Origin of the sequence: Pseudomonas sp. DSV-1 (assembly GCF_035830915.1) — a bacterium.
GTDB lineage: Bacteria > Pseudomonadota > Gammaproteobacteria > Pseudomonadales > Pseudomonadaceae > Aquipseudomonas.
Map to the genome: position 1 here is coordinate 4,846,271 of NZ_JAYMYG010000001.1, position 56,158 is coordinate 4,902,428.

The window sequence follows — 56,158 nt, forward strand, 5'->3', positions numbered from 1 at the left end:
AGCCGCCCGACTCGCCGATATCGGCAATCGACAGGCGCCAGCCAAAGCCATCAAGGCCCTCGCCTGCGTCTCGGGTGATTTCTTCAGTGCTGCCGCCGCCGTTCTTCCACGGCATGCGCGGATAGTCGACGGCACGTAAAACTTCAGGCTGGATCATTTATTGAAACGTCCTTCAAGACGATGACGGGAACCGGGGTGGATCAGTCGGGCGGCGGTAACAGGCTGACGACCCGACCAGGTGCGGCGACGAATCAGCAGGCACGGCTCGCCAGGCTCGATTTGCAGTAATTTGCACTCTTTGGGGTCAGCCAAAATCGCTTCGACCACGTGCTCGCCCTCAGTCAGCGGGGCGACTTGAGACAAATAGGCGTAAGGCGTTTGCAGGGTGAAATCCTGCTTGAGGTAGTCCGGTGCCACCAGGGCATTGACGAAACGGTCCTCGATTTGCACGGCAATCCCGTTCTCGTAGTGCACGATCAGTGAGTGAAAGACCTTCTGCCCTTCACGCATGTCGAGCACGGCGGCACGTTCCGAGCCGGCCATTTCTTCACCCAGACTGATGACCTTGCAGGTGTGCTTGTGCCCGCGAGCAGCGATTTCATCGGCGATATTGTTGACTTCGAACAGCGCGGACTGGGTCTTGGGCTCGGCCACAAAGGTGCCAACGCCCTGCATGCGCACCAGCAAGCCGTCGGCGGTCATTTCACGCAGCGCACGGTTGATGGTCATGCGGCTGAACCCCAACTGGGTCACAAGCTCGCTCTCGGAAGGCACACGATAATGCGGCGGCCAGTTTCCGCTCTGGATCTGCGCAGTGATCATTTGCTTTACTCGAGCGTAAAGCGGGGCCGGGCTATCGCCCATGTGGGCGGCCAGCGGGGACACGACAGGCGGAGTCGACACAGGCAATCCTTGGTAATGAGTTAAGAGTCGTAGCTTGCCGGAGTTTACCGAGCAGGCAAACGTCTGTATATGTATATACAAATTACAAGCAATGGGGTACCGAACCGATGTCCGTCTTCTTTGCCGAGCGCGCGCTACTGCCTACAGGCTGGGCTACCAATGTCCGCATCGAGGTCGGTGCCGATGGCTACTTGACCCGAATCCAGGCCAATGCCGACGCGCACGGCGCCGAACGGCTGAACGGCCCACTGCTACCGGGCATGCCGAATCTGCACTCCCACGCATTCCAGCGGGCCATGGCCGGTTTGGCCGAAGTGGCGGGCAACCCCAACGACAGTTTCTGGACGTGGCGCGATTTAATGTATCGGCTCGTCGGAAAAATAAGCCCTGAACAGCTCGGCGTCATTGCCCGTCAGTTGTACATCGAAATGCTCAAGGCCGGTTACACCTCGGTGGCTGAATTCCATTACGTGCACCACGATCTTTCGGGCCAGCCCTATGCCAATCCAGCAGAACTGGCGCTGCGCATCAGCGAAGCGGCGCGCTCCACCGGCATTGGCCTGACCTTGCTGCCAGTGCTCTACAGCCACTCCGGCTTTGGCGGGCAGGCACCCAACGACGGTCAACGGCGTTTTATCAACAGCACCGAGCACTACCTGAAGCTGCAGCAACAGCTAAAGCCGCTGCTGGCTCAACAGCCTGCACAAACCCTGGGCTTGTGCTTTCACTCGCTGCGCGCCGTCACTCCCGAGCAAATCCACGAAGTTCTGCAGGCCGGCGACACGACCTGCCCGGTGCATATCCATATCGCAGAGCAACAAAAGGAAGTCGACGATTGCCTGAGCTGGAGCGGCAAACGTCCAATCCAGTGGCTGTATGACAACGTTGAGGTCGATCAACGCTGGTGCCTGGTGCATGCAACCCACGCCAACGCTGCCGAAGTCCAGCTGATGGCGCAGAGCCAGGCCGTGGCCGGGTTGTGCCTGACCACCGAAGCCAACCTGGGTGACGGCATTTTTCCGGCCGTGGATTTCCTTGCTCAAGGCGGGCGAATGGGCATTGGCTCGGACAGCCATGTGTCCCTGAGCGTGGTTGAAGAGCTGCGCTGGCTGGAATACGGCCAGCGCTTGCGCGATCAGCGCCGCAACCGGATGTATCGCAGCGACCAGCCGATGGTCGGCCGCACTCTGTATGACGCCGCACTGGTGGGCGGTGCCCAGGCGATGGGCCAGGCGGTTGCCGGATTAGCCGTTGGTCAGCGCGCCGACTGGCTGGTACTGGACGGTAATGACCCGTACCTGGCCACGGCACAGGACGACGCCATTCTTAACCGCTGGCTGTTTGCGGGCGGCGATCGTCAGGTACGAGACGTATTGGTCAACGGTCAGTGGGTGGTGCGCGACGGCCGTCATGCCGATGAAGAAGCCAGCTGCCGCGACTTCACCCGGGTGCTGCGCGAGTTGTTGGGGTAACAAAAACCTGCGGTCGCCCTCGCCGCCTGCGGCAGCGACTACCCGTTAACTCAGCCCTTTCACCGCCCAATCGCGGACCGCGGCATAGGGGTAGTTCTCCAATGCCGCAAAACCTGGAATGGCACGCGCTTTCATCTTGGTGAACATCGGTACGCTGATCCCGCATAAAAACCGGGTCAGGCGTTCTGCCGGGGGATAACTTCCCGTGAACTCCTGATGCCTGTGGATAAAAGCACCACACAGGGCTTCGAAGTTTTTATCCACAAGCGGCATCAGTGCGGGTGGCTCCGGCAAGTGAGCGACCTGCCCAGCACACACTGAACAATGGCCGCACTGCTGCGGCGCCTGCTCATCCCCAAAATACTGCGCCAGCCGGTAGCTCAAGCAGGTTTCACTGGCGAACAGCGCCAACATTGCGTGAATCCGCGTAATCTCGCCACGCTCGTGAGCCTTGAAGTAGGCATGCAGTTCCAGGCTCAGAGCCTGAGCATCAAAATCTTGAACCAACAGGCTGTAGACCTCGGTCATCTGCTTGCTTTCAAGTTCGATCCAGCCCTTCTCCTGAAAGTAATCCAGCGCTTTGACCACCCGGTTCCGATCAGCCTGATGCTGGCTGTACAGCCCGTCGAGATTCACCGTGGCCCAGGTTCTGGCTCGGCTGGAAGTCTGGATGATGGCCGAGACAAATTGCTGACGCTCACCCTCAAACTTGGCCAGCAACACATCAGGTTCTATCAGGAATTTGAAACGATACTCGGCGAAATAGGCATAGCGAGGGGCAATCAGGCCACGCAGTTCCAACTGGACCAACAAAGTCTTGAGCGGTAACTGACGAATGTTGCTCTGATCGGACAGAGGCAGCAGCATGAACTCCCACTGCCCTTGCACAATTGCCTCACGCAACTCATCGAGTACATAGCGAATGCCCTGCAACTCCGGCGTGTCGCCGTACACAAAGTTTTCCAGCACATTGAGGCTGTCACGATTGGCCAGCACCAGGCACTCCGAGGGTGCGCCATCACGCCCGGCGCGGCCGATTTCCTGGCTGTAGTTTTCGATCGACTTGGGCAAGTCGAAATGCACCACGTTACGGATGTCGCTCTTGTCGATGCCCATGCCAAAGGCAATGGTGGCAACGATGCAATTCAACTGCCCGCCCATGAACTGGCACTGAATGCCCTCGCGCTGATCATGGGGCAAACCGGCGTGATAGGCGTTGGCGCTAATCCCGTTCTGGTTCAAGTGCTGGGCAATGTGCTCGGCGGTCTTTTGCAGCGTGACATACACAATGCTCGGCTGACCGAGACGTTCGCCCATCCACTGCACCAGGCGCTGACGCTTGGCGGCACCAGTGACGGGCTCGACCCACAGATTGAGATTGGCGCGATAGAAACCGGTGGTGATGACGTCCGACTCGGCAATCGCGAACTTGACCTGCATGTCTGCGATCACATTAGGGGTCGCCGTCGCGGTCAGCAGCAGCGCTTGCGGGATATTGAACTGGCGCTGGTAGTCCGGAAGCTTCAGGTAGTCCGGACGGAAATTATGCCCCCACTCGGAAATACAGTGCGCTTCGTCCACCACCAGCAAGGAAATCGGCACTTGCTGCAAAAAGTTACGAAAGCGCTCGTTTTTCAGTCGCTCGACCGAAATCATCAGGATCTTCAACTCGCCCGCTTTCGCCCGGGCCATGACGGCGCTTGCCTCGTCGCGGCTTTGCGCCGAATCGATGCTGGCCGCTGCAATCCCGTGGCGCTGCAAAAAAGCCAATTGGTCCTGCATCAAGGCCAACAGCGGCGAAACCACTAGCGTCAGGTGAGGCAACAGCAACGCCGGCAGTTGGTAACACAGGGATTTGCCCGATCCCGTAGGGAAAATCGCCGCCGCTGAACGTCCAGCCAACACGGCACTGATCGCCGCTTCTTGCCCGGCACGAAACTGTGGATAACCAAAGACCTGTTCCAGGGTGTTGTGCATGACTGTCACTCCTTTGACCGTTGCAAAGCGCAAGACTCTACGCCAGGTTTGCAGCCGATCGAGAAAAGGCCGGGGGCAAATTGAGAGGGGATGATACAGATGTGTCCCGAGATCCGCTTACAACACTAATGGAGACGCTTTCTGGCACTGGTGTAGACAGCGTTGTCATCACGCCTGCCGACTCCAAGCACCAGAACTATCAGGCGGTTATCAATGACTTCATACACCAGCCTCACCCCACTGGCGCGCAGCTTGATCTTGTAACAATTAGGCATGTTACTGAGTCTGGCCGAAGGAACTTTGGGAGACAGCAAGCGCGATTTGAGCTTTTTCAGCAGTTGGATTTGAAGTGCCTTATCCAACTTTTCCAGTTCTTTTTTTGCTTCAATTTCGAACTCAAGGCTATATGTCCTGATTGCAGTTGCCTGTGAATCAGCTTTTTTCGGCAGTTGCGATGAGCTCATCAATATCGACCTTGAGAGTGGGATTGCCCCGCCGCTCATTGACGACCCTTGCCAACTCGGCATCGTCGATCATCTCCAGCAGCAGCTCGTAGCGCTCTGGTGAAAGGATATAAAAAGCGGGTTCGTTACGATTGAGAATGACCATTGGATCACCACCGCTTTCACGATAAGTACCCATGGGGTCTTTTTTCAGATCTGTCACGGATGCCGCGACTTTAGCGAGCATGGCGAATGTCATGATATGGCCTCATGCCTGTGTCTATGGGATGACTCATCTGCTAAACCTGTAAGCCACTTGAGCCACAATCAACAAGCACTAAATATAGCATTTTTAAAAGCACTACCAAAGACACATTAAAAAGCTCATAAAGCAATACGAATCTTACGGACACTTATCAATGAAACTCGCCACCGACCTCCCGGACACCCCCATCCTGCGCGAGCTGATGCAGTTGCTGCATGAAGAAATCGGCCTGCCGGAACACAAAACCATCAGTCTCAAGACCGCGATCAACGCGGATCTTGGCTGCAATGGCAGCGATGCCCAGCATTTGATGGAAGCCCTCGAGGAACGTTTCGGGCTCGAGTTGGCGGACTATGATGCCTACCGCTACTTCCAGCCTGCGGGCAACGACCCGCACCTCAAGCGCAAGGCCAAGGGCCGCGAGGGCAAAGTACCCCTGACCATCGGCATGCTGTACGCGGCGATCAGCAGCGGCCATTGGGATACGCAAAACCTGGAAGCTTAGGTAAAACGTTCTGTCGGAGCAGTCTTGCTCGCGATTCGGGCAACGCGGTTTGCCAGAGTCACCCCGGCGATGCCATCGCGAGCAAGCCCGCTCCCACAGGATGCATCTGCTCAGGCACAAAAAAGCCGCCCTCTCAGGCGGCTTCTTTGTGGATCAACACACTGACCGAATGCTTACGCCTTCGGACCCGCTGCCTTGATCGCGTCGCTGACGTCGAACTTCTTGAAGTTCTCTACGAACAGGCCAGCCAATGCCTTGGCAGCTTCGTCGTAGGCAGCTTTGTCTGCCCAGGTGTTGCGTGGATTGAGCAGAACAGTGTCAACGCCCGGTACGGCCAATGGCACGTCGAGGTTGATGGTGTCCAGGTGTTCGGTTTCTGCGCCGACCAGAGCACCGCTCTGGATCGCAGCAATCACGCCACGGGTGGTCGGGATGTTGAAGCGCTTGCCAACACCGTAGCCACCACCGGTCCAGCCGGTGTTGACCAGGTACACCTTGGAGCCGAAGCCGCGGATGCGTTTGATCAGCAGCTCTGCGTATTCGCCAGCCGGACGCGGGAAGAACGGTGCGCCGAAGCAGGTGGAGAAGGTGGACTTGATGCCGCTGCCCGAACCCATTTCAGTCGAGCCCACCAGTGCGGTGTAGCCGGACAGGAAGTGGTAGGCCGCTTGTTCTTCGCTGAGGATCGACACGGGCGGCAATACGCCGGTCAGGTCGCAGGTCAGGAAGATCACAGCGTTTGGCTCGCCGCCCAGGTTCTTCTCGGAACGCTTGGCAACGTGCTCCAGCGGGTAAGCTGCGCGGCTGTTCTGGGTCAGGCTGACATCGGCATAGTCAGGGTGCTTTGCATCGTCGAGAACAACGTTCTCCAACACGGCGCCGTGCTTGATGGCTTTCCAGATGACCGGCTCGTTCTTCTCGGACAGGTCGATGCACTTGGCATAGCAACCGCCTTCGATGTTGAACACCACACCTTCGCCCCAACCGTGTTCGTCATCACCGATCAGGTAACGGCTTTCATCGGCGGACAGGGTGGTTTTACCGGTGCCGGACAGGCCGAAGAACAGGGTCACATCGCCTTCTTCGCCAATGTTGGCAGCGCAGTGCATCGGCAGCACGTCAGCAGCAGGCAACAGGAAGTTCTGTACCGAGAACATGGCTTTTTTCATTTCACCGGCGTAACGCATACCGGCGATCAGCACTTTTTTCTGGGCGAAGTTGAGGATCACGCAACCGTCAGAGTTGGTGCCATCACGCTCAGGTACGCACTCGAAGTTGGCCACGTTGAGCACTTGCCACTCTTCACGACCGGCCGGGTTGTACTGAGCCGGGTTGATGAACAGGCAACGGCCGAACAGGTTCTGCCAGGCAGTCTGGGTAGTCATTTTCACGGCCAGGTAGTGGTCTTCGGAAGCACCTACATGCACGTGGGAAACGAAATGCTCTTGCGCGTTGTTGAACGCCTCGACGCGGTCCCACAAGGCATCGAACTTGTCGGCCGGGAACTTGCGGTTGATCGGGCCCCAGGCAATGGATGCCTGAGTGGACGGTTCTTCAACAATGAAGCGGTCAGCCGGTGAACGGCCTGTACGGTGGCCAGTTTCGACAACCAGTGCGCCATTGTCGGCAAGCACGCCTTCACCACGGCTCAGGGCTTCTTTGACCAGATCGTCGATGCTCAGATCGGTGTACACGGCGTTATTAGCTTGCGTCATGAGGTTCCCCGTCGGCCATTGGCCGAGTGCGCCAAACGTTTTGTAGTAGAAAAATTTGCACTACTACCGCGAAAAAAGTGGGCCGGATTATGCCAGAAAACCCCAAAAAGAGTAGGGCCCACCTGTCAGAACCGCGCAAGAACGGGGTTTGACAGGTGTTTTACCTAGGCTGAAACGTTTTAGTGATGAGTGCCAGAAGGGGATTCAACACCCGCGCCTGCGAACAATTGATCGACATCAGCCGCGTCAAACAGGTAGCGCTCGTTGCAAAACTGGCAGTCGATTTCGATATGACCGCCATGCTCGGTCACCAGAGTCAGCGCATCTTCGTGGCCGAGGCTGGTCAGGGCATTGCCCGAACGCTCACGGGAACAGCTGCACTTGAATTCGATGGCCTCGTTGTCAAACAGACGCACGGTTTCTTCGTGATAAAGGCGGTGCAGGATAGTCTCGTTGTCCAGCCCCAGCAGCTCTTCAGCCTTGAGGGTATCGCCCAGCATCAGCAGCCGGTCCCAGCTGTCCACACGCTCGTCTTCATCCTTGACCACGTCGGCAGGCAACTGCTGCAAGAACATGCCACGGGCGCGCTGGCCATCGGCAACCAGCCAGAAGCGGGTAGGCACTTGCTCGGACATCACGAAGTAGTTGGTGAAACAGTCGGCCAGGGTTTCGCCGTTCAGGTCCACAATCCCCTGGTAGCGTTTGCCAACCGTAGGATCAATGGTAATGGCCAGTACGCCATTGGGCAGCAGGTCGGCCAGAGTGGCATCAGGAGCAATGCGATCGGCGTCAAAACGTGCCAGGCCGCGTATCTCACGGTCGCTGGTGCATTCGATCATCAGCAGCGGCACCGGGCCTTCGGAACGGGCTTGCAAGCTCAGCAAACCATCAATTTTCTGGTTGCCCACCAGCAACGCAGCAGCAGCCATCAGCTCGCCCAGCAACTGCTGTACCGGCTGTGGATAAGCGTGCTTGGCCAACACGTCAGCGTAGCTATGCTCCAGCGATGCCAGTTCGCCACGGGCGTCGCTGGTATCGAACATAAAGCGTTGTGTGGCATCGTTTTTGAGTAAGTCGGACATAAGAATAGAGTTCTGAATTGGTGACAAAATGTGTACGGATCGTTGGATGTCGTGCAGGTCTAATGACCCTATATGGCGCCATACATGGATGATTACAAGTTATGCGCACACAGACTCGACGTACGGTTTGCGAGCTTCGGCCAGCTCACTCGGCCCCACTGGCATCATGGAACTGATGCAGTTGGCGTCGTTGTTTCTTGGTTGGTTTTCCTTCGGTGCTGATACCCATTGCACCGGATTTGCGCATGGCCGCTGCGTTTTCCCGCTTGGCAATGCTTTGCCCGGTTTCGGCGTACAGCAATTGAGCCTCGGGAGCGCCTCGACGCACCACTGACAGTGCTTTGACTTCCACAGTACGTTCTTCAAGGCCTACACGTATTTGCAGTTCATCGCCCACCCGTGGCTCTTTGCTCGGTTTGCAGCGCTCACCACGGCAATGCACCTTGCCGCTTTCGATCGCGGCTTTGGCCAATGCACGGGTTTTGTAAAAACGCGCTGCCCAGAGCCACTTGTCCAGGCGAACCTTGTCGTCCACTTCCTGTTTTTGTGCCACTGGAATCCCTCTTCATTTGAATAGTCAGAACTGTACTACTACTTGCGATGAACAACTGAAGCAATCAGCCCGATAGAATGCCTGCCTGCGGAATAGCGTACACGTAGATAACTGTCGCCATTTGCCGGATATTCTGCGTGAATACTCTTTCTACACAGCCAAATCGGGATCGCCGATTGTTTTACCTGCAGGGTTTCTCCTGCAGCCTGAATACGTTAATCGCTGGTTACTTATATTGAAGACTTTTGATCACTTGACCGTTGTCGGTCTGCGCGAATGGGTGGCGCTTCCCGATTTGGGAGTTGCCGGCCTGCGGGCGAAAATCGACACCGGTGCCAGTACCTCCAGCTTGCACGCCACCGAGATCGAGCCATTTGAGCGCGAGGGTGAAAAGTGGGTACGTTTCAATGCCCATTTGGGCACGTTGGTACAGCTGCGCCACCGCCGCTGTGAAGCCCCGTTAGTCGCCATAAAAACCATAAAAAGCTCCAATGGTCACACCCAGGTTCGCTATGTGATCCGTACCGGCCTGGCGCTGGGCGATCGGGTCTGGCAGGTCGAGTTCACCCTCGCCTGCCGCAAATCGATGCGTTACCGCTTATTACTGGGCTCGAAAGCCCTGATTGACGGCCAGCTGGTCGTCAATCCAGAACATAAATACGTTCAAGACAAGCCGGTGTTTCCGGTCACTACTACCTCTGCCACAGGTGTTGCATGAAGATCGCTGTGCTGTCGCGTAACCCGCGTCTGTATTCCACTCGTCGTCTGGTTGAAGCCGGTACCGAACGAGGCCATGAAATGGTAGTGATCGATACCCTGCGCGCCTATATGAACATTGCCAGTCATAAGCCGCAGATTCACTATCGCGGCAAGCCACTGGAAGGCTTCGACGCCGTAATCCCGCGTATTGGCGCCTCGGTCACGTTCTATGGCTGTGCAGTGTTGCGTCAGTTCGAAATGATGGGGGTGTTCCCGCTCAATGAGTCGGTAGCGATTGCCCGTTCACGGGACAAGCTGCGCTCGTTGCAACTGCTGTCGCGTCGAGGCCTGGGTTTGCCTGTGACCGGTTTTGCCCACTCCCCTGACGACATTCCCGACCTGATCGAGATGGTCAATGGCGCGCCGCTGGTGATCAAGGTACTGGAAGGCACCCAGGGCATCGGCGTAGTGCTGTGTGAAACCGCCACTGCCGCTGAATCGGTGATTGAGGCCTTTATGGGGCTCAAGCAAAACATCATGGTGCAGGAATACATCAAGGAAGCGGGAGGCGCCGATATTCGCTGCTTCGTGGTCGGGGACAAGGTCATCGCGGCCATGAAGCGTCAGGCCAAACCTGGCGAGTTCCGCTCCAACCTGCACCGGGGCGGTAGCGCCAGCCTGATCAAGATCACCCCTGAGGAGCGCATGACCGCCATTCGTGCGGCCAAGGTCATGGGGTTGAGCGTGGCGGGGGTCGATATTTTGCGCTCCAACCACGGCCCATTGGTGCTGGAGGTCAATTCATCGCCGGGCCTGGAAGGTATTGAAACCACCACAGGCAAGGACGTGGCCGGGATCATCATTCAACATCTTGAAAAAAACAGCAGCCCGCACATGACACGGACCAAGGGCAAAGGCTAAACGCCCGTCAAACCCTGTGGGAGCGGGCTTGCCCGCGATGGCAGCACCGCAGTTTAACTGGCTGACCGCGCCGCCTGCATCGCGAGCAAGCCCGCTCCCACAGGGCCAGAAAAATCTACACCGCCCCTCTTGGCAACATAAGCCCCAGCGGCAGGCGTACACGGGCTTCCAGCCCACCGCCGCTACGGTTACGCAATTCAACATTGCCGCCATGCATGGAGGCAATCCGCTTCACGATAGCCAGGCCCAACCCTGTGCCTTTGCCACCACGGGCACGGTCACCGCGAATAAACGGATTGAAGATGTCTTCAAGTTCCGAAGGATCAATCCCCGCGCCCCGGTCCATTACGCTGAGCACCACGTACGGTGCACTGACGTCTCCGGACACATATGCAGCAACCTCAACGTCTTCGCCCGCATGGTGCAGGGCATTGCCGATCAGGTTGTTGAGCAGACGCTTCATCGACACCCGACGCAACGCAAACGGCTGGATCGGCTGCAAGCGCAAGCGCACCTGTTCACCGTTCTGGTTGTAGGGCGCCACCACTTCGCGGATCAGATCACACAGATCAACTTCTTCGACCGGCTCGTCACGCCCATCACGGATAAAGGCCAGGAACTGATCGAGAATCGCATCCATGTCCTCAATGTCACGCACCATATCGTCTGAAAGGTCGCTGTGGTTGCCCATCAGCTCCAGAGAAAGGCGCAAACGGGTCAGCGGTGTTCTCAGGTCATGGGACACACCGGCAAGCATCAGCTCACGCTCACGGCCTGCCTGCTCAACATCTTCAGCCATTTGATTGAAGGCGCTGTACACCTCGGTCATCTCGCTGGGGGTGTCGCTGATCGGCAAGCGCACGCTGCGCCCCTGCCCCAGTTGACGAGCCGCATACACCAGTCGCTTGAGCGGCTGATTGAGCTGGCTGACGAAAATCCACGCCGACGCAGTGGATAACAAGCCAATGGCCAGGAACCAGCCCAGGACATTCCAGATTTTCTGCCCACGAAGCGGATGCGGATACAGCGGCACTTTCAACCAGCCTTCACCCAGGCTAGGCGCACGCACCCACAGGGCGGGAGACGTGTGCATGCGCAAGCGAACTTCGGTGTCAGGGCCTAGCTCGTCCTGCATCTGACGTTGGTAGATTTCGCTGTAAGGCCAGTGCTGCTCACCCTCGGGCACACCACCACCCACGACGCGCACCAAATCAACGGCATCGATAATCTTGTTGCGGTTTTCCTCATCGGCCGCCCAATAGGCGCGCAAGGTCAGTGCCACACCGTGACTGTATTGGCGGTCGACCAACACGTCCTCGTTCATGAGCAGGTAAACCAGCGTCAGTGCCTTGGAAAACAGAACGACTATCAGGACGAGCCAGAGAGTGCGCGAGAAAAAACTTTGGGGAAACCAGAGAGGGGTTTTCATAGACAGCCGTTTTTACACTTTGCAGGAGCGAGCCCAAAAGCCCGCAAAAAAATGAATCGCGAGCCACTCAGGTACCTGAATGACTCGCTCCTACAAATGATCGGTCACTTGGTTGCGTTACCATCCGGCACGAACACATAACCTACGCCCCAGACAGTCTGGATATAGCGCGGTTTGGACGGATCAGGCTCGATCATGCGACGCAAACGGGAGATCTGGACGTCGATTGAACGCTCCAGTGCATCCCATTCGCGACCACGGGCCAGGTTCATCAGCTTGTCACGGGTCAATGGCTCGCGAGCATGCATGACCAAGGCCTTGAGGACCGCAAACTCACCCGTAGTGAGCATGTGAACTTCATCACCGCGCTTGAGTTCGCGGGTGGCCAGGGACAACTCGTAATCACCGAACGTCACGCTTTCGTCTTCGCTGCCCGGCGCACCCGGCACCGGTGCCGACTGGCGGCGCAATACAGCCCGCACCCGCGCCATCAGTTCATCGGGGTTGAACGGTTTGGCCAGGTAATCGTCGGCGCCCAGTTCCAGACCCTTGATGCGGCTCAGCTCGTCGCCCTTGGCAGTCAGCATGATGATCGGCACCCGATTGCCCGCTGCACGCAGGCGGCGGCAGGCAGACAAGCCGTCTTCACCGGGCAGCATCAAATCCAGTACCACCAGGTTGAATACCTCACGAGCCAGCAAACGATCCATTTGCTCGACGTTCGGCACAGCCCGGGCACGATAGCCCTTGCTGACGAAGAAACGTTCCAGCAGGCTGCTCAGTCCAGGATCGTCATCAACGATGAGAATTTTTTCGCCTTCAGCCGGTTGTGCAATGCTGCTCATTAGATGCTCCTGTGATCTCGGCGCGCATTATGGCTTAGCTGCTGTCATACGCATGGTGTGCATTGTTAGCAGATTTTTCCTCTACAAACAGCAGACCAATCAATGTGGCCGCAGCCTGCAGTCCCCTGAATCCGGGAACGCTGGTTATAATGCGCCGCCTTTTGTGTCAGGCAACCTCGAATTTTCAATGGTTGTGGCAGGATTTATTTTTTCAACACCTGCCGTAATTTGCTGATTTCACGGGTCAACAGGCTGCCCTTTTGGCCCAGGTAGCGGCGCCCTCCGGGCCGCTCAACCAGCCTCGCAGGCCTTCAAGCCCGGGCCTGCGAGCCTGCATCACAATTTGTCAGGTGGTTTTATGGACAGCATCAACAGCCGCATCGCCGAAGAACTTGGCGTGCGCCCGCAGCAGGTCGAAGCGGCCGTCGCTCTTCTGGATGAAGGCTCCACCGTACCCTTCATTTCTCGCTACCGTAAGGAAGTGACCGGCAGCCTGGATGACACCCAGTTACGTCATCTGGAAGAACGCCTGCGCTATCTGCGTGAACTCGACGAACGGCGCGTGAGCATCCTCGCCAGCATCGAAGAACAAGGCAAATTGACACCCGAACTCGCCCGCGACATCAAACTCGCCGAGACCAAAACCCGCCTCGAAGACTTGTACCTGCCTTACAAGCAAAAACGCCGCACCAAGGGCCAGATCGCCCTGGAAGCAGGCCTTGGCGAGTTGGCAGATGGCCTGTTCAACGACCCGACACGCAACCCTGAAACCGAAGCTGCCCGTTTTATCGACGCAGAAAAAGGGGTGCCTGATACCAAGGTGGCCCTCGACGGCGCCAAGTACATCCTCATGGAGCGCTTCGCCGAAGACGCCAGCCTTCTGGACAAACTGCGCAGCTTCCTCAAGAACGAAGCCATTCTCAGTGCCCGCGTGATCGCTGGCAAAGAAGAAGAAGGCGCCAAGTTCCGCGACTACTTCGAACACGATGAGCCGCTCAAAAGCATGCCTTCTCACCGTGCGATGGCGATTTTCCGTGGTCGCAACGAAGGTATTCTCAGTTCTTCGCTCAAAGTGGGCGAAGAACTGCCTGGGTCGATGCATCCCGGCGAGATGATGATTGCCGAACGTTTCGGCCTGCAAAACCAGAACCGCCCGGCGGACAAGTGGCTGGGCGAAGTGGTGCGCTGGACCTGGAAGGTCAAGCTCTACACCCACCTTGAAACCGACTTGCTGGGTGAGTTGCGCGACGGTGCTGAAACCGAAGCGATCAACGTATTCGCCCACAACCTGCACGACCTGCTACTGGCCGCACCTGCTGGCCCGCGCGCCACCCTGGGCCTGGACCCGGGCCTGCGCACCGGCTGCAAGATTGCCGTGGTCGATGCCACCGGCAAGCTGCTGGAATACGCCACCGTGTACCCCCACGTACCGCACAACAAATGGGATCAGACGATCTCGGTCATGGCCGCCCTGTGCGCCAAGCACTCGGTGGAGCTGATCGCCATCGGCAACGGCACTGCCAGCCGCGAAAGCGACAAGCTGGTCATCGACCTGATGAAAAAATACCCGGCCCTGAAAGTCACCAAGGTGATGGTCTCTGAAGCCGGTGCTTCGGTGTACTCGGCCTCGGAACTGGCGGCCAAGGAATTCCCGGACCTGGACGTATCGATCCGTGGTGCCGTGTCCATTGCCCGCCGCCTGCAAGACCCGCTGGCCGAACTGGTGAAGATCGATCCCAAGTCCATTGGTGTGGGTCAGTACCAGCACGACGTGTCCCAACTCAAACTGGCACGTGGCCTGGACGCTGTGGTTGAAGATTGCGTAAACGCCGTGGGCGTGGACGTGAACACCGCATCCGTGGCGCTCCTGGCACGCATCTCGGGCCTCAACGCCACGCTGGCGCAAAACATCGTCAGTCATCGCGACGAGAACGGCGCGTTCAAAACCCGTGCGGCGCTGAAAAAAGTCAGCCGCCTGGGCGAAAAAACCTTCGAGCAAGCGGCAGGTTTCTTGCGCGTAATGAATGGCGATAACCCATTGGACAGCTCGGCGGTTCACCCCGAGGCCTACCCGCTGGTCAAGCGCATTGCTTCGGACACCGAGCGCGACATCCGCTCGCTGATCGGCGACGCGAGCTTCTTGAAGCGTCTGGACCCGAAGAAGTTCACCGACGAAACCTTCGGCCTGCCGACCGTGACCGACATTCTGCAAGAGCTGGAAAAACCGGGCCGCGACCCGCGTCCCGAGTTCAAGACGGCTGAGTTCCAGGAAGGCGTCGAAGACCTCAAGGACCTGCAACTGGGCATGATCCTGGAAGGCGTGGTGACCAACGTGACCAACTTCGGGGCTTTCGTCGATATCGGCGTGCATCAGGACGGCCTTGTGCACATCTCGGCATTGTCCGAGAAGTTCATCAAGGACCCGCGTGAAGCCGTGAAAGCCGGTGACGTGGTCAAGGTCAAGGTCATGGAAGTCGACATCCCGCGCAAACGCGTTGGCCTGTCGATGCGCATGAGCGACACCCCGGGCGAGAAGATCGACGGCGCCCGTGGTGCACGCCCGGGTTCCGCCCCGCGCCAGCAAAACACCGCACCCCGTAAAGAAACCGTTGCCGCCGCGCCAAGCAACAACGCGATGGCTTCGCTGTTTGCCAACGCCAAACAGTTGAAGAAACGCTAATGGCGCTCCCGGACGGCCTGACCCAAAGCGCTTTCAGCGAGTTGATCGGTTGCCGCGTGCAGTCGGTGGAAGACGGCGTGGCGCACGTAGCGCTAAGCCTGGAGCCGCAACTGCGCAACCGGGGTGGCAAGCTGCACGGTGGCGCGCTGTTCAGCCTGGTCGATATCAGCATGGGGCTGGCGTGTTCCAGCGCCCATGGATTCGATCAGCAGAGCGCGACCATCGAGTGCAAGATCAACTACATCCGCGCGGTGTCTGAAGGCGACGTGCTGTGCATCGCCAAAGTCATCCACCCCGGACGACGCACGCTGGTGGTCGAAGCCGATGTATTCCAGAGCGACAAACTGGTCGCAAAAGCACAAGGCACGTTCGCTGTCCTGTAGCCGCCACGGGGTCATTTGAGTTAATTTCGGTACTGCTGACGCGGTGCCGGAAGGCGCTTGGAGCGCTCAGGGGCCGAAACAGGGACGGGGCCAAAGCAGTATCAACAAAAGCCAGGCGACCACGCCGGTTTCAACTTCACCCTTGTAGACCGTCCTGACCACCCCCATATTGGGGCGACTGACGCGTGAAGGAATCCAACTTGAGCCAACTTCTCAACCGCCGCCTGGCTCTGCTCAGCGAGCGCGCTAACCTCACTCTGCTTGAGCAATGCCTGCACGGCATCGAGCGCGAATGCCTGCGCGTCACGCCTGACGCACGCCTTGCTCAGACCCCGCACCCTGAAGAATTGGGCTCGGCGCTGACCAACGATCAAATCACCACCGACTATTCCGAATCGCTGCTGGAGTTCATCACCCCGGCCCTGCCCGATCCGGCGCAGACGCTGGCCAGCCTCGACAAGATCCACCGCTTTGCCTACAGCAAGCTCGGCAACGAGTTCCTGTGGAGCCCTTCGATGCCGTGCCCGTTGCCGGCCGAAGAAGATATCCCGATTGCCTACTACGGCACGTCCAACATCGGGCAGCTCAAGTACGTGTACCGCAAGGGCCTGGCCCTGCGATACGGCAAGACCATGCAGTGCATCGCCGGTATCCATTACAACTTCTCCCTGCCCGAGGCTCTGTGGCCCGTGCTGATGCAGGCCGAAGGCTTTGTGGGTACCGAGCGCGACTATCAGTCGAACGCCTACATCGCCCTGATTCGCAACTTCCGTCGTTACAGCTGGCTGCTGATGTACCTGTTCGGTGCCTCCCCAGCGCTGGACGCCGGCTTTTTGCGCGGTCGTTCACACCAGCTGGAACAACTGGACCCCGACACGCTCTACCTGCCGTACGCCACCAGCCTGCGCATGAGCGACCTGGGTTACCAGAGCAACGCCCAGGCTGGCCTGACGCCGTGCTACAACAATCTGGACAGCTACACCGACAGCCTGCGCAAAGCAGTGGCCACACCTTACGCGCCTTATGTTGAAATCGGCACGCACAAGGATGGTGAATGGGTGCAGTTGAACACCAACATCCTGCAAATCGAAAACGAGTACTACTCCAACATCCGTCCCAAGCGTGTGACCTACACCGGCGAGCGGCCGATTCAGGCCCTGGTGTCCCGTGGCGTGCAGTACGTTGAAGTGCGTTTGCTGGATATCAACCCGTTCCTGCCGGTGGGCATTGACCTGCCAGAGGCACGTTTTCTGGACGCCTTCCTGCTGTATTGCGCGCTGCAAGACAGCCCGCAGTTCGACAGCACAGGGTGCGGCAGCTGCTCTTCGAACTTCCTGAGCGTAGTCATGGAGGGTCGCCGTCCGGGCCTGCAACTGCAGCGTGATGGTGCAGCCGTCGACATGAAGGAATGGGCGGCAGAACTGCTGGAAAAAATCGCGCCGCTGGCCGCCCTGCTCGACCAGAGCCACGGTGGCGATCACCACAGCAAAGCCGTCGACGAACAGTTGGCCAAGATCAAGGACGTGTCACTGACGCCGTCTGCCAGAGTGCTGGCCAGCATGAGTGAGCACAACGAAAGCTTCGCCCAGTTCTCGATGCGCCAAAGCCTGGCCCATGCCGAGTTCTTCCGTAGCGAACCGTTGAGCGCAGAAGATCAGGCCGCGTTTGAAGAGAAAGCACGCAAGTCATTGCTCGAACAGATCCAGACCGAACAAACAGAAGAAGGCGACTTCGACCTGTTTGTGGCCTCGTATCAGGCGAGTATTTTGGCGATCAGTAACTAGGCAGATCAAAAGCCCCTCAAAGCCTTTGCTGTAGTCGCTGACGAGGCACGAGGCTGCGATCGGCTGCGCAGCGGCCGTAAATCCATTCGCTGCGGTGTGTCAGATACACCACGCTCACCGGGTTTACGACCGCTTCGCGCTCGATCGCAGCCTCGCTCCGCTCCTCAGCGACTACAAAGTTTTGGAGGCTGCATAAGGTGAGGGAGCCACAGGCGCTTTACAGCGTTTTCTCGAAGATCTTGGAGTTACGCTGATAGTTGTACAGCGACGCTCGCGCCGCCGGCAGGCGCTCGACACCGCTAGGTTCAAACCCGCGTTCACGGAACCAGTGCGCAGTACGCGTGGTTAATACGAACAGGGTTTTCAACCCTTGTGCCCGGGCGCGGTTTTCGATGCGTTCCAGCAGCTCATCCCCACGGCGACCATGACGGTACTCCGGATTCACCGCCAGGCACGCCAGCTCCCCCGCATCCGAATCAGCAATCTGATACAGCGCCGCACAGGCGATAATCATCCCTTCGCGCTCAACCACGCTGAACTGTTCGATCTCACGCTCCAGCACTTCTCGCGAGCGACGCACCAGAATGCCCTGTTCTTCCAGCGGGCTGATCAGGTCCAGCAAACCGCCGACGTCTTCAATCGCTGCTTCACGGATCAGTTCGAATTGCTCCTGGGCCACCAACGTACCACCACCATGACGGGTGAACAGCTCCGTCAGCAAGGCGCCATCTTCGGCATAGCTGACGATATGGCTACGAGCCACACCACCGCTGCAGGCCTCGGCCGCCGCTTCCAGCAGCTCGGCCTGGTAGTCGCTGCCCAAACGCTTCATGTGGGCAGGCACTTGCTGTGGGCGCAGCTCGCGCACCAAGCGCCCTTCTGCGTCGAGCAAGCCGGACTCGGCGCCGAACAACAGCAGCTTGTCAGCCGCCAGGTCGATAGCGGCACGGGTGGCGACGTCTTCACACGCCAGGTTGAAAATCTCACCGGTCGGCGAGTAGCCCAAGGGCGATAGCAACACAATCGAGCGCTCATCGAGCAGACGGTTGATGCCCTTGCGGTCGACACGACGGACTTCGCCGGTGTGGTGGAAGTCCACGCCATCGAGCACGCCGATCGGCCGTGCCGTCACCAGGTTGCCGCTCGCTACCCGCAGGCGCGAGCCCTGCATCGGCGAAGATGCCATGTCCATCGACAAGCGCGCCTCAATCGCGATGCGCAACTGCCCCACGGCGTCGATCACGCATTCCAGGGTGGAGGCGTCGGTGACGCGCATGCCGTTGTGGTAGTACGGCACCAGACCACGGGCTTCAAGGCGGCTGTCGATTTGCGGACGCGAGCCGTGAACCAGCACCAGGCGCACGCCCAGGCTGTGCAACAGCACCAGGTCGTGGACGATATTGCCAAAATTGGGATGCGCCACACCGTCGCCGGGGAGCATGACGACAAAGGTGCAATCGCGGTGGGCATTGATGTAAGGAGACGCGTGACGCAACCAGTTAACGTAATCGTGCATAACCAAAGCCTGTAAAAAATAAATCGCCTAAAAAAGGGCTAAAACAGCAAACGCACATCGGGCTGATGGTTATCGTCGAAACAGGGTCGGCAACACGCGTGTTCTCCTTGTGTGAAAAGCAAAGGGGATCGCCACTATTTCAGGCAATAGTGTTCGACCAGTTGAGTCAGTAGACGCACGGTCGGCTGCAAACGTGACATTTCCAGGTATTCCCCCGGCTGATGCGCACAGGCGATGTCGCCCGGGCCCAGTACCAGCGTTTCGCAGCCAAGCTGCTGAAGATAAGGCGCTTCGGTGCCAAACGCCACTGCTTGCGCGCGATGGCCGGTGAGTCGTTCGGCCACCCGTACCAGCTCTGCATCGGCGTCCTGTTCGAATGGCGGCACTCCGGCTGCAATGGACGCGAAATCAATTTTCACCTGATGGCGCTCGGCCAAAGGTTGCAGCTTGCTGCGAATGATGGCCCGCAGCTCGTTGGGGTCCATGCCCGGTAACGGTCTCAGGTCAAATTCCAGCGAGCACTGCCCGCAAATACGGTTCGGGTTATCGCCACCATGAATACAGCCAAAGTTCAGGGTCGGCTGCGGCACGCTGAACTGCGGGTTGCGGTATTCGTTGAGCCACTGCTGACGCAGGCCTTTGAGTTCGCTGATCGCATCGTGCATGGCTTCAAGGGCGCTGTGCCCCAGGCTTGGGTCGGATGAGTGGCCACTGCGCCCGAGAATCTCGATGCGCTCCATCATCACCCCCTTGTGCATGCGGATCGGCTTGAGTCCGGTCGGCTCGCCAATCACCGCGGCACGGCCCAGCGGCCTGCCGGCTTCGACCAGCGCCCTGGCGCCAGCCATCGATGTCTCTTCGTCGCACGTGGCCAGAATCAGCAGCGGCTGCTTGAACGGTTGATCGAGCAACGGGCGCACCGCTTCGATCACCAGCGCGAAAAAACCCTTCATGTCGCAACTGCCAAGGCCTACCCAGCGGTTATCCACTTCTGTCAGCTTGAGTGGATCGGTCTGCCACAGCGCTTCATCGTAGGGCACGGTGTCGCTATGACCGGCCAACACCAGTCCTCCGGGACCGCTGCCGAAGGTGGCAAGCAAGTTGAACTTGCCGGGGCTGATCTGCTGGATATCGCAGCTAAAGCCCAGCTCGCTCAGCCAGGTGGCCAGCAAATCGATCACCCCGCGATTGGACTGATCCAGATAAGGCTGGGTGCAACTGACCGACGGTGTGGCGATCAAGGCAGCGAACTGCTCTTTCATGGAAGGTAAAGGCATGCGCTGACTTCCTGTTGGCGGGGCGAGGCCCATCATAGAGCCATCTGCAGCGCAGAATAAACCCGTTCGGCGCGCCGGGGCGGCTTGTCCTGTACACTGCACGGCCTTGGCAGCCACACTTTTCCCGGCTGCGCACCGATCCTGGATTTTCCGGCCATGCAGAAAGAAACCGAAATCAAACTCCGCGTCAGCCGCGAAACCCTCGCCGCCCTGCGCGAGCACCCCTTGCTGAAAAAGCGCAACAAAAGTGGCTGGGAAAGCCGTGAGTTGTTGAACCAGTACTTCGACACGCCTGAGCGCGATCTGGCCAAGGCCAAGGTTGCCCTGCGCCTGCGCCGCGATGGCGAAGACGTGATTCAGACCCTCAAGACCCGCGGCCAAAGCATCGCCGGTTTGTCCGAGCGTAATGAGTACGACTGGAACCTGCCGAAAGCCAAGCTCGACATCAAGAAGCTCGACGGCGAATGCTGGCCAGAAGAGTTGGCCGAGCTGGACAAAAAAACCCTGAAGCCAATCTTCACCACTGATTTCGTACGTGAACGCGCTGAAATCTCCTGGGGCCGCGGCAAGGCCAAAGTGGTCATCGAAGCGGCCCTGGACCTGGGTCACGTGATTGCCGGCAAGCAGAAAGAAGAAATCTGCGAACTGGAACTCGAACTGCGCGAAGGCGAGCCATCTGCCCTGCTGGAACTGGCTGCAGAACTGGCCGAGAAGCTGGCCCTGATGCCTTGTGACATCAGCAAGGCCGAACGTGGCTATCGCCTGTTCGACGCCAACAGCTACAGCGTCAACCTGCCCGCCCCAGAGCTGACACCCGAGACGCCACTGGACGATGCCTTCGCCGCCCTGGCCTGGCACTTGCTGGGCAACAGCCAGCGTCTGGCCGAGCAGTACCGTTTCAATGGCCACTGGCGTTTGCTGCAGGACTGGGTTCAGCAATTGATTGACCTGCGCGCGCTGGTCAGCAGCCTGGGTCAAGCCGCTCCACGCCAGTCCACCAGCACCTTGCGTGCTGAGCTGGACGCCCTGCTTGAAGACTGGCGCCCGCTGGTTCAGATCGGCCAGGACGACGAAGACGTTCGTAAAGCCGCCCCTGAGCAGTTCCTTGAAGAGCTGGAAGACCCGCGCTGGGGCCAGTTCTCACTGAACACTTCGCGCTGGTTGATGGCGCGCAGCTGGACCGTTGATCGCGGCACCACCCGTGGCAACCGTCAAGGCGCCGCACAACTGCACAGCTGGCTGCCGCGCTTGTTGTCGGATGAGGCGATTGCCTTGCGCTTGAACCGCTACCAGCAGCAACCCGAAGATCTGGCCGAGCAACTGCCGCGCATCGAGCGCATTCAGGCCTGGTTGCGTCTGGCGCGTAACGTGCTGGAAATTCCGGAACTGGACCGTTTGTACGGCGAGATGAACAAGCTGCAGGAATTGGCCAACCTGCCAATCACTGACGACGCAGAGCACAACGACGAGTTGCTCAATGCCCGTAAGCAGCAAGCCATCGCCGTGTACCAGAACCGCGCATGGAAGACCCTGCTGCGCGCCTAAGCGCCCAGCCAACGCCCCTTGGTGCCAACTGAGGGGCGTTTTTGTTTATTGGGTGTCTTTGGGCATCTGTGCATCCGGCGTACGCCAGATCAAACGTGACGTGTCGTAGCCCTGCTGCTGAGCCTTGCTGAGCAATTCATCACGGGTTTGCTGATCAACCTGCGGTTTGCGCGACAACAACCACAAATAGCGGCGGTCGGGGTTGCCCACCAGCGCCGTGCTGTAGTCGTCCCCCAGGTACAACACCCAGTAGTCGCCCTTGGTGACACCCGGCAGTACTGTTGATACCCAATTGTCGAACTCGACCCACAGCTTGTCGGTTTTACCCTCCACCTGCGGCGTTGCCGTGCCCTTTGCCTCTTCCCACTTGCCCTCTGCTGTGCGGCAGCGGTTCAACACGGCTACGTTACCGTCAGGCTTCAAGCTGTAATGGGCTTCGGACTGCGCACAGTTGCGCTGGAAGAACATCGGCAAGCGCGCCAACTCATACCAAGTGCCCTGATAGCGTTTGAGATCGACGCTTGCAACGGTGTTGGGCGCCAGCGAATCGCTGCTGGAACCCGCGCACCCGGCCAGCAACAGTGCGGCCCCCAGGCTGACTAAAAGACGTTTCATCGCGAACGCTCCTGAGCGGTATTACTTCAGACCCTGCCCCGAAAAAATCAGCACTTTATCGCCCGCGTATTGCACGCTGATAAAGCTCTTCTGATCGCCCCAGGTGCAGCTCGACACCCCCAATGCACCCGAACAATCGGTCGGGCTGCCCAGCAGCTGTTCAACCTCAGCCTTGGTCATGCCTGCCGACAGTTTTGAGTAGTTTTGTTGATTGATCTTGCTGCACGCCGCCAGCAATACGCAGAACGACAACACCGCCAAAGTACGCAACTTCATGGAAAGCTCCTGCATGGAAAGGTCGGCATAGATGCCTGATGCAAGCTTAGAAGAGAAAAGTGCAGGGTGGTTCCCGCAGGGTGCAGGGATTTGTTTGGCGAGGGGGGTCAGTCAGGCAAAGACAATGATCTGAAACACCTGTGGGAGCGAGCTTGCTCGCGATGCATGCAACCCGGTTCAACTGATTGACCGTATCGATGCTATCGCGAGCAAGCCCGCTCCCACAGGAGGGGGCAGTGAGGCGTGCTTAGGCTTTGTGGTAATCGGTAATGCGCGCCACTTCTTCTTTCGAGCCCAGGTACACCGCTACACGCTGGTGCAGGCCTTCAGGCTGGATGTCGAGGATGCGCTGATGGCCGTCAGTGGACGCACCGCCAGCCTGTTCAACCAGGAACGACATCGGATTGGCTTCGTACATCAAGCGCAGCTTGCCCGGTTTGGACGGCTCACGGCTGTCGCGCGGGTACATGAACAGGCCACCGCGGGTCAGGATACGGTGTACGTCGGCAACCATCGCGGCCACCCAACGCATGTTGAAGTTTTTGTTCAACGGACCTTCTTCGCCCGCCAGCAACTCGTCTACATAGCGTTGGACCGGAGCTTCCCAGTGACGCTGGTTGGACATGTTGATGGCAAATTCCTGGGTGGTTTCAGGAATGGTGATGTCTTCGTGGGTCAGAACGAAACTGCCCATTTCACGGTCCAGGGTGAAGCCTTTAACGCCGTCGCCCAGGGTCAATACCAGCATGGTCTGAGGACCGTAGATGGCATAGCCGGCAGCTACCTGCTGGGTGCCTGGCTGCAGGAAGGCCTTTTCGTTCAACGGCTCATTCTGGGTCAGGTATTCGTTCGGGCAACGCAGCACAGAGAAGATAGTGCCGACCGGAGCGTTGATATCAATGTTCGACGAACCGTCCAGTGGGTCGAATACCAGCAGGTAGGCGCCTTTCGGGTACTTGCCCGGGATCTGGTAGGCATTGTCCATTTCTTCGGACGCCATGCCGGCCAGGTGACCGCCCCATTCGTTGGCTTCGAGCAGGATCTCGTTGGAAATCACGTCGAGTTTCTTCTGCACTTCACCTTGTACGTTTTCGGTGCCCATGCTGCCCAGAACACCACCCAGGGCGCCTTTGGACACGGCGTGGCTGATCTCTTTGCAAGCACGCGCCACCACTTCGATGAGGAAACGCAAATCAGCAGGCGTGTTGTTGCTGCGGGTCTGCTCGATCAAATAGCGACTCAGGGTAACGCGGGACATGTAAGGCTCCGAACAATGGGGAGGGGGCGAAAAACCCGCGCAGTTTAGCGCGTGTTGCCGTGCAAATCTTCTAATCAGACTCAGAACCGACAGAGCGGGTTCTGCTGAACCCTTAAATCACCTGCAAAAAACCCTGTGATCGCTGCCGCAGGCTGCGAAGGGTTGCAGAGCAACCCGTGCTCTCAAGGGCTAAATGCCCCCTTCGCAGCCTGCGGCAGCGACTACAGGTGCGTTACAGCGCTTTCCAGATGTCGGTGGCGTACTCACGAATGGTGCGGTCCGATGAGAACCAGCCCATGCGCGCCGTGTTCAGCACCGCCTTGCGCCACCACTCGTCCTTGTCCTGCCACAGGTGTTCCACACGCATCTGCGCATCCCAATAAGCATCGAAATCCGCACACACCAGAAACCGGTCGTACTCAATAAGTGAGTCCACCAGCCCGGTGTAGCGCGCCGGGTCATCGTGTGAAAACACCCCGCCGCGAATCGCCTGCAGCACATCATTGAGCCGATGGGATGCGGCCACATCCGGCGCCGCGTGGAACTCGCCATTGTGTTTGCGCGCTTCAACCTGCTGCGAACTGAGCCCGAAGATAAACATGTTGTCCGCCCCGACCCGCTCGCACATCTCCACGTTGGCCCCATCCATCGTGCCGATGGTCAGTGCGCCGTTAAGGCCGAATTTCATGTTGCTGGTGCCCGATGCTTCGTAGCCTGCAGTGGATATCTGCTCGGACAGATCCGCCGCCGGAATGATGCTTTCGGCCAGGCTGACGTTGTAGTTGGGGATAAACACCACCTTGAGCAAACCACGCACGGTGGGGTCATTGTTGACGGTGCGGGCGATGTCGTTGGCCAGTTTGATGATGAGTTTGGCCTGTTCATAACTGGCCGCCGACTTGCCGGCAAAAATCTTCACCCGTGGCACCCAATGATTACCCGGCTCGGCACGAATGGCCTGGTACAGCGCCACGGTGTGCATCAGGTTGAGCAGCTGACGCTTGTACTCGTGAATCCGTTTGACCTGCACATCGAACATCGCTTCAGGGTTGACCACGATACCCAAACGCTCATAAATCAGCGCCGCCAGGGTGCATTTGCTTTGCAGGCGCTGTTCGGCGAAACGTTTGCGAAAATCGGCACGCTCGGCAAAAGGCTCCAGCTTGATCAGCTTGTACTCGGTTTCATCAAGGACATCGGGCCCCAGTGCATCCACCAGCATCGAGGTCAACGGTGGGTTGGCCTGGAACAGCCAGCGGCGAAAGGTGACACCGTTGGTTTTGTTGTTGATCCGATCAGGGTAGAGCTTGTGCAGTTCGGCAAACACGGTGCTGCGCATCAACTGCGTGTGCAGCCCGGATACCCCGTTCACGCTGTGGGAGCCCAGGAAGGCCAGGTTGCCCATGCGCACTCGCCGCCCGTGGTCCTCTTCAATCAGCGAAACCGCACGCAGCACGTCAAAGTCGTGAATACCCTTGGCCCGCAACGCATCGATATGGTGCGCGTTGATCAGATAAATAATCTGCATATGACGCGGCAACAGGCGCTCCATCAAGCCAACGGGCCAGGTTTCGAGCGCCTCCGGAAGCAGCGTGTGGTTGGTGTATGACAGGGTATCGACCGTGACCTGCCACGCCGCGTGCCACTCGATGCCGTGTTCATCGACCAGAATGCGCATCAACTCGGCAACGGCAATCGAGGGATGGGTGTCATTGAGCTGGATCGAGACATGCTCGGCCAGGTTCAACAGCGTGTCATGCACATGCAGATGACGACGCAGCAGGTCCTGCAGCGAGGCCGATACAAAGAAGAACTCCTGGCGCAGGCGCAGCTCTTGCCCCGCTTCGTTGCTGTCAGCCGGGTACAGCACGCGAGAGATGCTTTCAGCCCGCACCACTTCGGCCACTGCACCCAAATGGTCGCCCGCGTTGAACCGGCCCAGGTTCAAATCGTGCAGCGCCCTCGCCCGCCACAGGCGCAAGGTGTTGACGCTGGCCCCGCGCCAACCCACTACGGGGGTGTCATACGCAATGGCCCGTACGGTCTCGCCCGGCCACCAGATCTGGCGTAGCTGGCCCTGCTCATCCTGTTTGGTCTCGACCGAACCGCCAAAGCCGACCGAGTACAACACCTCGGCACGCTCGAACTCCCAGGGGTTGCCAAAGTCCAGCCAGTTCTCGGTCTGCTCCTGTTGCCAGCCGTCGACAATGCTCTGGCGAAACAGACCGTGCTCGTAGCGGATGCCGTAGCCGTGAGCCGCAATGCCCAGGGTCGACATGCTTTCCATAAAGCAGGCGGCCAACCGGCCCAGACCGCCGTTGCCCAGCGCCGCATCCGGCTCCAGCAGGCGGATACGCTCCAGATCGACCCCAAGCTCGGTCAGTGCTTCGCGGGCCACCTCCAGCAGCCCCAGATTGCTCAGACTGTCATACAGCAAGCGGCCGATCAGAAATTCCAGCGACAGGTAGTACACCCGTTTCTGGTCCTTGCGATAAATCTGGCGCGTGTGGTCCATCCAGTGCTCGACCATATGGTCGCGGGCGGCCAGAGCAATAGCTTCAAACCAGTCATGGTCAAACGCGTGTTCCGGGTCCTTACCCACCGCGTAAGTCAGTTTGGCTACTACAGCGGCACGGAAAGCCGCCACCTGTGCGTCACGAACAAGCGGTTCCTGGGACATCGATACAACCTCAATCGAGATGGGCGATTTGAAGAACGAATGGTGTCAGCCTAGACGCTTGGACAGAAACAAAGTGACTTGGTTAAAGATTTTTTTGGGTGATTGTTTAAATAAAACTGACGACATGTGCGATGCCCCAAAACGAGGCAAATACGCCGTTGAATGCTTTAAAACATGGCCCTGATCGAAAAACCGGCAAATGGTTGTTCACACATTCATCAACACCGGTATGATCGCGCGCCCTGATGCACGCTGGAATACAAGCCTGATGAAGTCCAACCTGATCGCCGCCGCGGAAATCGACCGTCTCGATACCTGGGCCAAATACTCCGCGCCCATGTGCGGCTCCTGCATTTCCAGCTGCTGCACGTTGCCGGTCGAGGTCAAGATCAAAGACCTGATCCGCATCGGCATCGTCGATGAATTCGAGATGGGCGACCCACCGAAGAACATCGCCAAGCGCCTGCAAAAAGAAGGGATCGTGGAGCGCTTCAACCAGAAGTCCGGGATTTTCACGTTGCAGCGCATGAGCAACAACGACTGCCTGTATCTGGATCGCAAGTCACGGATGTGCACCATCTATGAAATCCGCCCGGACACCTGCCGCAACCACCCGCGAGTGGGCCCCCGCCCTGGTTATTGCGCCTACGTGCCTAAAGCCGTTGAGCGCAAGAACAGCAGCGAGAAGTTGATGGTTTTCTAAGGCATCACCTGTAGCCACTGCCGCCGGCTGCGGCTACAGGTAAACGTCTAAAACCCGGACATAAAAAAACGCCCCCGACCGCAAGGTCGGGGGCGTTTTTTTACGGCTAACTAAATAACTTAGTTGTTACCGGATTTCTTCGCAGCGCGGGTACGCTCGCTTTCGCCCAGGATCTTCTTACGAAGACGGATGGACTTAGGCGTTACTTCGCACAGTTCATCTTCCTGTACGAATTCCAGAGCTTGCTCCAGAGTGAAGCGGATAGGCGGAACCAAAGCGATGGTTTCGTCTTTACCCGAAGCACGCATGTTGTCGAGCTTCTTGCCTTTGGTTGGGTTAACGCCCAGGTCGTTGTCGCGGCTGTTGATGCCGACGATTTGACCTTCGTACACGTCTTCACCGTGACCCAGGAACAGTTTGCCGCGAGCTTGCAGGGTTTCCAGCGAGTAAGTCAGAGCCTTACCGGTAGCAACCGAAACCAGAACGCCGTTCTGACGGCCGGACATGTCGCCCGACTTCATCACGTCGTAACGGTCGAAGATCGAGGTCAGGATGCCAGCGCCCGAAGTCAGAGTCAGGAACTCGTTACGGAAACCGATCAGGCCACGTGCAGGGATGTTGTATTCAAGACGAACACGACCCTTGCCATCCGGAACCATGTTGGTCAGATCGCCTTTACGGATACCGATCTGTTCCATGATTGAACCCTGGGATTCTTCTGGCAGGTCGATGGTTACGTTTTCGTACGGTTCGTGCTTAACGCCGTCAACCATGCGGATGATCACTTCCGGACGACCAACACCCATTTCGAAGCCTTCGCGACGCATGGTTTCGATCAGTACGGACAAGTGCAGCTCACCACGGCCAGACACTTTGAACTTGTCAGCGGTGTCGCCTTCTTCAACGCGCAGAGCAACGTTGTACAGCAGTTCTTTGTCCAGACGCTCTTTGATGTTACGGCTGGTTACGAACTTGCCTTCACGGCCGCAGAACGGCGAGTCGTTAACCTGGAAGGTCATCGAAACGGTAGGTTCGTCAACGGTCAGCGGCTTCATCGCTTCAACATTCAGTGGGTCGCACAGAGTGTCGGAGATGAACAGCTGGTCGAAGCCGCTGATGCAGACGATGTCGCCGGCAGCTGCTTCGTCAACGTCGATACGGTGCAGACCGTGGTGACCCATCAGCTTCAGGATACGACCATTACGGCGCTTGCCGTCGGCATCGATAGCCACAACCTGGGTGTTTGGCTTGACGCGACCACGAGCGATACGGCCAACGCCGATAATGCCCAGGAAGCTGTTGTAGTCCAGTGCCGAGATTTGCATCTGGAATGGACCGTCACGGTCAACTTTTGGAGCCGGTACGTTGTCGACGATCGACTGGTACAGCGGGGTCATGTCTTCAGCCATGTCGGTGTGGTCAAGACCAGCAATACCGTTCAGGGCCGAGGCGTAAACTACTTTGAAGTCCAGCTGTTCTTCGGTAGCACCCAGGTTGTCGAACAGGTCGAAGATCTGATCCAGAACCCAGTCCGGACGCGCGCCTGGACGGTCAACCTTGTTGATCACCACGATTGGACGCAGGCCGGCTTCGAAAGCCTTCTTGGTCACGAAACGGGTTTGCGGCATAGGGCCGTCTTGAGCGTCAACCAGCAGCAGAACGGAGTCAACCATCGACATTACGCGTTCAACTTCGCCGCCGAAGTCGGCGTGGCCCGGGGTGTCCACGATGTTGATGTGGTAGCCGTTCCAGTTAATAGCGGTGTTCTTGGCAAGAATGGTAATGCCGCGCTCTTTTTCCTGGTCGTTGGAGTCCATCACGCGCTCGTCGTTGAGCTCGTTGCGCTCCAGAGTGCCGGATTGACGCAAGAGTTTGTCTACCAGGGTAGTTTTACCGTGGTCAACGTGAGCAATGATGGCGATGTTACGTAGATTTTCGATCACTTGTGTATCTCGATCAGAGGATTCGGTGTGCTGACTGAGTCCAGGCAGCGATTAACAGTAGAGTCCGTGCAAGCCGTTACAGCTTGACGGTGGCGTCGGGGGGCCGGTGACGCAGGCCACAGGCATACAGCCCCGGGCTCTTAGCTCGGTCGATAAACGCGCACATTGGCATGTCCCTCACTGAGCAAATGGTGAGCATGCAGGCGACTCATCACGCCTTTGTCGCAATACAACAGGTACTGACGAGTGTCATCCAGTTCCTTGAAGCGGCTGTTCAGTGCATAGAACGGCAACGCTTGTACTTCGATGCCAGCCAGTTCCAGCGGTTGATCTTCCTGAGCATCCGGGTGACGGATGTCGATCACGATCTGGCCCGCCAGCACTTCGCTGACTTCTTCGACTTGCAAGTCCTGGCCCAATTCCTCGATCACTCGATCAATCGGCACCATTTTGGCCCGCTCAAGCGCTCGCTCGAGCACGGCCATATCGAACTGTTGTTCTTCGTACTCCACGCGGTTGCGTTTGGCGTGGGTCTTGGGGTTGACCGAAATCACCCCGCAATATTCAGGCATGTGCTTGGCAAAATCGGCCGTACCGATTTCAACCGCCTGATCAATGATGTCCTGCTTGTGGCTCGCAATCAGCGGACGCAACACCAGTTTGTCGGTAGCCGAGTCAATCAGCGACAAGTTGGGCAGCGTCTGGCTCGACACCTGGGAAATCGCTTCACCCGTCACCAGCACTTCAATTTCGAGACGTTCGGCAATACGGGTCGCAGCGCGCAACATCATACGCTTCAAAATGACGCCCATATGACTGTTATCGACTTTGCCGAGAATTTCGCCCAAAACTTCTTCGAACGGAACGCTGACAAACAGCACACGCTGGGAGCTGCCGTACTTCTTCCATATAAAGTGCGCGACTTCCATCACGCCCAGTTCATGGGCACGTCCGCCCAGATTGAAGAAGCAGAAGTGGCTCATCAGGCCGCGACGCATGATCTGGTAGGCCGCGACGGTGGAATCGAAACCGCCGGACATCAACACCAGGGTCTGTTCCAGAGAGCCCAGCGGGAAGCCGCCTATGCTGTCGTGCTGGCTGTGAATCACAAACAACCGTTGGTCGCGAATTTCGAAGCGCACTTCAATTTCCGGCTTTTTCAGATCAATTCCGGCGGCACCGCACTCACGACGCAGCTTGCTGCCGACGTATTTCTCGATTTCCATCGAGGTAAATGGGTGCTTGCCACCGCGTTTGCAACGCACGGAAAAGATCTTGCCGGCCAGCGCATCGCCAAAGTGCAATTTGCACTTCTCAACGACGTCGTCGAAGTCGCCCAGCGGGTACTCGTCAACTTGCAGGAAATGCGCGATGCCCGGCATGCAGCTCAGGCGTTCGGTCATTTCTTTCAAGGCTTTAGGATCACTGACGCGCGTTTGCAGTTCGATGTTGTCCCACACGCCCGTCACCACCACAGCCGGGTCCAGATCGCGGAGCACAGCACGGATGTTTTTAGCCAATTGACGGACGAAACGCATCCGAACCGGACGGCTCTTGATAGTGATTTCGGGGAAGACTTTAACGATTAGTTTCATGAAAACAGCGCGCGAGCAGCCTGCCAAAAAAGGGGGGCGCGGATTATAGCGGAAATTGTTCAAGGTTTAACCAGTTATCGTACAAACGGTTTTCGACGCACCAAAATGGGACGTAAATGCCTTTAATCGCTTCATTTGAGTGCGATAAGTGCGCCTAATCGGTAGTCTTCGTCTCTAACCTGCTTGAGATTGGGGCATTAAACCCAAGTCGGGGCACTGGCATGCAATTTGCTCCCTTGTGAGGCAGGTTGCCTTGGCAGAGTATTCGCGCCGGCATCAACCACTTATTAAGGGCATTCCACTACCCGCCCTAAGCCACCCCGGAGGACACTATGTCGAAGTCGGTTCAACTCATCAAAGATCATGACGTCAAGTGGATTGATCTGCGCTTCACTGATACCAAAGGCACTCAGCACCACGTGACCATGCCGGCCCGTGATGCGCTGGATGAAAACTTCTTCACCGACGGCAAAATGTTCGACGGCTCCTCCATTGCTGGCTGGAAAGGCATCGAAGCGTCCGACATGATCCTGCTGCCAGACGACAGCACTGCCGTTCTGGACCCGTTCACCGAACAGCCTACGCTGATCCTGGTGTGCGACATCATCGAACCTTCGACCATGCAAGGCTATGACCGCGACCCACGCGCCATCGCTACCCGTGCCGAGGAATACCTGAAGTCCACCGGTATCGGCGACACCGTTTTCGTCGGCCCGGAGCCAGAGTTCTTCATTTTCGACCAAGTGAAGTTCAAGTCCGATATCTCCGGTTCCATGTTCAAGATCTACTCCGAACAAGGTTCGTGGATGTCCGACCAGGACGTGGAAGGCGGCAACAAAGGCCACCGTCCAGGCGTCAAAGGTGGCTACTTCCCAGTTCCGCCGTTCGACCATGACCACGAAATCCGTACCTCCATGTGCAACGCCATGGAAGAAATGGGCCTGGTTATCGAAGTACACCACCACGAAGTGGCAACTGCCGGCCAGAACGAAATCGGCGTGCAGTTCAACACTCTGGTGAAAAAGGCTGACGAAGTTCAGACCCTGAAATACTGCGTACACAACGTGGCAGACGCCTACGGCCGTACCGCTACTTTCATGCCTAAGCCTCTGTACGGCGACAACGGCTCGGGTATGCACGTTCACATGTCCATCTCCAAAGATGGCAAGAACACCTTCGCAGGCGAAGGCTATGCCGGCCTGTCCGACACCGCTCTGTACTTCATCGGCGGCATCATCAAGCACGGTAAGGCACTGAACGGCTTCACCAACCCGGCTACCAACTCCTACAAGCGTCTGGTACCAGGTTTCGAAGCTCCGGTAATGCTGGCCTACTCGGCTCGCAACCGTTCCGCATCGATCCGTATTCCTTACGTGTCCAGCCCTAAAGCTCGCCGTATCGAAGCACGTTTCCCGGATCCAGCGGCCAACCCGTACCTGTGCTTCGCTGCACTGATGATGGCTGGCCTGGACGGTATCCAGAACAAGACTCACCCTGGCGACGCAGCTGACAAAAACCTGTATGACCTGCCGCCTGAAGAGGCCAAAGAGATCCCACAAGTTTGCGGCAGCCTGAAAGAAGCCCTGGAAGAGCTGGACAAAGGTCGTGCGTTCCTGACCAAAGGCGGCGTTTTCAGCGACGACTTCATCGACGCTTACATCGCCCTGAAAAGCGAAGAAGAAATCCAGGTTCGTACCTTCGTACACCCACTGGAATACGAGCTGTACTACAGCTGCTAATCCCATGACGCCCGCGCAAGCGGCGTGATTCGAAAAAGCCTCCTACGGGAGGCTTTTTTGTGGGCGACGTCTTACGCGAGCACAGGATCAGGGCCTCTGGATTCATGCCAGCACCTGACAGCCACCTTGATGAGTGATCGGTAGCTTTAGGCCACTCAAACCAACGGAGACTGACATGCACCCTTTCATGGCCCTCAAACCCCTGTTCCTGACTTGCGCCTGCCTGGTACTGCTGGGTTGTAAAAACACCCCCACAGAGATCAAGGTCGAGCAGTTGCTCAAGGCTGACAAGTCCTGGGATGGGGCGGCTTATAGCTATCCGGACGCCAAGCCGGAATTCACCGTGGTCAAGATCACGCTCCCGGCCAACACCACGCTGAAATGGCACAGCCACCCCATGCCTAACCTCGCCTATCTGGTGTCCGGCGAGCTGATGGTCGAAACCGAAGACGGCATCCACAAAACCACGCTCAAGCCTGGCCAGGTTCTGCCCGAGGTGGTCAACACCTCCCATCGAGGTATCAGCGGCAAGGCCCCCGTTGAACTGATCGTGTTCTATGCCGGTGCGCCTGGCATGGCACTGTCTCACTGACAACACCAAACCTGTAGCCGCTGGCCGCAGGACCTTGCGACGAACGCAGCCTTCGCCAGCGACGACACAATGACTGCCACAGACTCACCACCCTCAACGCGCCAATCAGACATCCCCGGCTCATTTCAGAGCAACTGAATCCATTCATCAAAAATGCACTATATTGGTGCGACGATAGTTTGATTGTGCATTAGCCAGCCCAATTTGGTTCAAAAACACCTGCGCACCGCCCGGCTGCATTGCCTGAACGGGTTTCAGGCGCCTATTTCAGGCGTTTAATGCTTCTTTTCAGAGCCTTGGTTTGGTTTTTGCATTTTCATTGCACCAGCGCCTCACCCGCGCACGCAATCCGGGATCGGCCCATGACCATCAGTGACGCCCTGCACCGACTGTTACTCGACAACCTGACCACCGCCACGCTGTTACTGAATGCCGATCTGCGCCTTGAGTACATGAACCCGGCGGCAGAGATGCTGTTGGCAATCAGCGGTCAACGCAGTCACGGGCAATTCATCAGTGAGCTTTTTACAGAGTCCACCGAGGCCCTGCATTCGCTGCGCCAGGCAGTTGAGCAAGCGCATCCGTTTACCAAGCGCGAAGCCATGCTGACCTCGCTGACGGGCCAGACCCTCACGGTGGATTACGCCGTAACCCCCATCTTGAGCAATGGCGGCACGATGCTGCTGCTCGAAGTCCACCCCCGTGACCGCTTGCTGCGCATCACCAAAGAAGAAGCCCAGCTGTCCAAGCAGGAAACCAGCAAGATGCTGGTACGCGGCATGGCCCACGAGATCAAGAATCCCCTGGGCGGCATTCGTGGGGCTGCTCAGTTGCTGGCCCGTCAGTTACCAGACGAAAACCTGCGTGACTACACCAACGTGATCATCGAAGAAGCCGACCGCCTGCGTAACCTGGTCGACCGCATGCTGGGCTCCAACAAGCTGCCTTCGCTGTCCATGACCAATGTCCACGAAGTGCTGGAGCGGGTGTGCAGCCTGGTTGAGGCCGAAACACAGGGCAGCATCACATTGGTGCGCGACTATGACCCGAGCCTGCCCGACCTGCTGATCGACCGTGAACAAATGATCCAGGCCGTCCTCAACATCGTGCGCAACGCGATGCAAGCCATCGGCAGCCAAAACGAGCTGCGGCTGGGGCGTATCAGCCTGCGTACCCGCGCCATGCGCCAGTTCACCATTGGCCACGTGCGCCACCGACTGGTCACCAAAATCGAAATTATCGACAACGGGCCGGGCATTCCGGCCGAGCTGCAAGACACCCTGTTCTTCCCGATGGTCAGCGGGCGCCCAGACGGCACCGGGCTAGGCCTTTCCATCACGCAGAACATCATCAGTCAGCACCAGGGGTTGATCGAGTGTGAAAGCCACCCCGGCCACACACTCTTCTCGATCTTTCTACCACTGGAACAAGGAGCCGCATCGACATGAGCCGAAGTGAAACCGTGTGGATCGTCGACGACGACCGTTCTATCCGCTGGGTCCTGGAAAAAGCCTTGCAACAGGAAGGCATGACCACACAAAGTTTCGACAGCGCCGATGGGGTGATGAGCCGTCTGGCTCGCCAGCAGCCCGACGTCATTATTTCGGACATCCGCATGCCCGGCTCAAGCGGCCTGGACTTGCTGGCCAAGATTCGCGAACAGCACCCTCGCCTGCCCGTCATCATCATGACCGCTCATTCCGACCTGGACAGCGCAGTGGCCTCCTATCAAGGTGGCGCATTCGAATACCTGCCCAAGCCGTTTGACGTCGATGAAGCCGTGTCACTGGTCAAGCGTGCCAATCAGCACGCCCAGGAACAACAAGGCCTGGCCGCCCCCCCGGCACTGGCCAGAACACCTGAAATCATCGGCGAAGCGCCGGCGATGCAAGAGGTGTTTCGGGCCATTGGCCGCCTTAGCCATTCCAATATCACGGTTCTGATCAACGGCGAATCAGGCACAGGCAAGGAGCTGGTGGCCCACGCCCTGCACCGCCACAGCCCACGTGCCGCGTCGCCATTTATCGCGTTGAACATGGCCGCGATCCCCAAGGACCTGATGGAGTCCGAGCTCTTCGGCCACGAAAAAGGCGCCTTTACCGGAGCTGCAAACCTGCGCCGGGGTCGTTTTGAACAGGCCGATGGCGGGACTCTGTTCCTGGATGAAATCGGCGACATGCCTGCCGATACCCAAACCCGTCTGCTGCGGGTGCTGGCCGATGGCGAGTTCTACCGTGTTGGCGGACACACCCCGGTCAAGGTTGACGTGCGGATCATTGCCGCCACCCACCAGAACCTCGAAACCCTGGTCCAGGCCGGCAAGTTTCGCGAAGACCTGTTCCACCGCCTGAACGTGATTCGCATCCACATCCCGCGCCTGTCGGACCGTCGCGAAGACATCCCGACCCTGGCCCGCCACTTCCTGAGCAGCGCCGCGCAAGAGCTGTCGGTAGAACCCAAGCTGCTGAAGGCCGAGACCGAACAGTACCTCAAGAACCTGCCGTGGCCAGGCAACGTTCGCCAGCTTGAAAACACCTGTCGCTGGATCACGGTGATGGCTTCGGGTCGCGAAGTGCACATCAGCGACTTGCCGCCGGAGCTGCTGAACCTGCAGCAAGACACCTCTCCAGTCACCAACTGGGAGCAGGCGCTACGCCAGTGGGCGGATCAGGCACTGGGCCGTGGTCAATCCAACTTGCTCGACAGTGCGGTGCCTACCTTTGAGCGGATCATGATCGAGACGGCACTCAAGCACACTGCCGGCCGTCGTCGGGACGCTGCCGTGCTGCTGGGCTGGGGCCGCAACACCTTGACCCGCAAGATCAAGGAACTGGGCATGAAGATCGATGGCGACGAGGATGATGGCGACGAGGCCTGAGGGGCACTCGATCTGACCGCACCACTCAAAAGCAACCCGCCCCAATATCGTGCACAGCTCTAGATCAATGCTTTCAGCCTAGCGAGAGCGTTATGCGCAAAAGCCCCGGATTCCGGGGCTTTTGCGTTTTCATCAGGCAATTTCTACAGAAAAACAAAAATTGGCACGCGCCCTGCAATACCTATTACAAGCAACACCGCTTTAGGGGACCTTGATACAGGCAGGTCAAGACTCCCCACTTTTACACCCGCAGCCTTGATGCCTGTTGCATCAACGCGCACACCGCTTTTGGGGAACCCGGTACAGGCAGGCTGGAATTCCCTCTTTTATTACTCGCGCAGGTTCACCTGCAAACGCCAGCGCCCATCCTGCGGCGCACCGGCCCAGTCGCCTTGCAAGGCACGGGCTGCCACCACCGTCAGCAGCAAACCAGCGTCCGTATCCCGCACCCGCCAGTTCACATTCTTGCCGTTGAGCATTAACTGGCCGTTTTGCGGCTTGCCCTTGGCATCGAACAACACCCCCAGGGTGCCATCGACCAGCTCACCATGCAGCTTGGGCTCATCGCTGAACCACACCACCAACCCGTTCGCCAGCACGTCCACCTGTTGCAGTTCTACCGGGGTGGGCGCAGTCAAACGGCCGATCATCATCCCTACCATTACACCGACTATCGCCAAAGAACCTAAAACCCGTGGCCATAGTTTCGGTCGCGGGTCCTCTTCAGGCGTAGAATGCTGCCCATCTTTAAGTTCGGAGCCGTGCATGTTTCACGTCATCCTTTTTCAACCAGAAATTCCGCCGAATACCGGCAACATTATCAGGCTGTGCGCCAACAGCGGCTGCCACCTGCATTTGATCGAGCCTATCGGTTTTGAGCTGGACGACAAGCGCTTGCGCCGCGCCGGCCTCGACTACCACGAGTATGCGCCGCTCAAGCGTCATGCCGACCTGGCCAGTTGCCTTGAAAGCCTGGGTCATCCACGCCTGTTCGCCTTTACCACCAAAGGTTCGAAGCCCTTTCACGACGTGCAGTTTGCCGAGGGCGATGCCTTTGTGTTCGGCCCTGAAAGCCGTGGTTTGCCGCCAGAGGTGCTCGACGCGCTGGACGGCGATCACCGCCTGCGACTGCCGATGCGCGAAGGCTGCCGTAGCCTGAACCTGTCCAACACCGTGGCGGTTGCCGTGTACGAAGCCTGGCGCCAGCTGGGTTTCAAGTAAACACACCTCCCACACACAAAAAAAGCGCCCTCAGGCGCTTTTTTTTTGGCATCGGCTGTTTATTGAACAGTCGGGCTGCCTTCTTCCTGCATGCGCTGCAATTCTTGCGCGTACAGGGCATCGAAGTTCACCGGAGCCAGCATCAACGCAGGGAACGAGCCGCGAGTTACCAGGCTGTCCAGGGTTTCACGGGCATACGGGAACAGGATGTTCGGGCAAAACGCGCCAAGGGTGTGGTTCATCGACGCCGGATCAAGGTTTTTGATCAGGAAGATGCCAGCCTGTTGCACTTCAGCGATAAAGGCCACTTCGTCACCGTTTTTCACGGTAACCGACAAGGTCAGAACCACTTCGTGGAAGTCACCTTCCAGCGGCTTTTGACGGGTGTTCAGGTCCAGACCAACGCTCGGTTCCCACTGCTGACGGAAGATCGCCGGGCTTTTTGGGGCCTCGAACGACAGGTCGCGCACGTAGATGCGCTGCAGGGAGAATTGTGGAGCGGTGTCTTCATCGCTAACAGCAGCGGTGTTCTGTTGGTCAGTCATCACAGATCCTTGTTGATCTTGGGGCTTATAGAGAATGAGAGTCAGACGTTCAGCAGCGTATCCAATTTACCTGCGCGCTCCAAAGCAAACAGGTCATCGCATCCGCCAACATGCTTGTCACCAATCCAGATTTGCGGGACCGACGTACGACCCGCCTTCTGAGCCATCTCGGCACGTACCTGTGGCTTGCCATCGACCTTGATTTCTTCGAAGGCAACGCCCTTGTTCTCAAGCAGAGCCTTGGCTCGCATGCAGTAAGGGCAGTAGTCGCTGGAGTAAACGATGACCTTGGACATCTTTACTTCACCACTGGCAGGTTGTCAGCGCGCCAGCTGGAGATACCGCCAGACAGCTTGGCTGCGTTGTAACCGGCCTTGAGCAGCTCACGGGCGTGGGAGCCCGAGTGCTGACCGGCAGCGTCAACCAGAATAATGGTTTTGCCCTTGTGCTTGTCCAGCTCGGCAATGCGCGCCATCAGCTTGTCTTGCGGGATGTTCAGGGCTCCCACGATGTGGCCGGCGGCAAAGTCTTTAACCGGGCGAATATCAATCACCACACCTTCGTCGCGATTGACCAGGCCGGTCAGTTCGCCAGTGCTGATGCTGCGCCCGCCACGGCTGATTTCGTGAGCAATCAATAGCGCCAACAGGATGACAAACGCGCCTACAAGCAGGTAGTGAGCAGTGGCAAATGTAATCAGGTGATCAACCATCAGAAGGTTCCAGGGTCGTAAAATGTGGGCCAGTATACACAGCCACCTTGGTCGGCCAAACCCCGCCCGGCGGTGACGCCACATGAACTTCGCTTTAAACTGCGCGTCCTCTTCATACCTTCTTATAAACCAGCCACGAGTGGGATCTATGACTACCACGCCTAAACCTTTGGTCCTGATCATCCTGGATGGCTTCGGTCACAGTGAAAGTCACGAATACAACGCCGTTTATTCGGCCAAGAAACCGGTGCTGGATCGTCTTTGCGCGAGCATGCCGAACGGCCTGATCTCAGGTTCAGGCATGGATGTCGGTCTGCCAGACGGCCAGATGGGCAACTCCGAGGTCGGCCACATGAACCTGGGCGCCGGCCGCGTGGTGTATCAGGATTTCACCCGCGTCACCAAATCGATCCGTGACGGCGAGTTTTTTGAAAACCCGACCCTTTGCGCCGCCGTCGACAAGGCTGTGGCCGCAGGCAAGGCCGTGCATATTCTGGGTCTGTTGTCGGATGGCGGCGTTCACAGCCATCAGGACCACCTGATCGCGATGGCCGAGCTGGCGTTTAAACGCGGCGCTGAAAAAATCTACCTGCACGCCTTCCTCGATGGCCGCGACACACCGCCAAAAAGCGCTTCGTCGTCCATCGAGCTGCTGGACGAAGCCTTCAAGGATCTGGGTAAAGGCCGTATCGCCAGTCTGATTGGCCGTTACTTCGCCATGGACCGCGACAATCGCTGGGACCGCGTAGAGCAGGCCTACAACCTGATCGTCGACGGCAAGGGCGAGTTCAACGCCGCTACCGCCCAGGAAGGTCTGGACGCCGCTTACGCCCGCGGTGAAAGCGACGAGTTCGTCAAAGCCACCACCCTCGGCGAGCCGGTGAAGGTTGAAGACGGCGACGCCGTGGTCTTCATGAATTTCCGTGCCGACCGCGCCCGGGAACTGACCCGCGTATTCGTTGAGGACGACTTCAACGCGTTCGAGCGCACCCGCCAGCCAAAACTGGCCGGCTTTGTGATGCTGACCCAATACGCGGCCAGCATCCCGGCGCCAAGCGCATTTGCCCCCGGCAGCCTGGAAAACGTACTCGGCGATTACCTGGCCAAAAACGGCAAAACCCAGCTGCGCATTGCCGAAACCGAAAAATACGCCCACGTCACTTTCTTCTTTTCGGGCGGGCGTGAAGAGCCGTTCCCGGGTGAAGAGCGGATTCTGGTGCCATCCCCAAAAGTCGCCACCTACGACCTGCAGCCTGAAATGAGCGCTCCCGAAGTCACCGACCACATCGTCGATGCCATCGAGAACCAGCGTTATGACGTGATCGTAGTCAACTACGCCAACGGCGACATGGTCGGCCACAGCGGTGTCTTCGACGCAGCCGTCAAAGCGGTTGAGTGCCTGGATGCCTGCGTGGGCCGGATTGTCCAGGCCCTGGACAAAGTCGGCGGTGAAGCCCTGATCACGGCTGACCACGGCAACGTGGAGCAGATGTCAGATGACACCACCGGCCAGGCTCACACCGCACACACCTGCGAGCCTGTCCCGTTCATCTACGTTGGCAAGCGCGCGCTCAAGGTTCGCGAAGGCGGCGTGCTGGCCGACGTGGCGCCAACCATGCTCAAACTGCTGGGCCTGCCACAGCCTGAAGAGATGACCGGCAAATCGATTCTGGTCGACTAATGTAAACCCTGTAGTCGCTGCCGCAGGCTGCGATAAAGGCTGAGGCCCTATGAAGGGATAGCGTGAGCTTTGTTAAAACGGGCTGCTACGCACCCCTTCGCAGCCTTCGGCAGCGACTACAACAATTTCACCTTCATCCATTTCTTATAGGTGACGAGGGCGGGCATACTAGGCCGTCCCGTTCCCCAGGTGTCGCCCGCCCCATGCTTCGCGCCCTTATAGCCCTGACCCTCGCATGCCTGCTCCAACCGGCGTTTGCCGACGAGCGCGCGCAAACCCAACAGCAGCTTGACGCCACGCGTCAGGATATCAGCGAGCTGAAAAAGCTCCTGGGCAAGCTCCAGGAAGAAAAATCCGGCGTGCAGAAAGACCTGCGCGGCACCGAAACCGAAATCGGCAAGCTGGAGAAGCAGGTAGAAACCCTGCAACAAGAACTAAAAAAGAGTGAAGGCGAGCTGCTGCGCCTAGATAGCGAGAAAAAAAAACTCCACAGCGCAAAACTTGAACAGCAACGCCTGATCGCCATTCAGGCCCGCGCCGCCTATCAGGGCGGGCGTCAGGAATACCTGAAAATGCTGCTCAACCAGCAAAACCCCGAGAAGTTCGCCCGAACCCTCACCTATTACGATTACCTGAGCCAGGCCCGCCTGGAGCAGCTCAAGGGTTTCAACGAAACCCTGCGCCAACTGGCCAATGTCGAAGCCGATATCAATCTGCAACAGGCTCAGTTGCTGACTCAGAAAAGCAGCCTGGACACCCAGCGTGCCGAACTCGACAAAGTCCGCGCAGAGCGCCAGCAAGTTCTGGCCAAGCTCAATACCGACGTAAAAGACCGCGATCAAAAACTGCAGGCACGCGAGCAGGATCAGGCCGATCTGGCTAAAGTCCTCAAGACCATCGAGGAAACCCTCGCCCGTCAGGCCCGCGAAGCCGAACAGGCGCGACAAAAAGCCTTGATCGCCCAGCAGGAAGCCGAGAAGAAACGCCAGCGCGAGGCTGAATCGGTGGTCACCGACGCCCCGCGCAAACCGGTCCAGTCAACACCGGGCGCATTGGTGTCCAGTGCCGGTGCTTCCTACGGCGGTGTTTTTTCTCAGGCCCGGGGCAAACTTCCATGGCCAGTTGATGGTCGATTGCTGGCACGCTTCGGTGAAACCCGTGGCGATGATTCGCGCACCAAGTGGGACGGTGTGATGATCAGCGCCAATGCCGGCAGCCAGGTACACGCGGTACACGGTGGTCGCGTGGTGTTTGCCGACTGGCTGCGCGGCGCAGGCCAGCTGGTCATTCTGGACCACGGTAATGGTTACTTAAGCCTGTACGGCCACAATCAGACGCTGCTCAAGTCTGCCGGAGACATCGTTAAAGCTGGCGAAGTGATCTCCACCGTGGGCAACAGCGGCGGGCAAGCCACACCAGCACTGTATTTCGCTATTCGTCAGCAGGGCCGCCCAAGCGACCCTGCACAATGGTGTCGCACTCAGGGATGAGTCCATCACCTTTAATACGTAGGAGTTCGCTCAACATGCCGCATTTGTCCCGCCTCAACTCGCTGGCCCTGACGATCGCTCTGGTGATCGGCTCGCCAATCGCATTTGCTGCCGAGCCAACCATCGCGCCAGCCGGCACCGCTGCCAGCACCAAGGCGCCTCTGCCTCTGGAGGAGCTGCGTACATTTGCCGAGGTCATGGATCGGATCAAGGCTGCATATGTTGAGCCGGTGGACGACAAAACCCTGCTGGAGAATGCCATCAAAGGCATGCTCAGCAACCTTGACCCGCACTCTGCGTACCTTGGCCCCGAAGATTTCGCCGAACTGCAGGAAAGCACCAGCGGCGAATTCGGCGGGCTGGGCATCGAAGTCGGCACCGAAGACGGCAACATCAAGATCGTCTCGCCGATCGACGACACCCCTGCCAGCAAGGCCGGCATTCAGGCGGGCGACTTTATCGTCAAGATCAATGGCCAGCCCACACGCGGCCTGAGCATGACCGAAGCCGTTGATAAAATGCGCGGCAAGATCGGTCAGAAAATCACCCTGACCCTGGTGCGCAATGGCGGCACGCCGTTTGACGTGACTCTGACCCGGGCCAATATCCAGGTCAAGAGCGTCAAGGCCCAACTGCTCGAAGACGGTTACGGCTACATCCGTATCACCCAGTTCCAGGTCAAGACCGGCGAAGAAGTGGCCTCGGCGCTGTCCAAACTGCGCAGGGAAAACGGCAACAAGCGACTCAAGGGCATCATCCTCGACCTGCGCAACAACCCGGGTGGCGTGCTGCAATCGGCGGTTGAAGTGGTCGATCATTTCATTACCAAAGGCCTGATCGTCTATACCAAGGGCCGCATCGCGAACTCGGAGCTGCGCTTCTCGGCCACCGGCAAGGACCTGAGCGAAGGCGTTCCATTGGTGGTGTTGATCAACGGCGGCAGCGCTTCGGCATCGGAAATCGTCGCCGGCGCCCTGCAAGATCAGAAACGCGGCGTGGTCATGGGCACCACCAGCTTCGGTAAAGGCTCGGTGCAAACCGTACTGCCACTGAACAACGACCGCGCGCTGAAAATCACCACGGCGCTGTACTTCACCCCGAACGGACGCTCGATCCAGGCCCAGGGCATTGTCCCGGACATTGAAGTCAGCCGCGCCAAGATCACTCGTGAACAAGACACCGAGTACTACAAGGAAGCCGACCTGCAAGGTCACCTTGGCAATGGCAATGGCGGCGCCGACAAACCGTCCGGCTCCAACCCCAAAGCCAAGCCAATGCCGCAGGATGATGACTTCCAGCTGAGCCAGGCTCTGAGCCTGCTCAAGGGTTTGAGCATTACACGCGGCAATTGAGGTGCGTCTTTCTCTAGCCTTCGCCCTGCTCTGCTGCCTGGCCGGCGTCGCACATGGGACACCGGCCAGCCAGCAAGCCGCGCCGCACAAGGCTTACCTGAGCCTGATCATCGATGACCTGGGGCAAAACCTGCCACGTGATCGCCGCGTGCTGGCCTTGCCCGGCCCGGTCACTGCGGCCGTGATGCCTGACACCCCCCATGCAGCAGAATTTGCCCGCGAGGCCTACAAGGCCGGCAAGATCGTCATTTTGCACATGCCAATGGACCCGGCCACCGGGCCCTTTGCCTGGCACCCGGACCTGCCTGTCGACGAACTTGAAAGACGCCTCAACGCCGCGTTCAAGGCCGTGCCCTACACCAGTGGCATCAACAACCACATGGGCAGCCGCATGACCTCACAGCCGCAAGCGATGGCCTGGCTGATGGGCAACTTGCAGCAACGCCACAAATTCTTTGTCGACAGTCGCACCAGCGCGCAGACCGTTGCGGCAGCCGAGGCGCAGAAAATCGGGCTGGCCAGCGTGTCCCGTGATGTTTTTCTCGATGATGTCCGTACCGAGCAAGCCATCACCACGCAACTGGAAACCGCCATCAAACTGGCCCACAAACAAGGCTCGGCGGTGATGATCGGCCACCCTTATCCGCAAACCCTTGCCGTGCTTGAACGTGAACTGCCCAAGCTCAAGGCCCAGGGAATTGACTGGATCGACATCCGGCAAATGATCGGCGTACGCAGCAACAAGGCCATGGCCGGGCACGGGAAGGACGGGGTTTATCGCTGAAGCTTGCTCCCACAGTGATGGGGATCTTCGTTACAGGTAGTTGGCGCGGATCTTCTCAACCACGCCTTCAGCCCTTAACTCATCCAGCGCCTTCTGTAGCTTGCTCACCACCTCGTCCGGCACATCTTTGTTCAACGCCAGAAACAGCTCGGCCTGATTGAAGCGCAACACCGTCTTGAACCCTGAAATGCCTACCTGACGCGCCAGGAATTGCCCTGCCGGAGCACCTGTGGCCCACAGGTCGATTTGCCCGGCCTGCAGCTTTTTGGCGTTGTCCTGATCGCGCAACACAATCACCGGCGCCAACCCCTGCTTCTCAAGGGACAAGGCAATGGCGTCACCTTTGTAAGCACCCACTCTGTACTGGCGAGCCTGCTCAAGCGAGGTCAGGGTAATCGGGCTGTCCCCTCGCGCCAGCAACACCCAGTCATCCGGGCCAAGCGGGCCGACCCACTTGAAGAGCTGTTCACGCTCGGGCACGCGGGCTGCGACAAACACGCCGTATCCGGGGTTTTCGAGGGCAAGGTGGTAGATACGCTCCCAAGGGAAACGCAGGGTCATGCTGTAGGGGATACCGGCACGTTTGAAGGTTTCACGCAGAATATCGACGGCGATGCCTTCAATATTTTCGTTTTGCGCAAAGTTTTTGCCGTTTTTTGCCATGTTGTACGGCGGGAAGTTTTCAGTCAGCAGCACGATCGAAGAATGCGACGCATCAACCGCAGAAGCGGTACTCGCCAGCCACAGGGTGGAACCGGCGAGAACGAGCAAAAAGCGTTTAAACATGACTGGCGACCTAAATCCATGGCGTGCTCAAGAGTGCCGTGGGCACGCCATGCTGTCCAGTAGCCTTTGGGTTTAGCGAACCACGATCCCGCGCTCGGCCATGTATGCCTTGGCCTCTGGCACCGTGTATTCACCAAAGTGGAAAATACTCGCCGCCAGCACCGCACTGGCGTGACCTTCAAGGATGCCGTCGGCCAGATGCTGCAGGTTGCCAACGCCGCCCGAGGCGATCACCGGAATACCCAGCGCATCACTGATGGCACGTGTCACGCCCAGGTCAAAACCGTTTTTCATGCCGTCCTGGTCCATGCTGGTCAGCAGGATCTCGCCAGCGCCCAGGCCTTCCATCTTCATGGCCCATTCGACTGCATCGAGCCCGGTAGGCTTGCGCCCGCCATGGGTGAAGATTTCCCAGCGCGGGGTTTCGCCCGGCTGAGAGACTTTCTTCGCATCAATCGCGACCACAATGCATTGCGAACCAAAATGCTGCGCCGCTTCGCCCACAAACTCCGGGTTGAACACCGCAGCGGTATTGATCGAGACTTTGTCCGCACCGGCATTGAGCAGGTTGCGAATGTCCTGGATGCAGCGCACGCCACCGCCCACGGTCAGCGGAATGAACACCTGGCTGGCCATGCGCTCAACGGTATGCAGCGTGGTGTCGCGGCCATCGACGCTGGCGGTGATGTCGAGAAAGGTAATCTCGTCAGCACCCTGCTCGTCGTAGCGACGGGCGATTTCTACCGGGTCGCCAGCATCGCGAATGTTCTCGAACTTGACGCCCTTTACAACCCGGCCGTTATCCACGTCCAGGCAAGGGATGATGCGTTTGGCCAGCGCCATGGGTCTCTCCTCAGGCCTTGTAGCTGTCGCAGAAGGCTTGCGCCTCAGCCACATCCAGCGTGCCTTCATAGATTGCACGACCCGTAATGGCGCCCACGATGCCCGGAGCCTTGGCATCCATCAGGGCCTTGATATCACCCAGATTGTGAATACCGCCCGAGGCGATGACCGGGATGCTGGTAGCAGCGGCCAATGCAGCGGTGTAGCTGACGTTACAGCCCTGCATCATGCCGTCTTTGGCGATGTCGGTATAAACGATGGCCGACACGCCGTCCGCTTCGAAACGCTTGGCCAGGTCGATGACCTGCACGGTGCTGACTTCAGCCCAGCCGTCGGTGGCCACGAAGCCGTCTTTGGCATCCATGCCGACAATGATCTTGCCCGGGAACGCACGGCACGCCTCGGCCACGAACTCAGGGTTCTTGACTGCCTTGGTGCCCAGAATCACGTAGCTCACGCCTGCCTTGACGTAGTGCTCGATGGTTTCCAGGGAGCGAATGCCGCCGCCGATCTGGATCGGCAACTGCGGGTACAAGCGGGCAATGGCCGTCACCACGTCACCGTTGACCGGCTGGCCTTCGAACGCACCGTTCAGGTCGACCAGGTGCAGACGGCGGCAACCGCCTTCTACCCATTTGGCGGCCATGGCCACCGGGTCATCAGAGAACACCGTGGAATCTTCCATACGGCCCTGACGCAGGCGTACACAAGCACCGTCTTTAAGATCGATAGCGGGAATAATCAGCATGTGGCAAACCTTCAAATTCGGGAGTCTGAGACTCGGAAATCAGTTCTTCTCGAGCGCCCACACGTCGCTTTCGATGCTCTCGAACCTCTCTTTGAGGTGCGTTTGCACATCGAAAATCGCGCGATTGTAGTAATGCGGCGCGATTTCGCGGGTGAACAGCTCAAGGATTTCAGCCGCTTCGAACGAACCCAGGTCCAGCTCGAAGCGGTCTTCCATAAAGCGTTTTATCTTGCTGTTGGCTTCGTTCTCTTGCTCGGGGGTGAGCGTGAGAATCGGCGGCTTTTTGCGAGGCGCCATTACCAGCGACCATCCCAGGCCGCGAAGTTTTCCAGCAGCTGCAAGCCGTGGGTATGGCTTTTTTCCGGGTGGAACTGCACCGCGAAGCGCGAGCCCTCAGCCAGCGCTGCGGCGAAATCGACGCCGTAATGCCCGCCACCGACTACCTGGCGGGGATTGCCCGCCGCAATGTAGTAGCTGTGTACAAAGTAAAAACGCGCCAGGTCGGGGATACCGTGCCACAACGGGTGATCCACTTTTTGTTGCACCTCGTTCCAGCCCATGTGCGGCACCTTGAGGTGCTCGCCGTCTTCGTGCAGGTCCTTGCCGAAGAACTTCACGGCACCCGGGAACAGGCCAATGCAGTCAACGCCGCCGTTCTCTTCACTGCTGTCGAGCAAGGCTTGCATGCCCACGCAAATGCCGAGGAACGGACGATCCTGGCTGACTTCACGCACCAGCGAGTCAAAACCCAGGCGACGGATTTCCGCCATGCAGTCGCGAATTGCGCCCACACCCGGAAATACCACGCGGTCGGCTTCGCGAATCACGCTGGCGTCGCTGGTAATCAGCACTCGACCGGCGCCCACATGCTCCAGCGCCTTGGCCACCGAGTGCAAGTTACCCATGCCGTAATCGATAACCGCCACTGTCTGCATCAGAGCACGCCCTTGGTAGAAGGCATTTGCCCGGCCATGCGCTCATCCAGCGCAACGGCCATGCGCAACGCGCGGCCAAAAGCCTTGAACACCGTTTCGATCTGGTGGTGGGTGTTGGTGCCGCGCAGGTTGTCGATGTGCAGGCTGACGTTGGCGTGGTTCACGAAGCCCTGAAAGAACTCCTGGAACAGGTCAACGTCGAAGCCGCCGACGGTGGCGCGGGTGTAAGGAACATGCATTTGCAGGCCGGGACGACCGGAAAAGTCGATGACCACACGTGACAGCGCTTCATCCAGCGGGACATAAGCGTGACCGTAGCGAGTCATGCCTTTTTTATCGCCGACTGCTTCGCTGAAGGCTTTACCCAGGGTAATGCCAACATCCTCGACGGTATGGTGATCGTCGATATGCAGGTCGCCTTTGCACTCGATGTCCAGGTCGATCAACCCATGTCGGGCGATCTGGTCGAGCATGTGCTCAAGAAAAGGAACGCCGATATCAAATCGGGCCTTACCGGTACCATCCAAGTTGATCGAGGCTTTAATCTGGGTTTCCAGAGTATCGCGCTCGACTGACGCCTTACGTTCGGCCATCACCAGCTCCGCAAAATCATTGGGCGAAAAAGGTGGCCATTATAGGCACGGGTCTGGCAAACAAAAACATTAAGGGTGACGGAGTGACGGCTACTGCCGATTTTGTAGTCGCTGCCGGAGGCTGCGATCGGGCCCGCAGGGCTCGCGCTTGCAAGCTTGCAGGAAGGCCCTTCGGGCCTTATCGCAGCCTTCGGCAGCGACTACAAAGGCGCCGCTGGATCAGTTAAACAACACCGCCGTCTTCTGCACCGTCACCCAAACACCCCACAACAAAGGAATGCCCACGGCCAGCCAGGCCGCGATAACCAATGGCTGGCTACCCGGTGCCGCTTTCCACTCCAGCGAAGTGCTGGCATCCGCACCCTTGTCATGGCCCAGCGCCTGCTCAGCAGCCAGTTCAGCGTCGGTCATGAAGTATTTGTCTGCCACTGGACGCACCAGCAAGTTGCAGATAAAGCCCAGCACCAGCAGCCCTGCGAGGATGTACAGGGTGATGTCATACGCTGCCGCACGCTCAACCCCGATGCTCAACTGATACTCGCGCAGGTAGTTGACCAACACCGGCCCCAGCACGCCCGCGGCCGCCCAGGCCGTCAGCAGGCGTCCGTGGATCGCGCCGACCATTTGCGTGCCGAACAGGTCTGCCAGATACGCCGGTACCGTGGCAAAACCGCCGCCGTACATCGACAAAATGATGCAGAACGCTGCCACAAACAGCGAAACGTTACCCAGATGACCGAGGTTCGGGATCATCGCGTACAGCGCAAACCCCAGTGCGAAGAACACAAAGTAGGTGTTTTTGCGCCCCAGGTAATCCGAGAACGAGGCCCAGAAGAATCGCCCGCCAATGTTGAACAGGCTCAACAAACCGGTGAAGCCCGCCGCAATCGCCGCAATTTGCGCCAACTGCCCAGCATCCAGCTGGCTGAATGTCAGGTCATTGCCCAACAACTTGCCTGCGAATACTTCCTGCAACAATGGCGAAGCCATGCCCAGGATACCGATACCGGCCGAGACGTTCAGGCACAGTACCAGCCACACCAGGGCGAACTGCGGTGTTTTCCAGGCCACGCTGACGTGCACATGGCGCTGGGTGATCATCGCGTTGGCCGCCTTTTTGGCAGGAGCTTTCCAGCCCTCAGGCTTCCAGCCGGTGGGCGGAACGCGGTACGACAAGGCACCGCCGATCATGAACACGAAGTAGATCGCCGCCATTGCCACGAAGCTCTGCCACACGCCCACGCCGTCAGGCCCGGCAAAATGGTTCATCAGCGCTGCCGCCAGGGGAGCGCCCACCATTGCACCGCCCCCAAACCCCATGATCGCCATGCCCGTGGCCATGCCACGCTTGTCCGGAAACCACTTGATCAGCGTCGACACCGGCGAGATATAGCCCAACCCCAGGCCGATACCGCCAATGACCCCCGAACCCAGCCACATCAGCCAGATCTGGTGGGTATAAATCCCCAGCGCGGAAATCAGCAAGCCACCACACCAGCACAGCGCCGACACCACACCGGCCTTGCGCGGCCCGGCATGCTCAAGCCAGCCACCCCATACGGCTGCCGAGCAACCGAGGAAGATGAAAAACAGGGTGTAGATCCAGCCGAGCATCGAAATCGGCCAGTCGCATTGCGACGAAAACACTTGTGCGATAAAACTCATGTCCGGTGCACACGCCACAGGCGCAGTCACGCCCAGGGCTTTGGACAGCGGCAACCAGAACACCGAAAAGCCATAGGCCATGCCGATGCACAAGTGGATGGCCAATGCGGCTGGCGGCACCAGCCAGCGGTTGAAGCCGGGTTTGGCGATGATGCGCTCCTTGGACAGGAACGCAGGCTGTGGAGCAGGACTGCCCGCAGCGATGCTGGTATTCATGGATTTTCCCCCAGGTAATGAAGTGGTTTTCCAGACACGCTCAACCCCCTGACTTTGGCGCCTTGCGGCACACAGTCGCTTTTATCGGATCAAGTTCGAGGCGCGACAATGCGCCGCAGAAATACTGGAAAACAGGCGAAGATTAACATTTGAATGCAGGAAAAGGCCCAACCTGATGTGGTCTTTAGTCACCTACCAGATACGTCACTATCCACCCCCAGTCGGCCGGCGCGTGGCGCTATACTCTGCGGCTGAATTTAAAACTTACTCTCACACAGACTTACAAGGACTCGCCCATGAAAGCGTTCGGCAAAATCCTGGGTCTGGTGCTTCTCGGATTGTTGCTGATCATCGTGGCCCTGGGCTTTGCCCTCAGCCATCTGTTCGATCCCAACGACTATAAAGACGAGATCCGCCAGATAGCCCGTGACAAAGCCCACATTGAGCTAACCCTCAATGGCGACATCGGCTGGAGCCTCTTCCCCTGGCTTGGTCTGGAGCTGCACGACGCCACCGTGGCAACCCTGGCTGCGCCTGCCCAACCTTTCGCCGATCTGCAAATGCTCGGTTTGTCCGTGCGTGTGCTGCCGCTGTTGCGCAAAGAAGTGCAAATGAGCGATGTGCGTGTCGAAGGCCTGAACCTGCGCCTGACCCGCAACAAGGACGGTCACGGTAACTGGCAGGATATCGGCAAGCCAGCAACGACCCCTGAAGCCGCCGCAACCGCCAGCACTGAGCCCGCCCCGGCCAGCAAGCCCGAAAGCGTCAGCCAGCCGCTCAAGCTCGATATCGACAGCCTGACCGTGAACAATGCACGGGTTGAGTACAACGACGAGCAAAGCGGTAAACAATTCAGCGCTGAGAGCATCCAGCTCAGCACCGGCCCGGTTCACGAAGCCACCAGCATCCCGGTCAAACTGACCGCCTTCCTGGGCACCAACCAGCCCGTGATGCGGGTCAAGACCGAAGTCGACGGCAAGTTGCGTTTTGACCGCGTACTCAAGCGCTATCAGTTTGAAGACATGAAAGTCACGGGCGAAGCCTCGGGTGAGCCGCTGCAAGGCAAAACCATGACGTTTGCCGCGCAAGGGCAAATTCTGGTTGATCTGGCGGCGAACGTCGCCGAATGGAGCAGCCTGAAGCTATCCGCCAACCAACTTCGGGCTTTGGGTGAACTCAAGGCCAACAACCTGAGCGACAACCCGCAAATCAGCGGCGGCCTGTCCATCGCCCAGCTTGACCTGGCCAGATTCCTCGACAGCATCGGGCACCCGCTGCCTGCGATGGCTCCCGAAAGCCTGAGCAAAGTCGAACTGGTCAGCCGCCTGTCAGGCACGCCGACCAGCGTGACCTTTGACGAACTCAACCTGAAAGTCGATGACAGCACCTTCACCGGGCTCATCGCCATTGAGGACTTCGCCAAACAGGCCGTTCGCATCCAGCTCAAAGGCGACACGTTCGACGCTGATCGCTACATGCCGCCACCCTCAGCCGAAGCCAATAGCGCCAGTGTCGCCCGCAAGACTGAAGTACAGGGCGGCGAAGCCAACGCACTGGCCGCATCGGGCGATACACCCCTGCCGGACGCGCCGACCAAAAGCGGTTGGAGCACGACCAAAATCATTCCAGTGGCTCGCCTCAAGACCCTGGACCTCAATGCCGACATCAGTTTTGGCCAACTGACCCTCAGCAAACTGCCCATCCAGAATGCCGCGCTCAAGGCCAACAGCAAGGCTGGCGTGCTGACCCTCGAAAACCTGAGCGGCAATCTCTACAAAGGCAGCTTTGCAGCCAACGGCAGCCTGGACGTACAACCGATACTGCCGGTGATCAAACTGCAGACCCGCATCACCAATGTCCCGGTTGAAAAAATCCTGCAGAGCCAGGGTCAAAAACCACCTGTGACCGGCCTGCTGACCCTCAACAGCAACGTCACGGGCAGCGGCAACAGCCAGAGCGCGCTGATTTCGAGCCTCAACGGCACGGCCAACTTTGTGCTCAATGACGGCGTACTGCTCAATGCCAACCTCGAACAGCAATTGTGCAAAGGCATCTCCACCCTGAATCGCAAAACCCTGAGTGGCGCACCGCTAGGCAAAGACACGCCGTTCAAGGAGCTCAAGGGCAGCCTGGTGTTCCGTAACGGCGTAGCCAGCAATCCGGACATGGTCGTGCGCATGCCCGGCCTGAGCGTAAAAGGCGATGGCGACATTGACCTGCGCGTTCTGGGCATGGACTACCGCATCGGCATCATCATCGAAGGCGACACCCGCGCCATGCCGGACCCGGCCTGCCAGGTCGGCAAGAACTTTGTCGGCATCGAGCTGCCATTGCGCTGCCGTGGCCCGCTGGAACTGGGCGCCAAGGCTTGCCGCCTGGATAAAGAAGGCCTGGGCAAGGTCGCGGCCAAAGTGGCGGGTAACAAACTCAGCGAAAAGCTTGAAGAAAAACTCGGTGACAGAGTCAGCCCTGAACTCAAAAACGCCCTCAAGGGGCTGTTCAACCGATGAGAAACGAGCAATTTTCAACGGCGGTACTGGACTGGTATGACCACCACGGCCGCCATGACCTGCCCTGGCAACAGGGCATCACGCCGTATCGGGTGTGGGTCTCGGAAATCATGTTGCAGCAAACCCAGGTCAGCACCGTGCTGAACTACTTCGACCGCTTCATGGCCTCATTGCCAACGGTCCAGGCACTGGCTGCAGCCCCGGAAGACGAAGTGCTGCACCTGTGGACCGGCCTTGGCTATTACACCCGTGCGCGCAACTTGCAAAAGACCGCCAAAATCGTTGTCGCCGAACATGGCGGCGAATTCCCCCGCGACGTTGAAAAGCTGGTTGAACTGCCCGGCATCGGCTTGTCCACCGCCGGAGCGATTGCCAGCCTGAGCATGGGCCTGCGGGCGCCGATCCTCGACGGCAACGTCAAGCGGGTGCTTGCGCGCTATACGGCGCAAGAGGGCTACCCCGGCGAGCCCAAGGTCGCCAAACAGCTGTGGGCCACCGCCGAGCGTTTTACCCCCCACGATCGCGTGAACGCCTACACCCAGGCCATGATGGACATGGGCGCCACACTCTGCACCCGCAGCAAACCGAGTTGCTTGCTGTGCCCGCTCGAAAGCGGCTGCCAAGCGCACTTGCTGGGGCTTGAGACGCGCTACCCGATCCCCAAGCCGCGCAAAACCGTTCCGCTGAAGCGCACCTTGATGCCGATGCTGGCGAACGCCGAAGGGGCGATCCTGCTTTATCGTCGCCCGTCGAGCGGTTTGTGGGGGGGACTTTGGAGCCTGCCCGAACTCGATGACCTTCAAGATATCGAGCATTTGGCACTGCAACACTCACTGACCCTGGGCGCACAGCACCCACTGGCGGGCCTTACCCATACCTTTAGCCATTTTCAACTGGCCATCGAACCCTGGCTGATCCACGTCAAGGAGTCCGACCATCACGTGGCCGAGGCCGACTGGCTCTGGTATAACCTCGCCACCCCGCCGCGCCTGGGCCTTGCTGCCCCGGTCAAGAAGCTGCTCAAACGCGCAGCCGACCTATTGAACGCTGGAGAGTCCTCATGACCCGCACCATCATCTGCCGCAAGTACAAAGAAGAACTGCCTGCCCTTGAGCGCGCTCCGTTTCCGGGCGCCAAAGGCCAGGACATTTTTGATCATGTTTCGGCCAAGGCCTGGGCTGACTGGCAAAAACACCAGACTTTGCTGATCAACGAAAAGCGCTTGAACATGATGAACGCTGAAGATCGAAAATATTTGCAGGGCGAAATGGATAAATTCTTCAGCGGTGAAGAATACGCACAAGCTGAAGGCTACGTTCCGCCGACCGAATAACCCCCGGTTTTACGGGGCTCGGTCCGTAAGCGACGGTAATAATTAAATATTTTTCAAAAAATGTTTGACGGGTTATCGAAAAAGGCTTCTAATGCGCCCCGTTGCCCAGATAGCTCAGTCGGTAGAGCAGGGGATTGAAAATCCCCGTGTCGGCGGTTCGATTCCGTCTCTGGGCACCACATTCAGTTTTGATGTGGTGTTTACATCACTTCAAAACAAAGAAAACCCGCCTGGTGCGGGTTTTTTTTTGGCCGCGATTTAGCTACGCGCCCGGGTTCGTTCACCCATGACTGCGTCTTTGCCTTGACCCCGGTGCCTCATTACTGAGGCTTCCCGGCGGGTCGGATCGAGTCCCATTCGGTCACGTAGGCCACTTTGGACTGTTTGTTGAAGAGGCAAAGCTCAGTACCACGCTGGCCCTTCATGTGTTTCTGCGGGTATTGACCCTGCAGCAGAATCGCAGTGTAGCCCACCCGATCATCAAACTGCGCAGGAGCGCCGATGGGGGTCGCCTTTTTCAGGGTGCTTGCATGGGTACAACGGGCGAGTACGTCCTTGTCGTAGGTCGCCCACGCATCGGAGCTTGAAGCGTGCGCTTGAACGGCAAAAGCGGTCAGACACAGGAAGGTCAGCGAGGTGATTTTCATGATTCGGTGCATTCCACACGTTCGGCTTGTTGTCTGACATGTGAGCGAACCGGGTGAGATAGGTTCCCGGCTGGCCCGGTTTCACATCCGATAATTGGCTCAATCCATGATCCTCGCTTGGTGATCCCCAAAACCTGAGGTTCAATACCCCCTTAGCCCGTAAAGGACACACGTTCATGGCAACGCCAAAGAAACAGCAAAAGCACGCGCAGCGGGCCAAGACCAAAGCCAAGCAGAACCGCATCGGCAAGCCGGGCAAAGCTTCGGCTGGCACACTGATCGACAATCCGTTCGATGACGTAAAAATCGACCTCAGCACGTTCAACTTCCAGGACATCCTCGACAACGGCTTTGACCCCGCCGATTACGACGACTTGTTCCAGGCCATGAAAGCCGCCGAGGCCACCAGCCTGCAAACGATGTGCACCGTGTTCCTGCAATACCCGGTACTGGAACTGGTGATCTCGGAAGAGGAAGAAGAACCTGCCACTGACTTCCTGATGGGCCTGTTGATCGAGTACCGCATTGCCGTCTATGGCGATGACGAAGACAGCGCCGTGGCCTGGATCGAAACGCCAGCATTCCAGAAAGCCTACGTCGAAGCCTCGCGCCTGCTGACCGAGCGCAACGCCCGGAGCGCGCACTGACAGCAGCCCTGCTCGAACCTGTCAGCCGGGCGTTTACCGAGCCTGCTGCTGACGGTTACCTGCTGGGCGGTTTCGAGTGGCGCCAACCCACACCAGACACCTCACGCGCAGTGGTGATCATCAACGCCGCCACCTCGGTGCGCTGCCTGTACTACTCGCGGTTTGCCCACTACCTGTTCAGCCACGGCCTGGACGTGATGCTGTTCGACTATCGCGGCATTGGCGCCTCGCGCAGCGGATCGTTGCGCGGTTTTGAAGCCACGTGGTCGGACTGGGGCGCGCTGGACGCTGAAGCCCTCCTCAAGCGTGCACAGCGCGAATACCCCGGCCAGCCGATCGATGTTGTCGGCCACAGCTTTGGCGGCTGTGCAGCGGGCCTGATGGCTTCTGGGCAGGCTATTCGCCATCTGGTGACCGTGGGCGCGCAATTTGCTCACTGGCGCGACTACGCGCCGGCACAGCGCTGGCAGATGCTCGCCAAGTGGCACGGAGTCATGCCATTGCTGACCCGCGTGTGCGGTTATTTCCCTGGCAAGCGCCTGGGCTGGCTCGAAGACACCCCGTCGGGCGTGGTCAAGGACTGGAGCGCCTTGAGCACACGCTACGAAAACCTTCCCAGCGCGCGCAACTTCGCAGCCCTGCCTTTTGGCTCCGTTACTGCCAAAACCCTCGCCATCAGCCTGAGTGACGATCCCTTCGGCACCGTAGCCGCCATCGAGCGCTTGCTGGGTTACTTCAGCGCCAGCTCGCGTACGCATCTGCGCATCCAGCCGCAAGACATCGGCGAAACAGCCATCGGCCATTTCGCGTTTTTTCACAGCCGCTTTCAAAGCAGCTTATGGCCGATTGCCTTGCAGTGGTTGCAACGAGGGGAATTGGCGACGGATGTGCCGGGAAAGGTGATCAGTAACACCCCCTGAAAGACCGCACTGCCTGTATCGCGAGCAAGCCCACAATCTGCCTGTCCGATACAGTCGGTGATTTCAGACAATCAACGCGCAGCACAGCCTTCAGGCTTGAACACACGCTCGCTGGACGGCGGATTGTTTGCCAGCTTGTTGGCCGGCCTGCGCGGACGCACCATCAACTCCCCGCCGCAATTGGGGCAAAGCCCTCCCAAATGCTGCTCCGTGCACGTTGCACAAAAGGTGCACTCGAATGAGCAAATCCGCGCTTG

Annotated in this window: 54 protein-coding genes and 1 tRNA gene (2 of these 55 cut by a window edge); 24 read left to right on the forward strand and 31 right to left on the reverse strand. The window is 58.4% G+C overall.

Annotation, left to right across the window (positions count from 1 at the left end; translation table 11 throughout):
• On the reverse strand, positions 1-157 hold the 5' end (the start) of the coding sequence (locus VSQ83_RS22455; RefSeq protein WP_133079153.1) for a HutD/Ves family protein. Its footprint begins 422 nt before the window's first position; only the first 157 of its 579 coding nucleotides appear in the window; the start codon lies at positions 155-157; its stop codon lies beyond the left edge, outside the window.
• Positions 154-864, reverse strand: a complete 711-nt coding sequence (hutC, locus tag VSQ83_RS22460; RefSeq protein ID WP_219262600.1) for a histidine utilization repressor — start codon at positions 862-864, stop codon at positions 154-156. Before hutC ends, VSQ83_RS22455 begins: the two co-directional genes overlap by 4 nt.
• A 146-nt stretch (positions 865-1,010) precedes the next feature.
• On the opposite strand from hutC, the gene VSQ83_RS22465 reads away from it, so the two are divergent.
• Entirely contained in the window at positions 1,011-2,375 is a 1,365-nt protein-coding gene (locus VSQ83_RS22465; protein WP_219262540.1) for a formimidoylglutamate deiminase, read from the forward strand.
• 45 nt (positions 2,376-2,420) lie between these two features.
• Here VSQ83_RS22465 and VSQ83_RS22470 read toward each other — a convergent pair whose 3' ends face one another.
• The 3 genes from VSQ83_RS22470 to VSQ83_RS22480 all read right to left on the reverse strand — a co-directional run bounded on the left by VSQ83_RS22470 (position 2,421) and on the right by VSQ83_RS22480 (position 5,054).
• Positions 2,421-4,352 carry a RecQ family ATP-dependent DNA helicase gene (locus VSQ83_RS22470; RefSeq protein WP_326427562.1) on the reverse strand — a complete coding sequence of 644 codons (1,932 nt, stop codon included), beginning with the start codon at positions 4,350-4,352 and terminating at the stop codon, positions 2,421-2,423.
• A gap of 125 nt (positions 4,353-4,477) precedes the next feature.
• Positions 4,478-4,816: a type II toxin-antitoxin system RelE family toxin gene (locus tag VSQ83_RS22475; RefSeq protein ID WP_326427563.1), complete on the reverse strand. Its 339-nt coding sequence runs from the start codon at positions 4,814-4,816 to the stop codon at positions 4,478-4,480.
• Positions 4,785-5,054 (reverse strand): type II toxin-antitoxin system Phd/YefM family antitoxin, encoded by a 270-nt coding sequence (locus VSQ83_RS22480; protein WP_326427565.1) that lies wholly within the window; start codon positions 5,052-5,054, stop codon positions 4,785-4,787. The genes VSQ83_RS22475 and VSQ83_RS22480 overlap by 32 nt, the downstream gene beginning before the upstream one ends.
• A gap of 160 nt (positions 5,055-5,214) precedes the next feature.
• Between VSQ83_RS22480 and VSQ83_RS22485 the strand changes: the two genes are divergently transcribed.
• Positions 5,215-5,565 (forward strand): DUF1493 family protein, encoded by a 351-nt coding sequence (locus tag VSQ83_RS22485; protein WP_133079147.1) that lies wholly within the window; start codon positions 5,215-5,217, stop codon positions 5,563-5,565.
• A gap of 173 nt (positions 5,566-5,738) precedes the next feature.
• Here the strand turns inward: VSQ83_RS22485 and VSQ83_RS22490 are convergent, their stop codons facing one another.
• From VSQ83_RS22490 to VSQ83_RS22500, 3 genes are all read right to left on the reverse strand, one after another.
• Positions 5,739-7,280, reverse strand: coding sequence for a phosphoenolpyruvate carboxykinase (locus tag VSQ83_RS22490; RefSeq protein WP_133079146.1), 1,542 nt, complete (start codon positions 7,278-7,280; stop codon positions 5,739-5,741).
• 179 nt (positions 7,281-7,459) lie between these two features.
• On the reverse strand, positions 7,460-8,362 hold the full coding sequence (gene hslO / locus VSQ83_RS22495; RefSeq protein WP_133079145.1) for an Hsp33 family molecular chaperone HslO: 903 nt from the start codon (positions 8,360-8,362) through the stop codon (positions 7,460-7,462).
• Positions 8,363-8,507: 145 nt separating this feature from the next.
• A complete protein-coding gene (locus tag VSQ83_RS22500; RefSeq protein ID WP_133079144.1) occupies positions 8,508-8,915 on the reverse strand; it encodes an RNA-binding S4 domain-containing protein in 408 nt (135 codons plus the stop codon).
• Between the two features lie 235 nt (positions 8,916-9,150).
• Here VSQ83_RS22500 and rimB point away from each other — a divergent pair, with 235 nt between their 5' ends.
• Positions 9,151-9,633 (forward strand): retropepsin-like aspartic endopeptidase RimB, encoded by a 483-nt coding sequence (gene rimB / locus VSQ83_RS22505; RefSeq protein WP_019821767.1) that lies wholly within the window; start codon positions 9,151-9,153, stop codon positions 9,631-9,633.
• A complete protein-coding gene (gene rimK, locus VSQ83_RS22510; protein ID WP_016783140.1) occupies positions 9,630-10,535 on the forward strand; it encodes a 30S ribosomal protein S6--L-glutamate ligase in 906 nt (301 codons plus the stop codon). The genes rimB and rimK overlap by 4 nt, the downstream gene beginning before the upstream one ends.
• 115 nt (positions 10,536-10,650) lie before the next feature.
• On the opposite strand, the gene VSQ83_RS22515 is transcribed toward rimK, so the two are convergent.
• Together VSQ83_RS22515 and ompR are read right to left on the reverse strand one after the other, a co-directional pair.
• Positions 10,651-11,964, reverse strand: coding sequence for an ATP-binding protein (locus VSQ83_RS22515; RefSeq protein WP_019821770.1), 1,314 nt, complete (start codon positions 11,962-11,964; stop codon positions 10,651-10,653).
• 104 nt (positions 11,965-12,068) lie between these two features.
• Entirely contained in the window at positions 12,069-12,809 is a 741-nt protein-coding gene (gene ompR, locus VSQ83_RS22520; RefSeq protein ID WP_048386441.1) for an osmolarity response regulator transcription factor OmpR, read from the reverse strand.
• A 358-nt stretch (positions 12,810-13,167) separates the two neighbouring features.
• On the opposite strand from ompR, the gene VSQ83_RS22525 reads away from it, so the two are divergent.
• The 3 genes from VSQ83_RS22525 to gshA all read left to right on the forward strand — a co-directional run bounded on the left by VSQ83_RS22525 (position 13,168) and on the right by gshA (position 17,656).
• The gene (locus VSQ83_RS22525) at positions 13,168-15,489 is read left to right on the forward strand and encodes a Tex family protein (RefSeq protein WP_326427566.1); all 2,322 of its coding nucleotides are present in this window, start codon (positions 13,168-13,170) and stop codon (positions 15,487-15,489) included.
• The gene (locus VSQ83_RS22530; RefSeq protein ID WP_219262545.1) at positions 15,489-15,872 is read left to right on the forward strand and encodes a PaaI family thioesterase; all 384 of its coding nucleotides are present in this window, start codon (positions 15,489-15,491) and stop codon (positions 15,870-15,872) included. Before VSQ83_RS22525 ends, VSQ83_RS22530 begins: the two co-directional genes overlap by 1 nt.
• Positions 15,873-16,072: 200 nt before the next feature.
• A complete protein-coding gene (gene gshA, locus VSQ83_RS22535; RefSeq protein ID WP_133079141.1) occupies positions 16,073-17,656 on the forward strand; it encodes a glutamate--cysteine ligase in 1,584 nt (527 codons plus the stop codon).
• Positions 17,657-17,873: 217 nt separating this feature from the next.
• Here gshA and argA read toward each other — a convergent pair whose 3' ends face one another.
• Both argA and argE read right to left on the reverse strand, forming a co-directional pair.
• Complete coding sequence (gene argA, locus VSQ83_RS22540) at positions 17,874-19,172, reverse strand: amino-acid N-acetyltransferase (RefSeq protein WP_133079140.1); 1,299 nt, start codon at positions 19,170-19,172, stop codon at positions 17,874-17,876.
• Positions 19,173-19,306: 134 nt separating this feature from the next.
• On the reverse strand, positions 19,307-20,449 hold the full coding sequence (gene argE, locus VSQ83_RS22545; RefSeq protein ID WP_326427567.1) for an acetylornithine deacetylase: 1,143 nt from the start codon (positions 20,447-20,449) through the stop codon (positions 19,307-19,309).
• A 156-nt stretch (positions 20,450-20,605) separates the two neighbouring features.
• Here argE and VSQ83_RS22550 point away from each other — a divergent pair, with 156 nt between their 5' ends.
• Entirely contained in the window at positions 20,606-21,994 is a 1,389-nt protein-coding gene (locus VSQ83_RS22550) for a CYTH domain-containing protein (RefSeq protein ID WP_133079138.1), read from the forward strand.
• Between the two features lie 45 nt (positions 21,995-22,039).
• On the opposite strand, the gene VSQ83_RS22555 is transcribed toward VSQ83_RS22550, so the two are convergent.
• The 4 genes from VSQ83_RS22555 to VSQ83_RS22570 all read right to left on the reverse strand — a co-directional run bounded on the left by VSQ83_RS22555 (position 22,040) and on the right by VSQ83_RS22570 (position 26,823).
• Positions 22,040-22,609: a lipocalin family protein gene (locus VSQ83_RS22555; RefSeq protein WP_133079137.1), complete on the reverse strand. Its 570-nt coding sequence runs from the start codon at positions 22,607-22,609 to the stop codon at positions 22,040-22,042.
• A gap of 21 nt (positions 22,610-22,630) precedes the next feature.
• The gene (gene bamE, locus VSQ83_RS22560; protein ID WP_133079136.1) at positions 22,631-22,885 is read right to left on the reverse strand and encodes an outer membrane protein assembly factor BamE domain-containing protein; all 255 of its coding nucleotides are present in this window, start codon (positions 22,883-22,885) and stop codon (positions 22,631-22,633) included.
• A gap of 247 nt (positions 22,886-23,132) precedes the next feature.
• On the reverse strand, positions 23,133-24,143 hold the full coding sequence (locus VSQ83_RS22565; protein ID WP_019821792.1) for a class 1 fructose-bisphosphatase: 1,011 nt from the start codon (positions 24,141-24,143) through the stop codon (positions 23,133-23,135).
• 232 nt (positions 24,144-24,375) lie between these two features.
• Positions 24,376-26,823: a glycogen/starch/alpha-glucan phosphorylase gene (locus VSQ83_RS22570; protein WP_133079135.1), complete on the reverse strand. Its 2,448-nt coding sequence runs from the start codon at positions 26,821-26,823 to the stop codon at positions 24,376-24,378.
• Between the two features lie 265 nt (positions 26,824-27,088).
• Here VSQ83_RS22570 and VSQ83_RS22575 point away from each other — a divergent pair, with 265 nt between their 5' ends.
• Positions 27,089-27,526, forward strand: a complete 438-nt coding sequence (locus tag VSQ83_RS22575; RefSeq protein ID WP_037031547.1) for a YkgJ family cysteine cluster protein — start codon at positions 27,089-27,091, stop codon at positions 27,524-27,526.
• 119 nt (positions 27,527-27,645) lie between these two features.
• Here VSQ83_RS22575 and typA read toward each other — a convergent pair whose 3' ends face one another.
• On the reverse strand, positions 27,646-29,469 hold the full coding sequence (gene typA, locus VSQ83_RS22580; RefSeq protein WP_133079134.1) for a translational GTPase TypA: 1,824 nt from the start codon (positions 29,467-29,469) through the stop codon (positions 27,646-27,648).
• Positions 29,470-29,609: 140 nt separating this feature from the next.
• Entirely contained in the window at positions 29,610-31,064 is a 1,455-nt protein-coding gene (thiI, locus tag VSQ83_RS22585; RefSeq protein ID WP_133079133.1) for a tRNA uracil 4-sulfurtransferase ThiI, read from the reverse strand.
• 332 nt (positions 31,065-31,396) lie between these two features.
• On the opposite strand from thiI, the gene glnA reads away from it, so the two are divergent.
• The 4 genes from glnA to ntrC all read left to right on the forward strand — a co-directional run bounded on the left by glnA (position 31,397) and on the right by ntrC (position 36,273).
• Positions 31,397-32,803, forward strand: a complete 1,407-nt coding sequence (gene glnA, locus VSQ83_RS22590) for a glutamate--ammonia ligase (protein WP_095035246.1) — start codon at positions 31,397-31,399, stop codon at positions 32,801-32,803.
• Between the two features lie 175 nt (positions 32,804-32,978).
• On the forward strand, positions 32,979-33,395 hold the full coding sequence (locus VSQ83_RS22595; protein WP_326427568.1) for a cupin domain-containing protein: 417 nt from the start codon (positions 32,979-32,981) through the stop codon (positions 33,393-33,395).
• 362 nt (positions 33,396-33,757) lie between these two features.
• On the forward strand, positions 33,758-34,843 hold the full coding sequence (gene glnL / locus VSQ83_RS22600; protein WP_133079131.1) for a nitrogen regulation protein NR(II): 1,086 nt from the start codon (positions 33,758-33,760) through the stop codon (positions 34,841-34,843).
• Positions 34,840-36,273, forward strand: coding sequence for a nitrogen regulation protein NR(I) (ntrC, locus tag VSQ83_RS22605; RefSeq protein ID WP_133079130.1), 1,434 nt, complete (start codon positions 34,840-34,842; stop codon positions 36,271-36,273). The genes glnL and ntrC overlap by 4 nt, the downstream gene beginning before the upstream one ends.
• Before the next feature lie 329 nt (positions 36,274-36,602).
• Here the strand turns inward: ntrC and VSQ83_RS22610 are convergent, their stop codons facing one another.
• Positions 36,603-37,040 (reverse strand): hypothetical protein, encoded by a 438-nt coding sequence (locus tag VSQ83_RS22610; protein ID WP_133079129.1) that lies wholly within the window; start codon positions 37,038-37,040, stop codon positions 36,603-36,605.
• On the opposite strand from VSQ83_RS22610, the gene trmL reads away from it, so the two are divergent.
• Positions 37,039-37,494 (forward strand): tRNA (uridine(34)/cytosine(34)/5-carboxymethylaminomethyluridine(34)-2'-O)-methyltransferase TrmL, encoded by a 456-nt coding sequence (trmL, locus tag VSQ83_RS22615; protein ID WP_133079128.1) that lies wholly within the window; start codon positions 37,039-37,041, stop codon positions 37,492-37,494. The genes VSQ83_RS22610 and trmL overlap by 2 nt on opposite strands.
• 59 nt (positions 37,495-37,553) lie before the next feature.
• Here the strand turns inward: trmL and secB are convergent, their stop codons facing one another.
• From secB to VSQ83_RS22630, 3 genes are read right to left on the reverse strand one after another with little or no spacing between them, the layout of a single operon-like run.
• Positions 37,554-38,039 (reverse strand): protein-export chaperone SecB, encoded by a 486-nt coding sequence (gene secB, locus VSQ83_RS22620; protein WP_003438592.1) that lies wholly within the window; start codon positions 38,037-38,039, stop codon positions 37,554-37,556.
• A 41-nt stretch (positions 38,040-38,080) separates the two neighbouring features.
• Complete coding sequence (grxC, locus tag VSQ83_RS22625; protein WP_133079127.1) at positions 38,081-38,335, reverse strand: glutaredoxin 3; 255 nt, start codon at positions 38,333-38,335, stop codon at positions 38,081-38,083.
• A 2-nt stretch (positions 38,336-38,337) separates the two neighbouring features.
• The gene (locus VSQ83_RS22630) at positions 38,338-38,751 is read right to left on the reverse strand and encodes a rhodanese-like domain-containing protein (RefSeq protein ID WP_133079126.1); all 414 of its coding nucleotides are present in this window, start codon (positions 38,749-38,751) and stop codon (positions 38,338-38,340) included.
• Between the two features lie 148 nt (positions 38,752-38,899).
• Here VSQ83_RS22630 and gpmI point away from each other — a divergent pair, with 148 nt between their 5' ends.
• The 4 genes from gpmI (at position 38,900) to VSQ83_RS22650 (ending at position 44,058) form a co-directional block, all read left to right on the forward strand.
• Positions 38,900-40,432, forward strand: a complete 1,533-nt coding sequence (gene gpmI, locus VSQ83_RS22635; protein ID WP_133079125.1) for a 2,3-bisphosphoglycerate-independent phosphoglycerate mutase — start codon at positions 38,900-38,902, stop codon at positions 40,430-40,432.
• A gap of 203 nt (positions 40,433-40,635) precedes the next feature.
• Positions 40,636-41,922, forward strand: a complete 1,287-nt coding sequence (locus VSQ83_RS22640; protein WP_133079124.1) for a murein hydrolase activator EnvC family protein — start codon at positions 40,636-40,638, stop codon at positions 41,920-41,922.
• Between the two features lie 35 nt (positions 41,923-41,957).
• Positions 41,958-43,274: a S41 family peptidase gene (locus VSQ83_RS22645; RefSeq protein ID WP_326427569.1), complete on the forward strand. Its 1,317-nt coding sequence runs from the start codon at positions 41,958-41,960 to the stop codon at positions 43,272-43,274.
• Position 43,275: 1 nt separating this feature from the next.
• On the forward strand, positions 43,276-44,058 hold the full coding sequence (locus VSQ83_RS22650) for a divergent polysaccharide deacetylase family protein (protein WP_133079122.1): 783 nt from the start codon (positions 43,276-43,278) through the stop codon (positions 44,056-44,058).
• A gap of 30 nt (positions 44,059-44,088) precedes the next feature.
• Here the strand turns inward: VSQ83_RS22650 and VSQ83_RS22655 are convergent, their stop codons facing one another.
• From VSQ83_RS22655 to VSQ83_RS22685, 7 genes are all read right to left on the reverse strand, one after another.
• The gene (locus tag VSQ83_RS22655; RefSeq protein ID WP_219262551.1) at positions 44,089-44,844 is read right to left on the reverse strand and encodes a substrate-binding periplasmic protein; all 756 of its coding nucleotides are present in this window, start codon (positions 44,842-44,844) and stop codon (positions 44,089-44,091) included.
• A gap of 72 nt (positions 44,845-44,916) precedes the next feature.
• Positions 44,917-45,687 (reverse strand): imidazole glycerol phosphate synthase subunit HisF, encoded by a 771-nt coding sequence (gene hisF, locus VSQ83_RS22660; RefSeq protein WP_048400703.1) that lies wholly within the window; start codon positions 45,685-45,687, stop codon positions 44,917-44,919.
• A gap of 10 nt (positions 45,688-45,697) precedes the next feature.
• The gene (gene hisA / locus VSQ83_RS22665) at positions 45,698-46,435 is read right to left on the reverse strand and encodes a 1-(5-phosphoribosyl)-5-[(5-phosphoribosylamino)methylideneamino]imidazole-4-carboxamide isomerase (protein WP_133079119.1); all 738 of its coding nucleotides are present in this window, start codon (positions 46,433-46,435) and stop codon (positions 45,698-45,700) included.
• Between the two features lie 39 nt (positions 46,436-46,474).
• Entirely contained in the window at positions 46,475-46,732 is a 258-nt protein-coding gene (locus VSQ83_RS22670; RefSeq protein WP_219262553.1) for a DUF2164 domain-containing protein, read from the reverse strand.
• Complete coding sequence (hisH, locus tag VSQ83_RS22675; RefSeq protein ID WP_016783109.1) at positions 46,732-47,370, reverse strand: imidazole glycerol phosphate synthase subunit HisH; 639 nt, start codon at positions 47,368-47,370, stop codon at positions 46,732-46,734. The genes VSQ83_RS22670 and hisH overlap by 1 nt, the downstream gene beginning before the upstream one ends.
• Positions 47,370-47,963 (reverse strand): imidazoleglycerol-phosphate dehydratase HisB, encoded by a 594-nt coding sequence (hisB, locus tag VSQ83_RS22680; RefSeq protein ID WP_016783108.1) that lies wholly within the window; start codon positions 47,961-47,963, stop codon positions 47,370-47,372. The genes hisH and hisB overlap by 1 nt, the downstream gene beginning before the upstream one ends.
• Positions 47,964-48,182: 219 nt before the next feature.
• Entirely contained in the window at positions 48,183-49,844 is a 1,662-nt protein-coding gene (locus VSQ83_RS22685) for an OFA family MFS transporter (protein ID WP_326427571.1), read from the reverse strand.
• A 296-nt stretch (positions 49,845-50,140) separates the two neighbouring features.
• On the opposite strand from VSQ83_RS22685, the gene VSQ83_RS22690 reads away from it, so the two are divergent.
• The 4 genes from VSQ83_RS22690 to VSQ83_RS22705 all read left to right on the forward strand — a co-directional run bounded on the left by VSQ83_RS22690 (position 50,141) and on the right by VSQ83_RS22705 (position 53,866).
• A complete protein-coding gene (locus VSQ83_RS22690) occupies positions 50,141-52,354 on the forward strand; it encodes an AsmA family protein (protein WP_326427573.1) in 2,214 nt (737 codons plus the stop codon).
• Positions 52,351-53,418, forward strand: coding sequence for an A/G-specific adenine glycosylase (gene mutY, locus VSQ83_RS22695; RefSeq protein WP_133079115.1), 1,068 nt, complete (start codon positions 52,351-52,353; stop codon positions 53,416-53,418). The genes VSQ83_RS22690 and mutY overlap by 4 nt, the downstream gene beginning before the upstream one ends.
• A complete protein-coding gene (locus VSQ83_RS22700) occupies positions 53,415-53,687 on the forward strand; it encodes an oxidative damage protection protein (RefSeq protein WP_003438557.1) in 273 nt (90 codons plus the stop codon). The genes mutY and VSQ83_RS22700 overlap by 4 nt, the downstream gene beginning before the upstream one ends.
• Before the next feature lie 103 nt (positions 53,688-53,790).
• Positions 53,791-53,866, forward strand: a tRNA-Phe gene (locus VSQ83_RS22705).
• A gap of 141 nt (positions 53,867-54,007) precedes the next feature.
• Here the strand turns inward: VSQ83_RS22705 and VSQ83_RS22710 are convergent.
• A complete protein-coding gene (locus VSQ83_RS22710) occupies positions 54,008-54,334 on the reverse strand; it encodes a hypothetical protein (RefSeq protein WP_133079114.1) in 327 nt (108 codons plus the stop codon).
• 176 nt (positions 54,335-54,510) lie between these two features.
• Here VSQ83_RS22710 and VSQ83_RS22715 point away from each other — a divergent pair, with 176 nt between their 5' ends.
• Positions 54,511-54,981 carry a hypothetical protein gene (locus VSQ83_RS22715; protein WP_133079113.1) on the forward strand — a complete coding sequence of 157 codons (471 nt, stop codon included), beginning with the start codon at positions 54,511-54,513 and terminating at the stop codon, positions 54,979-54,981.
• Positions 54,982-55,040: 59 nt separating this feature from the next.
• Entirely contained in the window at positions 55,041-55,901 is an 861-nt protein-coding gene (locus VSQ83_RS22720) for an alpha/beta hydrolase family protein (RefSeq protein ID WP_326427744.1), read from the forward strand.
• A 71-nt stretch (positions 55,902-55,972) separates the two neighbouring features.
• Here VSQ83_RS22720 and VSQ83_RS22725 read toward each other — a convergent pair whose 3' ends face one another.
• Positions 55,973-56,158: the 3' portion of a DUF1272 domain-containing protein gene (locus tag VSQ83_RS22725; protein ID WP_133079111.1), read on the reverse strand. 60 nt of this gene lie beyond the right edge of the window; the window shows 186 of its 246 coding nt (coding positions 61-246); its start codon lies beyond the right edge, outside the window; the stop codon is at positions 55,973-55,975.

Coding starts and splice junctions, on each gene's coding strand:
- VSQ83_RS22710 (WP_133079114.1), bottom strand. CDS start 54,334: ATGAAAATCACCTCGCTGACCTTCCTGTGTCTGACCGCTTTTGCCGTT.
- glnL (WP_133079131.1), top strand. CDS start 33,758: ATGACCATCAGTGACGCCCTGCACCGACTGTTACTCGACAACCTGACC.
- argE (WP_326427567.1), bottom strand. CDS start 20,449: ATGCCTTTACCTTCCATGAAAGAGCAGTTCGCTGCCTTGATCGCCACA.
- ntrC (WP_133079130.1), top strand. CDS start 34,840: ATGAGCCGAAGTGAAACCGTGTGGATCGTCGACGACGACCGTTCTATC.
- VSQ83_RS22685 (WP_326427571.1), bottom strand. CDS start 49,844: ATGAATACCAGCATCGCTGCGGGCAGTCCTGCTCCACAGCCTGCGTTC.
- gpmI (WP_133079125.1), top strand. CDS start 38,900: ATGACTACCACGCCTAAACCTTTGGTCCTGATCATCCTGGATGGCTTC.
- VSQ83_RS22610 (WP_133079129.1), bottom strand. CDS start 37,040: ATGCACGGCTCCGAACTTAAAGATGGGCAGCATTCTACGCCTGAAGAG.
- VSQ83_RS22565 (WP_019821792.1), bottom strand. CDS start 24,143: ATGTCCCGCGTTACCCTGAGTCGCTATTTGATCGAGCAGACCCGCAGC.
- VSQ83_RS22480 (WP_326427565.1), bottom strand. CDS start 5,054: ATGACATTCGCCATGCTCGCTAAAGTCGCGGCATCCGTGACAGATCTG.
- argA (WP_133079140.1), bottom strand. CDS start 19,172: ATGCACGATTACGTTAACTGGTTGCGTCACGCGTCTCCTTACATCAAT.
- hisF (WP_048400703.1), bottom strand. CDS start 45,687: ATGGCGCTGGCCAAACGCATCATCCCTTGCCTGGACGTGGATAACGGC.
- VSQ83_RS22570 (WP_133079135.1), bottom strand. CDS start 26,823: ATGTCCCAGGAACCGCTTGTTCGTGACGCACAGGTGGCGGCTTTCCGT.
- VSQ83_RS22515 (WP_019821770.1), bottom strand. CDS start 11,964: ATGAAAACCCCTCTCTGGTTTCCCCAAAGTTTTTTCTCGCGCACTCTC.
- VSQ83_RS22645 (WP_326427569.1), top strand. CDS start 41,958: ATGCCGCATTTGTCCCGCCTCAACTCGCTGGCCCTGACGATCGCTCTG.
- VSQ83_RS22485 (WP_133079147.1), top strand. CDS start 5,215: ATGAAACTCGCCACCGACCTCCCGGACACCCCCATCCTGCGCGAGCTG.
- hisA (WP_133079119.1), bottom strand. CDS start 46,435: ATGCTGATTATTCCCGCTATCGATCTTAAAGACGGTGCTTGTGTACGC.
- trmL (WP_133079128.1), top strand. CDS start 37,039: ATGTTTCACGTCATCCTTTTTCAACCAGAAATTCCGCCGAATACCGGC.
- ompR (WP_048386441.1), bottom strand. CDS start 12,809: ATGAGCAGCATTGCACAACCGGCTGAAGGCGAAAAAATTCTCATCGTT.
- VSQ83_RS22525 (WP_326427566.1), top strand. CDS start 13,168: ATGGACAGCATCAACAGCCGCATCGCCGAAGAACTTGGCGTGCGCCCG.
- VSQ83_RS22555 (WP_133079137.1), bottom strand. CDS start 22,609: ATGAAACGTCTTTTAGTCAGCCTGGGGGCCGCACTGTTGCTGGCCGGG.
- VSQ83_RS22475 (WP_326427563.1), bottom strand. CDS start 4,816: ATGAGCTCATCGCAACTGCCGAAAAAAGCTGATTCACAGGCAACTGCA.
- VSQ83_RS22670 (WP_219262553.1), bottom strand. CDS start 46,732: ATGGCGCCTCGCAAAAAGCCGCCGATTCTCACGCTCACCCCCGAGCAA.
- rimK (WP_016783140.1), top strand. CDS start 9,630: ATGAAGATCGCTGTGCTGTCGCGTAACCCGCGTCTGTATTCCACTCGT.
- bamE (WP_133079136.1), bottom strand. CDS start 22,885: ATGAAGTTGCGTACTTTGGCGGTGTTGTCGTTCTGCGTATTGCTGGCG.
- glnA (WP_095035246.1), top strand. CDS start 31,397: ATGTCGAAGTCGGTTCAACTCATCAAAGATCATGACGTCAAGTGGATT.
- mutY (WP_133079115.1), top strand. CDS start 52,351: ATGAGAAACGAGCAATTTTCAACGGCGGTACTGGACTGGTATGACCAC.
- VSQ83_RS22655 (WP_219262551.1), bottom strand. CDS start 44,844: ATGTTTAAACGCTTTTTGCTCGTTCTCGCCGGTTCCACCCTGTGGCTG.
- hslO (WP_133079145.1), bottom strand. CDS start 8,362: ATGTCCGACTTACTCAAAAACGATGCCACACAACGCTTTATGTTCGAT.
- secB (WP_003438592.1), bottom strand. CDS start 38,039: ATGACTGACCAACAGAACACCGCTGCTGTTAGCGATGAAGACACCGCT.
- VSQ83_RS22640 (WP_133079124.1), top strand. CDS start 40,636: ATGCTTCGCGCCCTTATAGCCCTGACCCTCGCATGCCTGCTCCAACCG.
- VSQ83_RS22550 (WP_133079138.1), top strand. CDS start 20,606: ATGCAGAAAGAAACCGAAATCAAACTCCGCGTCAGCCGCGAAACCCTC.
- VSQ83_RS22630 (WP_133079126.1), bottom strand. CDS start 38,751: ATGGTTGATCACCTGATTACATTTGCCACTGCTCACTACCTGCTTGTA.
- VSQ83_RS22530 (WP_219262545.1), top strand. CDS start 15,489: ATGGCGCTCCCGGACGGCCTGACCCAAAGCGCTTTCAGCGAGTTGATC.
- VSQ83_RS22595 (WP_326427568.1), top strand. CDS start 32,979: ATGCACCCTTTCATGGCCCTCAAACCCCTGTTCCTGACTTGCGCCTGC.
- VSQ83_RS22690 (WP_326427573.1), top strand. CDS start 50,141: ATGAAAGCGTTCGGCAAAATCCTGGGTCTGGTGCTTCTCGGATTGTTG.
- grxC (WP_133079127.1), bottom strand. CDS start 38,335: ATGTCCAAGGTCATCGTTTACTCCAGCGACTACTGCCCTTACTGCATG.
- VSQ83_RS22465 (WP_219262540.1), top strand. CDS start 1,011: ATGTCCGTCTTCTTTGCCGAGCGCGCGCTACTGCCTACAGGCTGGGCT.
- VSQ83_RS22715 (WP_133079113.1), top strand. CDS start 54,511: ATGGCAACGCCAAAGAAACAGCAAAAGCACGCGCAGCGGGCCAAGACC.
- hutC (WP_219262600.1), bottom strand. CDS start 864: ATGGGCGATAGCCCGGCCCCGCTTTACGCTCGAGTAAAGCAAATGATC.
- VSQ83_RS22700 (WP_003438557.1), top strand. CDS start 53,415: ATGACCCGCACCATCATCTGCCGCAAGTACAAAGAAGAACTGCCTGCC.
- thiI (WP_133079133.1), bottom strand. CDS start 31,064: ATGAAACTAATCGTTAAAGTCTTCCCCGAAATCACTATCAAGAGCCGT.
- hisB (WP_016783108.1), bottom strand. CDS start 47,963: ATGGCCGAACGTAAGGCGTCAGTCGAGCGCGATACTCTGGAAACCCAG.
- VSQ83_RS22490 (WP_133079146.1), bottom strand. CDS start 7,280: ATGACGCAAGCTAATAACGCCGTGTACACCGATCTGAGCATCGACGAT.
- hisH (WP_016783109.1), bottom strand. CDS start 47,370: ATGCAGACAGTGGCGGTTATCGATTACGGCATGGGTAACTTGCACTCG.
- VSQ83_RS22470 (WP_326427562.1), bottom strand. CDS start 4,352: ATGCACAACACCCTGGAACAGGTCTTTGGTTATCCACAGTTTCGTGCC.